Source organism: Virgibacillus ndiopensis (assembly GCF_900187325.1).
Taxonomy (GTDB): domain Bacteria; phylum Bacillota; class Bacilli; order Bacillales; family Amphibacillaceae; genus Virgibacillus_E; species Virgibacillus_E ndiopensis.
Map to the genome: position 1 here is coordinate 862,931 of NZ_FZMZ01000004.1, position 57,671 is coordinate 920,601.

50 protein-coding genes and 1 pseudogene (2 of these 51 running past the window's edge) are annotated in these 57,671 nt (G+C 35.6%); 9 read left to right on the forward strand and 42 right to left on the reverse strand.

All coding sequences use genetic code 11. The features are described 5' to 3' along the window. Window positions 1–403, forward strand: partial view of a DmpA family aminopeptidase gene (locus tag CS937_RS06700; protein WP_099157657.1) — the end only. The gene continues 596 nt to the left of window position 1, outside the view; the window shows 403 of its 999 coding nt (coding positions 597–999); its start codon lies beyond the left edge, outside the window; its stop codon occupies window positions 401–403. Between the two features lie 55 nt (window positions 404–458). Here CS937_RS06700 and CS937_RS06705 read toward each other — a convergent pair whose 3' ends face one another. Both CS937_RS06705 and CS937_RS06710 read right to left on the reverse strand, forming a co-directional pair. Further along, entirely contained in the window at window positions 459–1,355 is an 897-nt protein-coding gene (locus tag CS937_RS06705) for an RluA family pseudouridine synthase (RefSeq protein WP_099157658.1), read from the reverse strand. A 19-nt stretch (window positions 1,356–1,374) separates the two neighbouring features. Further along, on the reverse strand, window positions 1,375–1,605 hold the full coding sequence (locus CS937_RS06710) for an excisionase family DNA-binding protein (protein ID WP_099157659.1): 231 nt from the start codon (window positions 1,603–1,605) through the stop codon (window positions 1,375–1,377). 250 nt (window positions 1,606–1,855) lie between these two features. Here CS937_RS06710 and CS937_RS06715 point away from each other — a divergent pair, with 250 nt between their 5' ends. Continuing rightward, the gene (locus tag CS937_RS06715) at window positions 1,856–2,842 is read left to right on the forward strand and encodes a TIGR00341 family protein (protein ID WP_099157660.1); all 987 of its coding nucleotides are present in this window, start codon (window positions 1,856–1,858) and stop codon (window positions 2,840–2,842) included. On the opposite strand, the gene CS937_RS06720 is transcribed toward CS937_RS06715, so the two are convergent. The 3 genes from CS937_RS06720 to cyoE form a co-directional block, all read right to left on the reverse strand. Next, entirely contained in the window at window positions 2,783–3,460 is a 678-nt protein-coding gene (locus CS937_RS06720) for a transporter (protein ID WP_245835708.1), read from the reverse strand. The genes CS937_RS06715 and CS937_RS06720 overlap by 60 nt on opposite strands. Before the next feature lie 601 nt (window positions 3,461–4,061). Further along, window positions 4,062–4,340 (reverse strand): GNAT family N-acetyltransferase, encoded by a 279-nt coding sequence (locus CS937_RS06725; protein ID WP_099157661.1) that lies wholly within the window; start codon window positions 4,338–4,340, stop codon window positions 4,062–4,064. Window positions 4,341–4,357: 17 nt separating this feature from the next. After that, window positions 4,358–5,275 (reverse strand): heme o synthase, encoded by a 918-nt coding sequence (gene cyoE, locus CS937_RS06730; RefSeq protein ID WP_099157662.1) that lies wholly within the window; start codon window positions 5,273–5,275, stop codon window positions 4,358–4,360. 402 nt (window positions 5,276–5,677) lie between these two features. On the opposite strand from cyoE, the gene CS937_RS06735 reads away from it, so the two are divergent. Continuing rightward, window positions 5,678–6,064, forward strand: a complete 387-nt coding sequence (locus CS937_RS06735) for an SLAP domain-containing protein (RefSeq protein ID WP_176555770.1) — start codon at window positions 5,678–5,680, stop codon at window positions 6,062–6,064. A gap of 139 nt (window positions 6,065–6,203) precedes the next feature. Here the strand turns inward: CS937_RS06735 and CS937_RS06740 are convergent, their stop codons facing one another. The 5 genes from CS937_RS06740 to CS937_RS06760 are packed head-to-tail and all read right to left on the reverse strand — an operon-like array spanning window position 6,204 to window position 10,667. Further along, entirely contained in the window at window positions 6,204–6,620 is a 417-nt protein-coding gene (locus CS937_RS06740) for a VOC family protein (RefSeq protein ID WP_099157664.1), read from the reverse strand. 39 nt (window positions 6,621–6,659) lie between these two features. Further along, window positions 6,660–7,061 carry a DUF6157 family protein gene (locus tag CS937_RS06745; RefSeq protein ID WP_099157665.1) on the reverse strand — a complete coding sequence of 134 codons (402 nt, stop codon included), beginning with the start codon at window positions 7,059–7,061 and terminating at the stop codon, window positions 6,660–6,662. A gap of 44 nt (window positions 7,062–7,105) precedes the next feature. Continuing rightward, window positions 7,106–9,334 carry an ABC transporter permease gene (locus CS937_RS06750; RefSeq protein ID WP_176555771.1) on the reverse strand — a complete coding sequence of 743 codons (2,229 nt, stop codon included), beginning with the start codon at window positions 9,332–9,334 and terminating at the stop codon, window positions 7,106–7,108. After that, on the reverse strand, window positions 9,334–10,038 hold the full coding sequence (locus CS937_RS06755; protein WP_099157667.1) for an ABC transporter ATP-binding protein: 705 nt from the start codon (window positions 10,036–10,038) through the stop codon (window positions 9,334–9,336). Before CS937_RS06755 ends, CS937_RS06750 begins: the two co-directional genes overlap by 1 nt. A gap of 14 nt (window positions 10,039–10,052) precedes the next feature. Further along, window positions 10,053–10,667, reverse strand: coding sequence for a TetR/AcrR family transcriptional regulator (locus CS937_RS06760; protein ID WP_099157668.1), 615 nt, complete (start codon window positions 10,665–10,667; stop codon window positions 10,053–10,055). 1,187 nt (window positions 10,668–11,854) lie between these two features. Between CS937_RS06760 and CS937_RS19405 the strand changes: the two genes are divergently transcribed. After that, on the forward strand, window positions 11,855–12,004 hold the full coding sequence (locus tag CS937_RS19405; protein ID WP_017186665.1) for a hypothetical protein: 150 nt from the start codon (window positions 11,855–11,857) through the stop codon (window positions 12,002–12,004). A gap of 1 nt (window position 12,005) precedes the next feature. Continuing rightward, window positions 12,006–13,319, forward strand: a complete 1,314-nt coding sequence (locus CS937_RS06765; RefSeq protein WP_017186666.1) for an ISL3 family transposase — start codon at window positions 12,006–12,008, stop codon at window positions 13,317–13,319. Between the two features lie 86 nt (window positions 13,320–13,405). On the opposite strand, the gene CS937_RS06770 is transcribed toward CS937_RS06765, so the two are convergent. From CS937_RS06770 to CS937_RS06785, 3 genes are all read right to left on the reverse strand, one after another. Next, entirely contained in the window at window positions 13,406–14,131 is a 726-nt protein-coding gene (locus tag CS937_RS06770) for a hypothetical protein (RefSeq protein ID WP_099157669.1), read from the reverse strand. Between the two features lie 463 nt (window positions 14,132–14,594). Continuing rightward, complete coding sequence (locus CS937_RS06780) at window positions 14,595–15,728, reverse strand: AbrB family transcriptional regulator (RefSeq protein WP_099157670.1); 1,134 nt, start codon at window positions 15,726–15,728, stop codon at window positions 14,595–14,597. A 167-nt stretch (window positions 15,729–15,895) separates the two neighbouring features. Further along, window positions 15,896–18,280 carry a polyprenyl synthetase family protein gene (locus tag CS937_RS06785; RefSeq protein WP_099157671.1) on the reverse strand — a complete coding sequence of 795 codons (2,385 nt, stop codon included), beginning with the start codon at window positions 18,278–18,280 and terminating at the stop codon, window positions 15,896–15,898. Window positions 18,281–18,786: 506 nt separating this feature from the next. Between CS937_RS06785 and CS937_RS06790 the strand changes: the two genes are divergently transcribed. Continuing rightward, window positions 18,787–19,704 carry a class I SAM-dependent methyltransferase gene (locus CS937_RS06790; RefSeq protein WP_099157672.1) on the forward strand — a complete coding sequence of 306 codons (918 nt, stop codon included), beginning with the start codon at window positions 18,787–18,789 and terminating at the stop codon, window positions 19,702–19,704. A gap of 1,326 nt (window positions 19,705–21,030) precedes the next feature. Here CS937_RS06790 and CS937_RS06800 read toward each other — a convergent pair. After that, window positions 21,031–21,615: a TetR/AcrR family transcriptional regulator gene (locus CS937_RS06800; protein WP_099157674.1), complete on the reverse strand. Its 585-nt coding sequence runs from the start codon at window positions 21,613–21,615 to the stop codon at window positions 21,031–21,033. A 227-nt stretch (window positions 21,616–21,842) separates the two neighbouring features. Between CS937_RS06800 and CS937_RS06805 the strand changes: the two genes are divergently transcribed. After that, a complete protein-coding gene (locus CS937_RS06805) occupies window positions 21,843–23,333 on the forward strand; it encodes a DHA2 family efflux MFS transporter permease subunit (protein ID WP_425445451.1) in 1,491 nt (496 codons plus the stop codon). Window positions 23,334–23,567: 234 nt separating this feature from the next. On the opposite strand, the gene CS937_RS06810 is transcribed toward CS937_RS06805, so the two are convergent. The 3 genes and pseudogenes from CS937_RS06810 to CS937_RS06820 form a co-directional block, all read right to left on the reverse strand. Continuing rightward, entirely contained in the window at window positions 23,568–24,260 is a 693-nt protein-coding gene (locus tag CS937_RS06810) for an aspartate/glutamate racemase family protein (protein WP_099157675.1), read from the reverse strand. Window positions 24,261–24,302: 42 nt separating this feature from the next. After that, window positions 24,303–24,863: a DinB family protein gene (locus tag CS937_RS06815; RefSeq protein ID WP_099157676.1), complete on the reverse strand. Its 561-nt coding sequence runs from the start codon at window positions 24,861–24,863 to the stop codon at window positions 24,303–24,305. A gap of 14 nt (window positions 24,864–24,877) precedes the next feature. Continuing rightward, window positions 24,878–25,465 (reverse strand): annotated as a pseudogene (locus CS937_RS06820) (GNAT family N-acetyltransferase). A 378-nt stretch (window positions 25,466–25,843) separates the two neighbouring features. On the opposite strand from CS937_RS06820, the gene CS937_RS06825 reads away from it, so the two are divergent. After that, window positions 25,844–26,338: a hypothetical protein gene (locus CS937_RS06825; RefSeq protein ID WP_099157677.1), complete on the forward strand. Its 495-nt coding sequence runs from the start codon at window positions 25,844–25,846 to the stop codon at window positions 26,336–26,338. Window positions 26,339–27,103: 765 nt separating this feature from the next. Here the strand turns inward: CS937_RS06825 and CS937_RS06830 are convergent. From CS937_RS06830 to CS937_RS06845, 4 genes are all read right to left on the reverse strand, one after another. Beyond that, window positions 27,104–28,003: an LCP family glycopolymer transferase gene (locus CS937_RS06830; RefSeq protein ID WP_176555772.1), complete on the reverse strand. Its 900-nt coding sequence runs from the start codon at window positions 28,001–28,003 to the stop codon at window positions 27,104–27,106. Beyond that, entirely contained in the window at window positions 27,993–28,520 is a 528-nt protein-coding gene (locus tag CS937_RS06835; RefSeq protein WP_099157679.1) for a sigma-70 family RNA polymerase sigma factor, read from the reverse strand. Before CS937_RS06835 ends, CS937_RS06830 begins: the two co-directional genes overlap by 11 nt. 390 nt (window positions 28,521–28,910) lie before the next feature. Beyond that, entirely contained in the window at window positions 28,911–29,576 is a 666-nt protein-coding gene (locus CS937_RS06840; RefSeq protein ID WP_099157680.1) for a lysozyme inhibitor LprI family protein, read from the reverse strand. 394 nt (window positions 29,577–29,970) lie between these two features. After that, window positions 29,971–30,843 (reverse strand): AraC family transcriptional regulator, encoded by an 873-nt coding sequence (locus tag CS937_RS06845; RefSeq protein ID WP_099157681.1) that lies wholly within the window; start codon window positions 30,841–30,843, stop codon window positions 29,971–29,973. A gap of 475 nt (window positions 30,844–31,318) precedes the next feature. Between CS937_RS06845 and CS937_RS06850 the strand changes: the two genes are divergently transcribed. Then, window positions 31,319–32,014: an SDR family NAD(P)-dependent oxidoreductase gene (locus tag CS937_RS06850; RefSeq protein ID WP_099157682.1), complete on the forward strand. Its 696-nt coding sequence runs from the start codon at window positions 31,319–31,321 to the stop codon at window positions 32,012–32,014. A 628-nt stretch (window positions 32,015–32,642) separates the two neighbouring features. Here CS937_RS06850 and CS937_RS06855 read toward each other — a convergent pair. The 21 genes from CS937_RS06855 to CS937_RS06950 form a co-directional block, all read right to left on the reverse strand. Next, window positions 32,643–33,776, reverse strand: coding sequence for an MFS transporter (locus CS937_RS06855; protein ID WP_099157683.1), 1,134 nt, complete (start codon window positions 33,774–33,776; stop codon window positions 32,643–32,645). A gap of 91 nt (window positions 33,777–33,867) precedes the next feature. Further along, window positions 33,868–34,422, reverse strand: a complete 555-nt coding sequence (locus tag CS937_RS06860) for a TetR/AcrR family transcriptional regulator (protein WP_099157684.1) — start codon at window positions 34,420–34,422, stop codon at window positions 33,868–33,870. A 607-nt stretch (window positions 34,423–35,029) separates the two neighbouring features. Continuing rightward, complete coding sequence (gene rlmD, locus CS937_RS06865; protein WP_099157685.1) at window positions 35,030–36,409, reverse strand: 23S rRNA (uracil(1939)-C(5))-methyltransferase RlmD; 1,380 nt, start codon at window positions 36,407–36,409, stop codon at window positions 35,030–35,032. 141 nt (window positions 36,410–36,550) lie between these two features. Further along, a complete protein-coding gene (locus CS937_RS06870) occupies window positions 36,551–37,465 on the reverse strand; it encodes a diacylglycerol kinase (RefSeq protein ID WP_099157686.1) in 915 nt (304 codons plus the stop codon). A gap of 183 nt (window positions 37,466–37,648) precedes the next feature. Beyond that, a complete protein-coding gene (gatB, locus tag CS937_RS06875; RefSeq protein ID WP_099157687.1) occupies window positions 37,649–39,079 on the reverse strand; it encodes an Asp-tRNA(Asn)/Glu-tRNA(Gln) amidotransferase subunit GatB in 1,431 nt (476 codons plus the stop codon). After that, a complete protein-coding gene (gene gatA / locus CS937_RS06880; protein WP_099157688.1) occupies window positions 39,079–40,551 on the reverse strand; it encodes an Asp-tRNA(Asn)/Glu-tRNA(Gln) amidotransferase subunit GatA in 1,473 nt (490 codons plus the stop codon). The genes gatB and gatA overlap by 1 nt, the downstream gene beginning before the upstream one ends. Window positions 40,552–40,562: 11 nt before the next feature. Next, complete coding sequence (gene gatC / locus CS937_RS06885; RefSeq protein ID WP_099157689.1) at window positions 40,563–40,853, reverse strand: Asp-tRNA(Asn)/Glu-tRNA(Gln) amidotransferase subunit GatC; 291 nt, start codon at window positions 40,851–40,853, stop codon at window positions 40,563–40,565. A 155-nt stretch (window positions 40,854–41,008) separates the two neighbouring features. Next, entirely contained in the window at window positions 41,009–42,550 is a 1,542-nt protein-coding gene (putP, locus tag CS937_RS06890; RefSeq protein WP_099157690.1) for a sodium/proline symporter PutP, read from the reverse strand. Between the two features lie 418 nt (window positions 42,551–42,968). Continuing rightward, entirely contained in the window at window positions 42,969–43,109 is a 141-nt protein-coding gene (locus tag CS937_RS19410; protein ID WP_176555773.1) for a hypothetical protein, read from the reverse strand. A gap of 13 nt (window positions 43,110–43,122) precedes the next feature. After that, window positions 43,123–44,388: a helix-turn-helix domain-containing protein gene (locus CS937_RS06895; RefSeq protein WP_099157691.1), complete on the reverse strand. Its 1,266-nt coding sequence runs from the start codon at window positions 44,386–44,388 to the stop codon at window positions 43,123–43,125. A 222-nt stretch (window positions 44,389–44,610) separates the two neighbouring features. Continuing rightward, on the reverse strand, window positions 44,611–46,161 hold the full coding sequence (gene pruA / locus CS937_RS06900; RefSeq protein ID WP_099157692.1) for an L-glutamate gamma-semialdehyde dehydrogenase: 1,551 nt from the start codon (window positions 46,159–46,161) through the stop codon (window positions 44,611–44,613). A gap of 131 nt (window positions 46,162–46,292) precedes the next feature. Beyond that, window positions 46,293–47,435 (reverse strand): CamS family sex pheromone protein, encoded by a 1,143-nt coding sequence (locus tag CS937_RS06905; RefSeq protein WP_099157693.1) that lies wholly within the window; start codon window positions 47,433–47,435, stop codon window positions 46,293–46,295. A gap of 12 nt (window positions 47,436–47,447) precedes the next feature. Beyond that, the gene (gene ligA, locus CS937_RS06910) at window positions 47,448–49,451 is read right to left on the reverse strand and encodes an NAD-dependent DNA ligase LigA (protein WP_099157694.1); all 2,004 of its coding nucleotides are present in this window, start codon (window positions 49,449–49,451) and stop codon (window positions 47,448–47,450) included. A 14-nt stretch (window positions 49,452–49,465) separates the two neighbouring features. Further along, window positions 49,466–51,688, reverse strand: a complete 2,223-nt coding sequence (gene pcrA / locus CS937_RS06915; RefSeq protein ID WP_099157695.1) for a DNA helicase PcrA — start codon at window positions 51,686–51,688, stop codon at window positions 49,466–49,468. Between the two features lie 46 nt (window positions 51,689–51,734). Further along, window positions 51,735–52,412, reverse strand: coding sequence for a heptaprenylglyceryl phosphate synthase (gene pcrB / locus CS937_RS06920; protein WP_099157809.1), 678 nt, complete (start codon window positions 52,410–52,412; stop codon window positions 51,735–51,737). 358 nt (window positions 52,413–52,770) lie between these two features. Then, window positions 52,771–53,565, reverse strand: a complete 795-nt coding sequence (locus tag CS937_RS06925; RefSeq protein WP_099157696.1) for an ABC transporter ATP-binding protein — start codon at window positions 53,563–53,565, stop codon at window positions 52,771–52,773. Then, window positions 53,558–54,550, reverse strand: coding sequence for an ABC transporter permease (locus tag CS937_RS06930; protein ID WP_099157810.1), 993 nt, complete (start codon window positions 54,548–54,550; stop codon window positions 53,558–53,560). Before CS937_RS06930 ends, CS937_RS06925 begins: the two co-directional genes overlap by 8 nt. Window positions 54,551–54,649: 99 nt before the next feature. Further along, a complete protein-coding gene (locus CS937_RS06935) occupies window positions 54,650–55,657 on the reverse strand; it encodes an ABC transporter substrate-binding protein (RefSeq protein ID WP_099157697.1) in 1,008 nt (335 codons plus the stop codon). A 124-nt stretch (window positions 55,658–55,781) separates the two neighbouring features. Then, on the reverse strand, window positions 55,782–56,090 hold the full coding sequence (locus CS937_RS06940) for a YerC/YecD family TrpR-related protein (RefSeq protein ID WP_099157698.1): 309 nt from the start codon (window positions 56,088–56,090) through the stop codon (window positions 55,782–55,784). A 25-nt stretch (window positions 56,091–56,115) separates the two neighbouring features. Next, window positions 56,116–57,168 carry a DUF3048 domain-containing protein gene (locus CS937_RS06945; protein ID WP_099157699.1) on the reverse strand — a complete coding sequence of 351 codons (1,053 nt, stop codon included), beginning with the start codon at window positions 57,166–57,168 and terminating at the stop codon, window positions 56,116–56,118. Window positions 57,169–57,210: 42 nt separating this feature from the next. After that, on the reverse strand, window positions 57,211–57,671 hold the final stretch of the coding sequence (locus CS937_RS06950) for an adenine deaminase C-terminal domain-containing protein (protein ID WP_099157700.1). 1,282 nt of this gene lie beyond the right edge of the window; 461 of the gene's 1,743 nt are visible here — the last part of the coding sequence; its start codon lies beyond the right edge, outside the window; it ends in the stop codon at window positions 57,211–57,213.

The following is a 57,671-nucleotide window of genomic DNA, read 5'->3' on the forward strand; positions in this document are numbered from 1 at the left end:
TGAGGATGCACTATTTGCAAATTGGGATAAAAAGAAACTAGATACGCCAGATGGTTCAATCATGATGATTATTGCTACAGATGCCCCTCTTTATGATCGACAACTAAAGCGACTTGCAAAGAGATGTGCTGCTGGATTAGGTCGGACTGGTAGTCATATTGATAACGGAAGCGGAGATATTGCAATTGCCTTTTCAACCGCAAATCGCTATACCCATGCCACTGTTTCAACCATGGTATCAGTGACATATATACGTGACGACCATCCAGTTATGAATAAACTTTTCCAAGCAGTTATTGAATCGACTGAAGAAGCGATTATTAACTCGTTGAAAAAAGCTGAGTCAACGGAAGGTCGGAAAGGTCGGGTTGTGGAAAAGGCACCATTGCCAGATATGAAATGATATGTAGAAGAGGCTAACTATTGACTTTATATAGTAGCCTCTTTAAATTTTTTTCCTATTTTGATTTAACTAAAAATGACTTCGGTACTGGTGCTTCAAAACGCAATAACTTTCCTGTAATAGGATGCGTAAACACCAACACTTTTGCATGCAATCCGAGCCGGCCAATTGCATTACCTGTTGAACCATATTTTTTATCGCCAACAACTGGATGTCCTAAATCTTGCATATGGACACGAATTTGATTTTTACGTCCTGTTTCAAGCTGTACTTCTAATAAGGAAAAGCTATTATTAGATTGAATGACTTTAAAATGTGTAATGGCATGCTGTCCATCATTTTTAGTTGGGCTTGAGTATACCAAGTGTGTACTACTCTCTTTTAACCAAGATGATATATAACCTTTTGATTTCTTAACTTCCCCTTCCACAAGTGCAACATAAGTTCGTTCCTTCACTTTTTCCTTCCAAGCATTTTGTAACATACGTTTAACCTTTTCACTTTTAGCAAACATCATTACACCCGAAGTATCTTTGTCCAAGCGATGAACGACGAATATTCGATTTTCCGGTCCTTCTAAACGTACATGGTCCATTAGTTGATGATGTGCTGTTCGAATCTTCTCTTTTTGAGTTGCGATGGAAAGTAAACCAGCTTCTTTATTAATGACAATAATATCTTCGTCTTCGTATAAAATGGTCATACCAACTAACTGACTTTCTTTAATTGCAGCTTTATTTTTTAAAATAGTAACCGTTTGTCCTGGCTGTAAGGCATAGTTATGCTTAGTCTCAATATGATCATCAATCGTAACTTGTCCTCGAGTAAGAATGGATTTTACTGAGTTTCGACTGCGATTGGACATTGCCTTTAATAAAAACGGAAGTAATTCACTTGGTTCTTTAACATTATACTTAAGTGTTTTGTTTTGATCCTTATGGTTGGATTTCATTGTTTTGCTCCTCAACTATTTAATCTTCATCCTTAACATCGATGTCCTCTGGGATTGGTTCGCTAAGATATTCCTCAATCATTTTTCTATATTTCTCAACTTGATCAAAATGTGTTGTGAATTGTTCTTTATTTATAAGATACTGTTCACCATCATGAACCGTCCGAATACGGCTTTGCAAGATTAATGCTTTTATTTTTGATTCATTTACTGATAAATATTCTGCTGTTTCTTTTATTGTAAGGTACAATGTATTGTTGTTCCTTTCTCTTGAGGGCATTTAGTACATTATAAAGGAAATGCTCATTATTGAATAGGAATGACTATTAAATAATGAGCTTTGAACAACCCTCTAAAACCGGCTGCAATTCCACAATGGTTAATCTCAATTCTTTTGCTTCCTTCTCTTTTACCCTAATAATACTTGGGTTTTTCATATTATCTAAAAAAACGGTTAGAATAAATAAATGGAGAAGTTAATTTGACATCGAGGGATAGTAATGGAATTGCAATTGATTGAAGTGATCGCACCTGAGAATTTTAAATATCAAAATGATTTATTAAACAAATTTTCATACACGTCGTACTGGGCATCTCGTGAAAATAATGAACTACATATCCGGATTCTAGTTGAAAAACAAAATGCTGAAAAAATCTTGAATTACTTGGAGAAAGCAGCTTCTGATGTAAACAGCCAATTTGACGCTTTACTCTATTCTGTAAAAGCATATATCCCCAGTAAATATCATGAAAAAAATACGCCCGATGATGATAAACAACAATTTGAACGAGCAAGCAGACATGAATTATATTCTGTTGTTCAAACCTCAAGTAAAATTGACAGTAGTTTTTCTTGGTTTACCGTTTTTGCAGCACTAGTCGCTACAGTTGGCGTTATTCAAAACAGCCCAGGTCTAGTATTAGGAGCAAATATTATCGATCCTTCAATCAGACCAATTATGGGAGTTTCATTTTCTTCTGTTCTCGGTGAAAAAAAGATAATTCGTCAATCTATTATTACTGCAATATCTGGACTATTAATTCCAGTCACAATCGCTGCCTTATTCGGATATTTATTCCCTCTTCCGATTAATAGTAGTGAGTTTCTTGCGCAAACAAATGTACATATTTTAGATATAATTGTGGCCGTTTCAGCCGGTGCTGCTGGTGCCTTATCTTTTGTTAAACGATCACAAGGCCAATTAGTAGGCGTAATGATATCTTTAGCTGTTTTACCTCCAGCCGTTGTTCTTGGAATGATGGTTGGTTCTTCTCAATGGCAATCAGCTATACAACCTTTGTTGTTATTAGTAATTAATATTAATTCCATCCTTTTATCCGCTATAATCGTATTTTGGTTAAGTGGGATTAAACCAGTAAAATGGAAGGATATTCAAGATGCAAACACATCACGAGTTAACTCTTTGCTATTTACTGGTGTAATTTGTCTTATATTGATCATTACTGTTGTGCTTATACGGTTTTAGTTTAGGTTTAGACATTTTCTTCTTTCTCAGATTAAACAACATCTCCATCTTTGCCAATGCCCACTGTAACGCCATTCCTTGAACAGCAATCCCTATTATGGATATACCTGTTAAAGTCCAAGTTGCTACTTGATTCTCAATTATAAAAACTTCGTGTCCAAAAAACAATAAATAGCCAAATACAACAAACAAAGCATCATAATAAGTTTGTATGGAACCTTCTACATTCCAAATAAATAGAGATTCAGCAATTAATATAACGAAAAGTATAGATCCTATTAAACTCATAGATTGAAAAGAAAGTTTTTTAATATAGGGTGAAATATAGTATTTTGTAATCGTCTTAATTCGGAATAAGTATATGATACGTACGATTCTGGCAACCTGGAAGAACTGGTCAAATGGAATAATTGCAATTACGAGAAATGGATTTTGCTTTATGAAGATCCACTTTTCCTTAGATATGGCTAATCGGACGACAAAGTCTACAAAAAACACTCCCCACACAATCCAATTTATTGTTGAATTGTATGTGTTTTCACTCCAGAGCGTAATAATTGTAAGCATGACAAGAAGTATCATAATACCCTCGTATATAATTTTCATTATTTGCTGCATACTATCCCTCTTTTGATCATCTCTTATTCTATTATATAAAAAATGCGTGCAAGTGTTTATTGATAAGGCTCTTTTTGTAACCTTTGTTGTTTGTTGTTATTTAACCTCATAGTTTCAGTAAACTGCGACGTAACTAAATGCTTGGACAGCCGTTCCGGAAATTAACTTCGCTTTCCACGGGCTCGCGATGAGCCTCCTCGGAAGAAACCCACTTCATGTGGGGTCTCATCGTCTTCGCTTTGCCGCAGGAGTCTACATGTATTTCCTCCACTGGTGTTGTGTTTATGAACCATTAGATGGAATAGCAATTTATTATAAAAGAACACATTATACCACCCACTAGTCCGAGTGAGCGGAGGGCGGTGACTCCTGCTCAGAACAGCACGTGTCCGAAGACCCCGCAGAGTGGTTTTCTCTTCGGAGGCTGAGGCCGTGCCCGGGAAAGCATCTGCCCGAAGCGATCCCGGACGGCGGAGCGAGAATTGCATGTGATCATTCCACCAATTACGTCGCGTTTTATGTTTTGTATTGAAAATAACCATAGATAAAAATAAAAATCAGGATTTCTGAATAGAGAAATCCTGATTTTTATTTTATATAGCTATTTTACAAGAACATCATGATATTCCGGTGTTTTTTCCATCTTATGTTTAGCATATGAACATTCGGGGATAATTTTCTTCCCCTCTTCCCTTGCATAATTCACTACTTTTTCTACAAGCTTTCCAGCAACACCATCCCCGCGAAGCTCATCCGAAACAAAAGTATGGTCAACAATTATGTTTTGATCTTCATCTGAAACAAATGTAATTTCTGCTATAGGATTTTTTTCATTTTCCCCAACGAAAAATTTGTTTTCACCTTTTTTAATCGTAATCATCTTTTTCCTCCTAGCAATTAATTAAAAACAGGTAATGTAACAATAATCATGGTTAGAAATAAGATTGCTAAATAGTTCAATGAAAACACAAAATTAATCCGTGCCCACTTCACATCGTTTTTCATAATGAAACCACTTAAACCAACTACTATCCAAATAACATTAAGGATGGTAGCAATTACTACAAAGGTTGTACCAAGTGATGTTAAATAAAATGGTAATGGAAGCAAGCAGGCTATATATACAACTGTTTGACGCTTTGTTAACTCAAAACCATGAACAACTGGAAGCATTGGAACTCCTGCTGCTTTGTATTCATCATACCGTTTCATTGCAATCGAAAACGTATGTGGTATTTGCCAGATAAACAGGATGATAAATAACATGATTGGAACGACATGAAACGCTGAATCTATTGCTGCCCACCCAATTAGTGGTGTAACTGCACCAGAAACGCTTCCAATTATTGTATTAAGTGTATATCTACGCTTTGACCAGAATGTATATAAAACTACATAAGTAAACCATCCTACCAATGCGTATAGACTTGCTTCCACTGTTGTAAACAACAGTAAAATAAAACCAAGTAAGGTTGATACTATTCCCATAAACAGAATCACGTTAAGCGAAAAATTCCCCGTAACAGTTGGACGCTTTTTAGTCCGTAACATGACGGTATCCAGGTCAACCTCATACCAGTTATTCAGTATAAGTGCACCAGCCATGACGAATGTACTCCCAACTATTGTTAGCAAAAATACGTCCCAATACTCGTTAAATGAAGAATCGGTAAAATAAAGCGCCAACCAAAAACCTGTAAAAACTGGTAGAACATTAGCGATTAAAACAATACCTTTTAAAAGTTCTTTTAGATCAAAGAAAATGGAAGTAGCATGCTGTTCGTCTATCTCTCTAATCGATTTATTCTCTTTCATTTCATATCTTTCCCTTCAAGACTGGTGCAAAAATTCTATGCAAAGAAACTTATATTCCCCCTTTATTGTAATGGTTTTACTAAAAATAATTAAGTAATATGGATTAATACGTTTAAATGGATTTTGACTTATCTTTTGATTGAATTTAGACAAACTAAACATGGAGGAGGTTTTTTAAATGACTAAGAAGCGTAAGAGTAAACACAAAAGTAAAGAGGAAATAAATGCTTTACGGTCAGGAACGAAAGGCGGCAAGAAATTACACGGACCAAACCGCCCTTCTACATAAGGCCGGAAATAAAATAAAGCTACATGTCTTTCCTTTTAGGATTCATGTAGCTTTATTTATGGTCAAAGATAATATTATAATTAATGCAAACCCATACTGGAGGTGCCAATGAGATGCAAAAACTTCGGTTTGAATCATCATGGGATAAGACAATATCCACGAAAGATCGGAATCAAATTGAGCAAGTTTTTTCAGATACACAATGTGCAGTAAATGAACCTATTTATTTTTCATCATTGTGGCAAGCGATAAATCATAAAAACCAATTATTAGTAACGGTACTTATACATAACACTAGCCAGAAGAACCTTTCTTTCCAAAACACTAAAATGCGATATTTAGAGAACAATGAAATAGTAGTGGAGTATTCATTTACGCTTCCATTATTATTCGTTGAACCACATACAAGTATGCCGTGGACATTTATTTTTCCTGTTGAAAGCCTATGTCATAAACCAAAGTTAAAAAACGGAAAGTTAGATATAGTGTACAAGCTTTAGAATTCCATATAACTAATAAAAAATGATAAGAAATCAATGATTAGAGTAAAGATAATTTTCCGTCGTTGCATAAGGAAAAGGACTAAAACCTAACATGTTTTAGCCCTATTATTTACCTTTATTACGAAAAATTTATTCTTCAAATCTCCCATGCAGGGTTCCAAACTACTTCCCACAAATGACCATTAGGATCTTGAAAGTGTCCGGAGTACCCACCCCAAAAGGTGTCGTGTGCAGGATCCGTTAAAGTAGCTCCCGCTTTTTCAGCCTGTTCCATTACCTTATCAACTTCTTCTTTACTTTCTACATTATGTCCAATAGTAAATTCAGTGGGGCTTGAAGGAGTTTGCTCGATCTTTGCCTCATGAGCTATATCCTCGCGTTTCCAAATGGCAAGTTTTAAACCTGCTTGTAAATCAAAGAAAGCAACAGCTCCATGATCAAATTCTTTTCCAACGATACCATCTGTCGGCAAACCCAATCCATCCCGATAAAATTCCAATGCTTTCTCCAAATCATCTACACCTAATGTAATTACAGTGATTCGTGGATTCATAATCGTGAAACCTCTAATCTTCTCTTATTTTTGGATACTTTATTTTCTTTTCGACCGCATTCCTTTTAAAATAGAAATATTGTCCATCGTGAGAAACTCATTATATGCCTTACTTTTAACGTCATATATTGCAATTTTCCCTTCATCATCATAATGTATTCCCCAACCATATTTTTTTACTAATGGAGAAGCTCTAAAACATGCTTTTGGTTTTATAAAAAACTGTTCACGGAGTTCATCTAAATTATTTGATACGATGTAATTCTTTATTAAATAAGTTTTAAATTGTACATCTTCTTGTGTATATTTATAAGGATTATTCTTTATTAATTCATATTCGGTAGAAGCAATGGTAGGTTTATTATTTCTTAGTACCGGTACAATAGCAGCATTAACATTTGAATCCTCAGAAATCGTAATAAAGGTGTTCTTATAACTCATAACTGACCTCCTAAGTTAATTGCTTTATTTAATTATACATTTCCTCATTCCGTACTCCTATTTATTGCTTCATGCATAGATACCTTTTTTAATGATCGTTTATTTAATAAAATTGTAACATAGTAAGCAGCAAGTATAACGACAAAGCTGATCGCAATATTAATCCAATCGATTTTAACTGGAATGGTTATGTTCATTTCAGCTGTTATTGAATTAAGAAATGCTGAGATGGATACTAATGTGACTGGAATAGCAATTAGAAATCCTAGTATAACAAACCAAATATTATACCCAATCATCAGCTTCTGAATAGTACGTTCATTATAGCCTAATACTTTCATAAGAGAAATTTTATACGAGTTCTCCTCAATCAGTAATGAGATTAATATATACATGATAATAACAGCAATGACTGCTGCAACCAATGCTATTGCAATGATGCCATAATTTAATGGTTGAATGATTTGTTCAAAACCCGTAACCATATTATTTGTCAATGATTTTGATGCAAGTTCCCCTTTTGGTATGGAGAGCTCTTTATCTGAATACAATGACATATAGCTGTCCTTAGGATATTCATTTAATTGGTTAAATTGCTTTAACGGTATATAAATCATATCTCCAAGGTAAGAATCTGCAATATAATCAATAGTTAAAGAGAACGTTTTGTTCGACAATTGACTTGTTACTTCTATTGTTTCTCCTTGTTTAATATCTAGTTTGTCTGCAAGCGATTTATTTATAATAACTGAATCAAATTTTAATCGATTACCATCCATGTCCGTTAACTGAATCGCAGAATTACCTGGTTTTAAACCTGTCACTACAAGAGACTGATCACCATCCTTTGTTTCTATTGCAGCAGGTACTGACGATGCAACTTGACCAGATTGTGGCGGTTCTGTTTGCAGTTGATTAAAGACATATTCATATTCATAATGATAAACTTCTTTAAAATTGTCACTAATTAAATAGGTCATCGAATCCTTTGTAATAAATCCCATCAATAACAAAAGGGTTGCAAACATAACACCTAATGATAAAAATCCTATTCGTGGTAGATTACGCAAAATATCGCGAAAAATAAATTTTTTCGTAAATTTTAAGTTCCGTAATTTAACGATACGTTCAAACACGTTTACCTTGGTTTTCACCTTTCCGCCTTTCATCAAAATCACTGGTGGGATATTCAGTACACGTCGTACTAAAATATATGTTAATGGTACAAAGAAAACCAATGGTAACAATAAACTTATTAATAAATATCCCAAATGTGGATCCGTTGTTAAAACTGGTAAATTATAATAGGCGGCAAAAACGGAGATTAATGGATGCATAAGCAACCAACCAAGTAAAGTACCTACAATGCTCCCTGATATAGCCAACATGGAAGCATAGGTAAGATAGTGGTGAATAATTTCACGTTTGTTATATCCGAGTGCATATAAAGTACCAATTTGAACGTATTCCTTCTTCATTAAACGCCACAATAAAATCAATATAATAACTAACGTAATCAACAATATGGCAATTGGTAGTGATTCGCCCATTTTTTTAACCGCTGCAATATCACCTTTAATAAAGGTGATCCGATTATTATCTTGTTTATCAACCCATTGCAAGACATGGTTATTTTCATTAAGGATTTTTTTAAATTGTTCCTTATTATCTTGATTAAACTGAACACTGAAATAGCTATGCGTATTTGCCCAATTGTCTAAAACATCCTCTTTAACTATCGCAACTCCAAATGCGTCTGGATTTTTAAGAAAACCTGATGTGGACTTTAATGGATAAATATAATCAGGAATAGCCATGGTTCCTTTAATAATAAAATTTTCCCCTGCTAATTCAAGGTGATCACCAATTGATAGATCATGTACTTTTGCATATCCCTGATCAACTAAAATATCTTGATCTGATTGTAATTTGGTACCATCAATTACCGAATACGTATTGATAGTTTGTGTCTCGTTCAATAGTCTAAGAACCGTATCTTCCTTCATGGATACATCAACGGAAAGTCTTTCTTCCAATTGAAGGTTAAGCTGTTCTTCCATTTGATCTGGTTTAGTTAAAGACTTCTGAACAATAAAGTTAGCATCTTCAACGTTATTTGTCTGGTAAAATGAATCTAAGTTATCGACCAGATTAGCTCCAGCAGCAGTAAAAGCGTAAAATAATGTTGAACTAATCACGATAAGAATCCAGGCAGCCAGATATTGTGCCTTTTTCTCTTTAATTGTACGAAATAACTTTTTCCATAAAGTCACTACCATTCAATCCTTTCTGGTTCAACTGGCCGCTCATTTAAGTTGTTAGATTCAATTTTCCCATCTTTAAGTGTGATCACTCGATCGGCCATTGCACTAATTGCCTGATTATGTGTGATGATAAGCACTGTCGTATTATATTTTTCATTGATTTGTTGAATCAATTTCAATATTTCCTTTGATATTTTGGAATCTAGAGCCCCCGTAGGCTCATCACATAAAAGTAATTCCGGTTTTCTAACTACTGCACGGGCAATCGAAACCCGCTGTTGTTGCCCTCCACTTAATTCACGTGGAAAACGATCGGCCATTCCTATTAAACCAACAGCATCTATTAATTCATCAATAGAGAGTGGTGATTTACTAATGTTCGCTGCTAATTCAATATTTTCGTAGACAGTTAGATTTGGGATAAGGTTATACATTTGAAAAACAAAACCAACCTTTTCCCGTCTATAATGAACCAACTGATTATCGTTTAATGACACAATATCTTTTTCATCAACATGGATTGTGCCAGAATCAACCCGATCTATTCCACCTATGGCATTAATCAATGTCGACTTACCAGAACCAGATGGACCTAAAATAACGACAATTTCCCCTCTATCGATATCCACTTTAATATCAGTCAATGCTTGAAACTTAGACAACCCACTTTGATACGTTTTATTAACCCCTTCTATTTCCAATAATTTCTCCATTTATTTTCCTCCGTTCAGTCTTTCAATTTACCAGCAAATATAAATCGAATTTGCTGATTTAATTGTTGTAAAAATTGTTCTTTCGTCATCGAATCATCATAAATGTAAATAAAAGTCTGCATCATAACTACCCCATAGACAGTATTTGTTGCTTCCTCACTATTTACCGGGATAAGAAAACAATTGGCATTTTCTTCGATAATTTGTTTAACCCACTGCATCGCTTCTTCATCCAAACCGAATAAGCCTCGACGTAGATGTATACTCTCCTCAACTTCTTCTGTCATTGCATGCATAATTTCCCGCCAAAAAGATTTTGAATAAAGATCAAAAAACGCTGTCAACTCTGTCATTAATTGTGTGATCGATTCAACCAAATCCCCACTATAATCATTAATTAACGAATCATTATCCTTCTCTAATTGGGCTACTTCTTCTGCAAATATAGAAAGGAGTAGTGATCCTTTAGATGGGAAATAATTATAGATGGTTCCAGTACCAACTTTGGCGTCCTTCGCAATCATTGTCATAGAAGTATTTTGAAATCCTTTTTCTGTAAATATCCTTTTAGCAGATTGAATGATATTTATTTGATTTTGTTTCTTCTTTTCTTCGCGTAATCCTGACATGGTCTGTTAACTCCTTTTAAAAACAAAAATGAATCAATTCATTTATGAACACATTCATATTTTAAGGTATATAAAGTTAATTGTCAAACATCGCTTAATAAAAAGGGCATTTTTCGTAAATTTTGTAGCTTCAGTAAAATGCACGTAAGTTATCTTTTGTAGCTGTTATTCCCACAGCCAGTATACACTACGATTTCCGGAGCAGCTGCTATCCTTGCTCTACTGCTGATGTTCCTGCTCTACTGCCGATATTCCTGCTCTACTGCCGATATTCACGTTCTCCTGCCGATGTTCACGCTCTACTGCCGATATCCTCGTTCTCCTGCCGATATCCTTGCTCTACTGCCGATATTCTTGCTCTACTGCCGATATCCTTGCTCTACTGCCGATATTAACGCTCTACTGCCGATGTTCACGCTCTACTGCCGATGTTCACGCTCTACTGCCGATGTTCACGCTCTACTGCCGATATTCACGCTCTACTGCCGATATTCACGCTCTACTGCCGATGTTCACGCTCTACTGCCGATGTTCCTGCTCTACTGCCGATATCCTTGCTCTTCTGCCGATATTCACGTTCTACTGCCGATATCCTCGTTCTCCTGCCGATATTCACGCTCTACTGCCGATATCTCGTTCTCCTGCCGATATCCTCGTTCTCCTGCCGATATTCACGCTCTACTGCCGATATCCTTGCTCTACTGCCGATATCCTTGCTCTACTGCCGATATTCTTGCTCTACTGCCGATATTCACGCTCTACTGCCGATATTCACGCTCTACTGCCGATATTCACGCTCTACTGCCGATATTCACGCTCTACTGCCGATATTCACGCTCTACTGCCGATATCCTTGCTCTCCTATCGATATCCTTGCTCTACTGCCGATATTCACGCTTTCCTGCTAAGTATCATCTCCCCAGGATGTTTCTATTTTTCTGTCTCCTCGGCTTATGTCGCAGTTTACGTATTTTGCGTAATACCAACAATCTTTTAGAAATAGCTTAAAAAATAATTGCATAAGGTATATTTGTGCGACACTCTTGTTTTTATGGGTCTTCGGAATATATAGTGGAAAACCCAGTTTAATAGTTTAACAACAATTTAATCATAAATCGGATTATTTAGTGGAATATCATTATCCTTTATTGGTATAATTAACCTATCAAATGATAGGAGTGATGGTAATGAGAGAGTTTAAGTTTCGTGCTTGGATAAATTTGTACTCACATTGGCATATGACAAACGAAGTACAATATGTGGATGATAAGACACTTGAATGCAATTTAAAAATTATTGGTAATATCTATCAAAATCCAGAGTTGGTTCAGGTGTAATATGAACGACTTATTATTCCTCCCAGATCTTACAGCAATCGAACCACCACAAGAGAATGAAACCGATATGATGTTTAAAGTGGAAGCAATCTATCCTCCAGAACGTTGTCCAGAATGTGGTTTTGACAAGTTATATAAGCACAGCTCACGAAAACAATTGATTATGGATTTGCCCATTCGTTTAAAGCGAGTTGGCTTACAATTGAACCGTAGACGTTATAAGTGTCGTGAGTGTGACTCGACCTTTTGGGAACGTCTTATATCCATTGACGAAAAGCGTAGTATGACCAGAAGGCTGTTAGAATCCATTGAAGAGCAATCAATGTCTAAGACCTTTGTAGAAGTCGCAGAAAGCGTTGGTGTTGACGAGAAGACCGTTAGGAACGTCTTTAAGGACTATGCGGCATTTAAAGAAAGAGAATACCAATTTGAGACTCCTAAATGGCTTGGGATAGATGAAATACACATCATTCGTAAACCTCGTCTGGTACTTACCAACGTTGAACGGAGAACTATCTATGACATCAAAAAGGATCGTAACAAGGATACAGTCATTAAACGCCTTTTAGAGATTGAAGATAGGTCTTATATCGAATACGTCACAATGGATATGTGGAAACCTTACAAAGATGCAGTGAATATCGTCCTTCCACACGCTAAAGTGGTGGTAGATAAGTTTCATGTAGTCCGTATGGCAAATCAAGCCTTGGATAGTGTTAGGAAATCTTTAAGAACTAATATGACACCAAAAGGAAGAAGAACACTTATGCGTGATAGGTTTATACTTCTCAAACGCAGGCACGATCTAATCGACCGTGAATTGCTACTTTTAGAAACTTGGCTTGGAAATATTCCTGATTTGAAGGAAGCTTATGAACTCAAAGAAGAATTCTATAAGATATGGGATACGCCAAGTTCACAAGAAGGAGAAAAACGATATATAAATTGGCGTCAGCGTTGTGTATCCAGTAATGTTAAAGATGCTTATAAAGACCTTGTTAGAGCCGTAGACAATTGGAATGAAGAAATATTCAATCACTTTGATAAAAGACTTACTAACGCATATACAGAGTCTATAAATAGCATTATACGTCATGTTGAACGACTGGGAAAAGGATATTCTTTCGATTCTTTAAGGGCAAAAATTTTATTCAACGAAAAGCTTCATAAAAAGCGGAAACCTCGTTTTAATAAAAATGCTTTTTACGATGCTTTACCAAATATGTTTGACCACGTTACAGATCACAACGTTTCAGATAACTTTGGTATCGACTTCACCACATTTATTAAGGAGTTGGAAAAGGGAGAGCTATAAGTTCCGTTCCACCATAAATCCGAAAATCCAAGAAAAAAGCACCCTATATAAATTTCAGGGTGCTAGAAATATTATGTTACTGAACATTATTTATTAATAATTTGTACTTGCTCATGTTTATGGACATAATCTTCTGGTAAAGGAAGTTGACCATTCTCGTCCATTTTGTACTCTTTACCTTGAATTATAAATATAGTATTTTCATCATGTCCAAACTTTCTCCAATCCTTCTCTATCATTCCTCTACTCTCAAGATCAACTTCATGAATAACACCAGAAGGATCAATCCTATATCTTGTCGGTTTATTATTTATAGTGAAAGGCTCTTCGGTATTGATTCCCAATCTATTAAATCCTTCTAGTACTTCACTAGCTTCTCTTGCAGTATACATAATATTAATTCTTCCAGTCTCTGCAAACGTCTGTAAATGAGTTAAAAATTGCCTGTTTTTCTCTAGATGGACACGTTTCTCATCACTAATTTGATTATCGTAATGCAGTGTTTGAACGTAACTTGAATTTGAATCACTATTAAATTGATAGTTTATCAATCCATAATCTGTATCCACACTGTATACTTTGTTTTCTTCAATAGTTAAATTGTAATTTCTGTCAACCTGTAACCGTGGTGAAATAGATTTATCATTGTATTTCACTTTATTAGTTTTGGGATTATATATTTCTACATTCTTATTAGAATGAACACCATCAGTTCTCTCTACTGATTGTGAAACTGTGTTACGGAAATTTTGTTGTTGGACATTACTTTTATCAAAATAATTATTTAGTAATCTTTGAATACTAGAGACCATAAGTAAGTAATATCCCTCCTTAAAAAGATATTATTTTTAATATCGGAAAAAATCCCATTAATTTAATAGATATAATGTACTATTTTTTATTTATTTTTTATTCAAATTTTCAATTTATATTTAGATTCGCAGTAATTATACATTGCATTAGGTATTGCAACAGAACGCTTTTGAACTAAAACTTTACTATAACTATATGGGTAGATGAATAGAAAAGTAAATTAAATGCTTTTTTTATAGTTTTTTAACTTCTAAAGTATATTGGATATTTTTTTCATAATTCATCTATAACGAAAGAGCATCTTTATGGAATTTAGTTAACTTTGGTATTCGTTTTTCCATATTTCTAAAGAAATTGAAGAAGGGTGAATTATAAACCCTTTTCCACTATAAAATCCGAATACCCGTTTTTATTCATCAAAAAAGACAGGATCTGAGTTGTAGTTTGATCCTGTCTTTTTCCTTAGTATTTTAAGATATTGCCATGCTCCCTTTTTTGCATAGCTGCTTTCTTTTTGTTCATTAAGTTGAATAACAATTTTAATAAAGGTGGCACCGCAAAGTAGATAAAGAAGGTGCGAAACAACTGATAACCTGACACGATGGATAAGTCTGCATGAATTTCATGCGCAATAATCCCCATCTGATCCATACCACCAGGTGCCATACTCAACAGCGCTGTAGCATTTGATATTGGATAAATTGTATTAAGAATCATGCTTAATACAATAGCACCTAACACAAGCAAAATACCACTTGCAATCGCTAAACTAAAAGTTCTTAATTTCTTGGATATCTGATCTGTTTTGAGCATTAACCCTACATGAGTACCAATCATCAGTTGTGCCATATCAATTAAAGTTAACGGAAGATGTGGTCCTTCTAAACCACCTAGTTGAAGCATCGTTGTACCGAGAATTGGTCCCAATAAATAAGCAGTAGGAAATTTTATTTTAGTACCACCGAGTGCGAATAGGATACACACAAATGCAAAAATAAGAATGTCAGGAAATAAACTAGCCCAACTAGCTGAAGCGGAAGTTGAACTTGCAACTTTTACTGAACCTTCTGCACCACTTTGACCAAACATAGGAATCGTAACAAGTAACGGCATAACAATAATAATGATCATCAGCCGGGTAACCTGTGTAACGGTAACCGTGGCCAAATTAACTCCTTTTGTTTCTTCCGCCAGTACAATCACCTGTGTTAATCCCCCGGGAATACTACCTAATAACGACGTAGCATAATCATTGCCGGATAGCTTTGATACAACACAGGCAATACCCGAGCATAATAATACTAGCAATAAAGTCATGAGTAGCATGGAAGGTAATTGAAGCGCCATTTGATGCAAAGCATTAGACGTCATCGATAAACCAATCGTATATCCAACAACAATCATACCTGTATTTCGAATGAGGCTTGGCCAAACATAATCAAGCTTCATAGCGTTTGTTCCAAATAACACAGCTATCATTGGCCCAAGTAACCATGGGACCGGGATATGAATTAGTGTAAATACAACGCCTCCGATAATGGCAGTAATTAGTGTTGTGATAATTGGTTTAGCGTTATTTAGAGCACTATGTTTCATATAGTAAACCAGCTTTCAATTTGTTTCTCTTCATTCAAAGAATAATAACAATAATGGTTGTAATTTACAAACTTTTGAATTTCATTTGATAGAAAATAAGAAACACCAATTACTCGATTCAACCGCAGATATCAGAAATCTATTTTACTATTAGATATACTAATCTCTTAATAGTCACGGTTCACAATATAATTCAACAAATGCTTTAAAAAGTTAATATTCCGTGGTACCTTTTGCAACGATTCGGTAGCAAGACAATAATGTTCCCACATCGCTTTTCTAGCACCATCAGAACCTAGGATTGATACAAATGTCGAATTGTTGTTTTCAGCATCTTTGCTAGTGAATTTCCCTAATAAATTCAAGTCTCCTTCGACATCAAGTAAGTCATCCTTAATCTGAAATGCAATGCCAGCATGATAAGCGAATTTTTTCAAGGCTGCAATTTCAGATTGCTCCACTTGTGCGATAATTGCCGGCATGATGAGGGAAGCTTCAAATGCTATACCAGTTTTATAAAAGGACATCCTATTCAATTGTTCCAATGTTAATTGTTTCCCTTTAGAATTTAAGTCCATTACCTGACCTTTACACATATCAGCGGTCATTTGGGATGAATATTGAATTAAATCAATCACAGCCTTCGAATCAAACTGGTTAAGAGATGCTTGTTCCTGGGTAGCCTTTTGGGTCAGAAAGAGACCGGTTAATTCTGCTACGGCAATGTTGTACACCTGATGTAGTGTTGGTCTCCCCCTACGAATAGATGCATTATCCTGGGAAGGCAGATCATCAAAGATTAGAGATGCCGTATGCATGTATTCCAGAGATCTTAGAAGGGGTACAATTGCTGAACTTTCTAATCTATATTCATTAACGCCCATTATCCAGGTCATGATTGGCCTCAAACGCTTTCCATTACCTTTTAAACTGTAATTTGCAGCATCTATTATTGGCTCTTTTATCAAAGGATCATTTTCTTCTTTAGGTATAGGTAAGATGTTATTAATTTCATTACGTACGGTCTCAATAGTATCTAAAAACTCTTCCCGTTCCTTCCGCTCATTTTTCAGTATTGTAAGGATATGATCTCGAAGCAGTTTATCGAAAAAATCAACATCATCCGCTTTTCGAACCATGCTTTGAATGACTGTATTGAACGTCGGATTCCCTGAAGCAAATAGTTCCATAACTTCATTGTATTTCTCGGTTCCCATGCGTTCTTTAAATCGTTTCAGACCATTTATCACTCGGTCCAAAATCACCTCACAGGTCTTAGGATCTGAATCGTAAACGTTATGGATCAAATTAGAGATAACCGTCCAGTATAATTCAAAGGGATTTATAAGATCTGGACGTTCATCATGATACTTCATATAATACGTATACGGTGTTACTGAACCATCCTTGAGATCATCAAACATATCCGCAAAATCATCAGCCAATTGGTTGTAAATACCATAATAGAAGGTCCGACTGTCAATATCCTCATCTTTAGGAGCACTAATTACTGAACGGGCAATCAATCGTGAAGAAGCCGATTTCAAGATAACTGGTATATAAAGCTCTTCATTGGTGTAATGTGCATTAGATAAATCCTTTAAACGGTCAACTTCCTGGGAATTAAAAAATACATAAGCATGCTCGAAAAAATCTTTTCTTGTTTCTGGTCGTTGATGGGCTTTAATATACTTAAATGCATCTTGGAGTTCCGAATGAATATATTGAATCAGATCTTTTCTTTCTCCATCCCATTCACCCATTTCTGGAATCGCCCCTGTGATAAGGGTAGTACGTATCAAATTGGAATATTGCTTTTTTTCCTTAGCAGATAGGACTCCAGAATCCAGAAGATCATCAATGAAGGGATATGTCAGACCATAGCAATAACCTAGCCTAATGGCCTTATCAAGTTTCTGAGTACGTTCCTCAAGAGACACCTCAGCCCCCATCTCCTCGATCTCTTGCATTACCACTCCAGCAATAAGTTTAATAAGTTTTCGCTGAGCTTGATCAGCATCCATCTCCTTTGGGATATTAGAGGATACAGTCTTTAGTTTGTTTACCACCCAAATCATGGCAGATTCAACGCCTTCCTTTTGGGCAATGCGGTACAAACTAGCCATACTAAACGAGTCCGTTTTATCTTTCCGGTCTAATTCAGTGGATTGAATCAGATAATTCTTTAAACTACCAACTATACTACTTATCCTGGTCTGTGTATCAGGAGAATTCAATGCTCTTCCCAGATCTCGCATGAAAACATAGGAGATACTTCGATCCAAATAATCATCGAGTTTCCTTGTATAATTCAACCACCGAATATAGTTATAATACCCTTGAACATTGGATTTTCTCTTCCAAAATGATAAAAAGGATAATAATGAATGATGGCGAATATGGTTATGTTTCCACGATTTTATATCATCAGTTAGGATTGGAACAAATGTCTTTTCCAGGACTTGCTTATAAAGTGATTTAAAATAACGCGCAGCTTTCTGCTCAGCCTCCCGATAGATACTATCGGCATTCTTTCTTAATTTTTCATGCATACTAATACCTCTACTTAATCCATATTAAAATTCTGATATTGATTTCTTTTATAACAAAGTAATTTATATATAATCTAAAAGTAACATTTTTATAACTATTAATCATTTTTTGTACCTTCTGCAGGGATTGTCGTGTTTCTCCATCATGTACAATGTATCCAAGGTTTACGAGTTTATTCCGATATCTTTTATATCTTTCACCTCTTTTTTTTACTAAAGTGTTAGCGGCTGGTGATATATCCAGAGTGTTTAGAACTCAGCATCGATACTCAATTTAAATGGATCCCCCTCTATTGAAAGGATAATCGTGCATCTTGAAAGCATCAGCAACCGGAATAGTTGATTCATCCAAACAACTTGACACCAGTAAAAAATACTAATTTCAATCGTTATTTATTGACAAAAAAATTATTTTATGCTATAATTTACAGTTATTATTTTGACATGTATAATAAGATTCTCCTGGCCGGGGGAATCTTATTTTTTTATACAAGGAGGATAATTGTATGAAGCATAGTGAATCCAGTATAACTTCCTTAGTATCAGCTTTTGGTCGAGCGTATCATAGTCTATATGACACACCAAAAATTTTCGATGATTTTATTGCAAAAGACCTAATTTCCAAAAAAGAGTATTCAGACATCAGTGATAATATGATTCAAGGTATACAGTTTTTCAACAAAGATATTGCTCAGAGGTTTCAAGATAATCCAGATGAAATATTAAAATGGATTACACAAGTCCAGCTTTCTCCAACGCCCTTAGCACGTGCTGCGTATTGCGAAAAGACATTGCTTCATGAAGTTAAGTTAGGATTAAAACAGTATGTCATACTTGGAGCTGGGTTAGATACTTTTTGTTTCCGTCATCCAGAATTGCAAAACAGCTTAGACATCATTGAAATTGATCATCCCGCTACACAGGAATTCAAAAAGAAAAGGTTGGATAATGCCAATTTTAAGCTCCCTAGTAATCTACATTTTGTTTCTATGGACTTCACCAATACGTTCTCTTACCCAAATTTAATAGATGAGGGATTTGATAATAATAAAAAGACTTTCATTAGCCTTTTGGGGGTTTCTTATTATTTAACAAAAGAGGAAAATGCAAGTTTGATTAGCAATTTATTTGCTAAAGTCCCATCAGGAAGTTCCATAGTTTTTGATTATGCAGACGAAAAACTCTTTGAAGAAAAAGGAAAGTCTAATAGAGTTGAAAATATGGTTAAAATGGCTGCAGCAAGTGGTGAGCCAATGAAGTCTTGTTACACTTATAACGAAATTGAGAATGTGTTAGAACAAGCAGGTTTACTAATTAATGAGCATTTATCACCAGCTACGATAAATGACCACTTCTTTAATAATCGGAAGGATTATTTATCTGCATTCGAAACGATTCATTATATCCATGCTGTAAAAAGATAATATTTAAACTACGTTGCCGCTCAATGTTTAGAATGATTGAGCGGTTTTTTTATTAATTAATTAGTATAAATCTGCTAATCAAAACAGATCACATGACGCTTTAAGCGAAAAAGCTTTATAAAGGTGGAGAAATTAGAAGTAATACGAAATGATGCAGGAAAATCTTCCTATCTGTTTGAATTTAGTAGATAGGAGGCTATGATGAAAAATATCAGGAGATATAATATAGAGTCGCAGTGTTTAATTGAAATAGTTGATAAAAGGCATTTGGTTCACTTGGTATAACTTTAACCACATGGAACTGGGAAATAACAATAGTATCATCTAAAGAAGAATATTAAGGCATAGCAATAGAGAGAAGTAAAGATGAAATTATTACATGGACTACTCTATTAGAACAGAGTTTTTAAAGGAAAATTGACTCGAGATCCAATTTTTAAATCTAGCATATAATTTAGTGAGACATCTCAATGAGGTGTTTTTGTTAATATTGAAAAGTATACTCTTCTCCTAAGATTGTTGCCGTTTCCATAATATCTTTCACAAATAGAATATTGTAATAGGAGGTGTAAACTATGTCTTGTAGTGGTCACGAATCCTGTTGCAAAGAAAAGTGTAGATGTTGTTGTGAATTCAAAATTACAATTTACGATTCCTGCGACAAAAAACGGAAACCTAAAAAGAAGAAGAAAAGAAAATGTCATCACTAAGAAAATTGGACAAGGTGCCTAAATTGGTACCTTGTTTTTTTATATAAAAAAATAATTATCATGGCAGACAATAAGTTCGTGCGAAGGAAATTTGCAGTATTTACACAAAGAGGACATGAAGAGATACATTCAAGAATCGATGGTCTATTGATAAAAACAAAACCGCATGGAATGCAATAGTTTGTTCTAAAGCACTAAAAGAATTGAAAGAAGTCCAATGTGAAGCAAAGAAGGCGACAGCTGTACTAAAAAATTGGAAGAATATGAAAGTAGTAGTATTTGTAGAAGGTCTAAAAATGAAAATAGATCCTGATGTAATCAAAAGGTTACATCAAGACGGTTTAAAACTTCCTGGGACTTACTTTGATGAGGCGCGCACAATGTATCCTAGGTATGGTAGTTCCAATAGAAAAAGTAGCTATACGAGACAAGGCAGCACGAGGAGGCTCTCCAGCCCCCAGAAAACGGAGTGTGTACGAGCTGCGGGGAGATAGCAGTAAAAAATGCGAAATTAACACAACACTTACACCGCATTTTATATCAACTATTAGATAAAATTCAGCATTTTAAAAATCAACAATCGTCTAAGAAAAACAACTTAGGATTAAATCTACGTTCAGACCCTATGGTGAAGTAAAGAAAATTGTTTAGCTAGAAAGGATGGTGTATAAGGCATGTCGTTTTGAAGCCAAGCCACGATCGTACCTATCAAAGCTGCAGAATCATACCATATCAAAACGTCCTTTTTAATACCGGCTTTTATAATGTTGGATTCACTCCCCTTATTTTCTAAAGCTGAAACGATTTTATCAGTCAACAACATTAACAAACGGTCTCTAAAAATTGGTACTCGCCTAGATGAAAGAATAGTTTTATAAAAATTTGCGTTTTCTGCAATATATTTAAGGACATTTTCCATACTCCTCCAATTCGTCTCTTCATCAGATCTCTGACTTTCGGTTGATTGGTCCAAAACGATAGAAATGTCCTCAATCATATTATCCGCCATCTTTTCTAGCATATCTGGTATATCTCGATAATGCAGATAAAAGGTAACACGATTGATAGTTGCGCGTTCTGCGAGACGATTTACAGATATTTTCTCAACGTCCCTTTCCTGAAGCAACTCAACAAAGGCATCTCTAATTAATTGACGTGTGCGGAGTATACGAGGATCAGTATCCTGCTTTTTATTATTCATCGTATCAATTTCCTTTCCTTATACAAACTAAGCTACAATTTCATTATTTACGTCGTTTATCTTTAAAATAAGCTACAAAATATACCTTTGTGTAAACTAATAAACACTTTATTAAAATTTGTAGCTTGTAAGCAGAATTTATTGCGCTTATAATGTAATTTATGCTTTGTTGATTATACGACACATTGTAAATTTAGTCTATAAGAGATGCGAAAGGATGAAGTTGGGTGAGTAAAAGTACAACAATAGACATTAGTACAATAAGAAAAGGACCAGTCCTGAGCATTATGATTTTTGGTGCTTTTCTTGCCACGTTTAACCAAACGATCATGACCGTCGCTCTTCCAACATTAATGGAGAATTTTAATATTTTAGCTTCAACAGCTCAGTGGCTGACAACTGGTTATATGTTGGTAAATGGTGTTTTGATTCCAATTACAGGGTTTTTAATGAAGCGATTTACCACTCGGCAGCTATTTCAAAGTTCGATGTTTATTTTTCTTGCCGGATCGATTGTATCTGCCATTGCAATCAACTTTCCTATCCTGTTGACTGGGCGTCTAATTCAAGCAGCTGGGGCTGGGATAATTATGCCGCTGCTTATGAATGTTGTTTTATCGCTATTCCCTCCACATAAGAGAGGATCGGCTATGGGCTTTGTTGGACTTGCGATTATTTTTGCCCCGGCAATCGGGCCTACTCTTGCCGGTTACATTCTTGAGACGTTTCCCTGGCAAGCATTGTTTTACGGTATGATTCCATTTACGGTTATTATAATAATTTGCGGGTTTATTTATTTGAAAAATGTATCCGAAACGATTCAATCTAAGGCTGACTTTATCAGTCTAGTTCTATCAACCTTTGGGTTCGGGACTCTACTGTATGGCTTCAGTCAAGCTGGTACCCTGGGTTGGACAAATACAGAGGTGGTAGTTTCTCTTAGTGTCGGTGTTCTTGCCCTTATCCTATTTGCATGGCGGCAGTTGACTTCCCATAATCCATTCCTTGATCTCAGAGCCTTTAAATATAACATGTTTTCCTTAACAACCATTATAAATATAGGTGTAACCATTATGATGTATGCAGATATGATCCTACTACCTTTATACCTACAGAATGCTCGGGGCTTCACCGCTTTAGAATCTGGTATAATGATGCTACCTGGTGCACTTCTAATGGGCTTATTAAGTCCTGGCGTTGGTAAACTATTTGATCGGTTTGGGGCAAAATGGCTTGCAATCATCGGCATAGCCATTATTCTTGTTACAACCTTAAGCTATACAAATTTGACAGACTCAACTACTTATTTGTTTCTCATACTGATGTATACGGGACGACGTATTGGGATGGCGATGTTCCTAATGCCGATACAAACAGCGGGTTTAAATCAATTACCGCCTAGTCTTAACGCTCATGGAACTGCTATTTCCAACACCGTTAGACAAGTGGCTGGCGCCATAGGTACTTCTTTACTTGTAACTATAATGACGAACAGTACTAAGTCTCATCTCCAGGATTTAACAGGCAGAGCAAATGGTGAAACAAAAGAACATATGGTTATGGAAGCTTCAATCCAGGGGATAAATGACGCATATTTTGTTATTCTTCTATTCGGTGTAATCAGTTTACTGCTTGCTTTCTTTATCAAGCGTGTTGAACAAGCACCAGAAGAAAAGCCAAACGTAGCAGTGAAAAGTCAATTAACCAAAGAAGCATAAAAAAATGAATCTAGCGATCTTGCTATAAATTCACCACATTTGTAAAGGGGAATGTCTTTCCCTTTACATCAACGTCGTTTACACATTGATTTTTACTAAATCAGCCGAAATATCAAAGAACAGGAAAAGGCAACACCATAGGGGGTTGCCTTGTTTTTGTTAGGTTTTAATAATAAATATGTTACCACTTGGAAGAACCTTCTAGGCTTCCCCACTGTTTATCTCAGTTTTCTACTATTCTCCAATTGCCTTACTCACCGATTCAATAGCGTGAATGATTGTAGTATTAAACAGTGGCACAACTGAATCCTCTGGTTTTACCAATAATCCAATTTCTGTACAACCCAATATTATTCCCTGTGCTCCCTTATTAACTAAACGTTCCATAACTCTTTTATAATATTCTTTTGATACTTGTTTTATTTTACCTAAGCATAGTTCCTCATAAATTACTGTATTTATCCGTTCAATATCCTTTTTATCTGGAGTTATTACCTTTATACCATTTGCTTCAATTCTTGATTTATAAAAATCTTGCTCCATTGTATATTTGGTCCCCAGTAATCCAACTGTATCTAACCTGAATTTCTGTATTTCTTTCGCTGTTGCATCAGCAATATGCAATATAGGTATACTTATTTTTTCTTCGATTTCATTTATGACCTTATGCATCGTGTTGGTACAAATAACAATAAAGTCCGCTCCTGCTTTTTCCAGAGAAAGTGCTGCATCCCCTAAACGTTGACCAGCACTTTCCCAATCACCTTGAGCTTGATAACTTTCGATTTCTTCAAAGTCAACGCTATATAGAATACACTTTGCTGAATGAAGTCCACCTAACTTATCCTTTACTTCTTCGTTTATCAAGCGATAATATTCAGTTGATGATTCCCAACTCATGCCACCAATCAGGCCAATCGTTTTCATTTTATCCCCCTCCCATATAAAAAAGTCCAAACTCATTACGTTTTAAATCCAGACATTGTTTTCAGCAGTTAAATCGGAATTCATTTCACTAATAACTTTAGGTGACCAGTGATCACTGAAAGCAGTCCATCTCTCTATAAGATCTGTATCAGGAGGAATATAGCCCAATAGTCTTCCCATCTTAACAATTTGTCCTTTGTGGTGAAACTCATGTGTTATGGTGTGAGTAAACAACCACAACGTTGTATATTCGATAGGTTTCTCCTGCCAAGATACAGTTCTGGAAATCGTAAGGTCCCACCTTCCTTCATATTCCTGAAGAAACGCTTCAACAAGTCTATCCGTTTCTTTAAAAACATGACGTAAATCAGCCACACTATTAATTGAATCCGGCTTTACTGGATTGATCCCTTTTTTCATCGCAATATTTCCGAGCCAGTGTTGATAACATTCCGCAACATGGACATGAATATCTCGAATCGAATCTCCTCCAAAACTATCAATGTCCTTAGTATAATCTTCTAAAGTCATAACCTCACAGAATTGAAAGAGCAACTCCCTTGTTTGCCTAATCCAATCATATTGTCGAGCTAATACATCCATTCTACTCACACTCCTCATTTTATCGTCTTTGTTTGATTGCTTATCCAAGCCTCTTTATTAAGTATGTAATGATAATGCATTTGATTATCAATTTCTATATCTCCACTAAAACGAAAACCACATTTTTGTATAACCTTATTTGAGCTGACGTTGTGATGTAATACAACGGTATTAAATAAGTCAATATTTGTATTCTCAAACAAATACTTTATCAATCCTTTTACTGCTTTTGTTGTGTATCCTCGATTTCTGTAATGCTTTGAAATGGCATAAGCAATTTCTCGATTTGGTGCTTGCAGCTCTTCTTTAATACCTGTATTACAGAAACCAATAAATTTGCCAGTTTCCTTTAATACAATCCCCAACTTCAATTAATTCTGACCACTGACATTAGGCACTGCTCTTAAAAACCCTTTATTTGATGGTACTTCATAATTTATTACCCAGTTTAATCGTTGTTCTCTTGTTGACCACCAATCTGGCAAAAATTCATAAACTTCAGGTTGCGAGGTAAGTTCATAAATAGCATCAACATCTTCAATTCTAAACTCTCTTAATAAAATTTCCCCACAGTCTATTGTAAATAAATTGTTCTTATCCATCCCTTGCCCTCTCCCTTTGCAGACACACATTCTGTACTGAGTTATGTATAATTCAATATTAACATAATACTCCAACAATCAATTGTATAAGTTTGAATTTTGAGACACAAAGAAAAGAAGGATCGACAAAATGGTAATCTTCTTGTTTAATCCTAACTACCCATTTATTAAGTAGCTACAAAATAGCATAGTCTCATTATTTCCTTTGTTATCTGTTTTTTATAAAGCTAAAAAAACATCTGCAACTTTTAGATTTAAGGTTTTATTAAGAAATGCCTAATACGAATTTAAGGCTTGTTGCTTATGATAGTTTCATGATTCTGACAGGGAATTTGATCCTGTTTTAAAGAAATAATTAAATCATAAAGGAGCAGTAATATGTTGCGAAAAGTTACAACTTTATCATTAGTATCCCATTTATGGATTCAATGGATTATGTTAGGAAGTATTTTGTTAGATACGTTCATGGTTTATCCAAATATTTTTCAAAACATCCCAGAATCCTTTGAAGTAAGTTTAGATTTTATGGCAGTGGCAAGCCCACATACTTACTTTCCACCTTTAGGATTGTCTAGTATAGTAACCGGGATATTAGCATCTATTTTAGCATGGAAAGCGAAGCACGCACGTTATTGGAATTTGCTTAGCATGGGTATGATTTTCTTAGAGGGAGTTACTTCGATGATTTTTGAATGGCCCCGTAATGAAATTATGTTTATCGAGGGGAAAGCTGTTCATTCTATTGAATTTTTAAAACAGACAGCCAAAGAGTTTCTTGTCGTTCATGGATTCCGTGTTGCCTTTAACATCATCGGTTCTATTCTCATGTTTATCGGTTTTATAAAGTATTACAAACATTCTTTCGTAAAATAAGGCATCTTTGATCAGATAAAGCCACAAAGTTTTTGGGTGCAGATCTGCTTTATGCAAAAGTTTGTAAAATTGGAGAGCTGATCTAGTAGTTCTCCTTTTTCTTGCACTCGTTTCCTTACAAACAGAACTATTTATTTTTTGATTTCTTCCAATAGACAAAGGTTAAAAATGTGCCCATTTATATCCCCTCTCCTTATTTTACTTCGCATATGTGGACCTGGTCATAAAAAAGTAGTTCTGACCATATATAAATTACACTAGATTAAGAGGGGGAAATAAGCTATTGGAGAAATTTTTCGATGGTACGTTCTTTTTAATTTATCTACAAGCCTACCACTATTAAGTGCAAGTTCATTATTACTACTTCCATTAAGTCGCCCGTTGAATAAGAAACTTAACCTTCAATTAAGGCGTGATAAACTAATAATGCTTTGTTATATTCAACGATTACTATGTTAGGTGTATCATCCTTTTTATATTCCTTGTCATTTGGTGTATAAACTTTAGTTCCTTTTGGAAGTTTTGAAGCATAAAAGTTTTGGTACCACCAAGTAAAAATTAGATTATACGATTACAAGAATTGAGCATGGACGATGGGTCTAGCAAAAAACACTTTATAGGAATATTAAAATTAGAGGGTTGGGGAACTATGGGTTACATTTGAGAGCGTAAAAAGTCTTGGATAAATTGATCATCTCCTTATTGGAAGGTATATCCATTTACACAAAACTTTATTACGCTTTGCTATTGTAGAAATTATTCTCACTATTTGTCTCTCAAATGCTGTTTTAAAGTATTAGAGGTCTTTTCTAATAGGTTTTGATTAATCTGTACGTAATAGATACCATTAATAAATGTTTCTTCTATCCCCTTTTCCATATTGATCACTTGAATAGATTCAGAATTACTATCCTTCATTTGGAATTGATTAAATATGTCTTTTGGTATATTAGTCGTTTCACTTTCTTCTATGAGATTTTTAATTTGAGAAAAGGATAATCTTTCTTCTATTAAGTCTCCCAGTTCATTTAATTGAGTAGAATTAACCTTTATATCATCTTTATTTATTCCTAATCCTGTATATATATCCTCTTCTCGTATTACTGAATAATAATCAATTGAAATATCAAAGAGATTAGATACTGTCTTCAAAACTGGTATATGTGTTGAATTTAAAGCGGATGCATTCATTAACTTATCCTTGCCAATCATTTTTCCTTCCGAATTAAATATTTCAACATAAGCATCCCGAGGAATTGGTACTAATTTCATACTATTATCATTTTTATTATAAGTAAGTAACATAGTAATATTACTACGATGATTACTATTATCAGATGAATTTTCACCAATTATTAAAGCTGAAAAAGAAAAATCATCTTGTTGAGATGCTGCTCGTTGTTTATTTGGATTTTCTTGACTAATTTCATTACCTGAAAATAGGTTCGGTATAAATAAGCCAATTGCTAAGAACATTACCATCACAGTACCTAATATAGGACCTATGTAACGTTTACCAATAGAGAAAATAGTGATATTTTTGTATTGTTTTTTATTATTATTTTCTTGAATTTCTTTTAAGGTTTCTATCCTGTCTTCTTTATTAAAGGTTAAATCTTCCTCTTCCATATAAGAAAATAATTCCTTTTGAAACTTATTGTCCATAAACATTTGCCTCCTCAATTAAAATTTTTAACCTTTGTTTTGCTCTTTTTAGCCTTGTTTTAACTGTATTAATATTCAGTTCTGTTACTTCAGCTATTTCACCAATGGATAAAGACTTATAGTAATACAAAAAGATAACTTCCCGATATTTTTTTGGTAAAGAAAAAATAAAATCTTTCATCTCTTTGTGTTCTAAATCTTTTATCACCTTATCTTCTGTTGAGGGAAACAAGGAGGTGATAGCACTTCCAAATGAACTCTTAGCATGAACTTTTCTATAATGCCAACTTCTTAAATAATCCTTACACTGATTAATTGTTATTCTATATAACCAAGTTTTTACCGTTGAATCAAAACGAAAGTTGTCCATGTTCTCATAACATTTAATAAAGGTATTCTGTACCATATCTTTTGAAGTTTCTTTGTCTTTCACGTAATTAAATGCCAATCTAACCAAATCACTACCATGTTCTATCATTATTTCTTCTAACAATTCCTCTTTTCTACCTTTTTCCATAATTTCACCTCTTTTCCTACCGTAATTGACCTTTAGACGATGACCGAACGAAAATTGTTTCAGAATACTTTAGTAATCATTTTTAATTCTCACTTGTTACGTCTGCCTAAACTGAATACTATATGTAAAGAAAAAAGAAAAAGCATTAATTTACAAGATTACGTAAACCTTGCAAATAATGCTCAATTTTTGTTAACACATTTTAATGAACTTAATCTAAATTTATGGTTTTGAAACAAACGTTGGAAGATAGAGTTGTTGAATAATCGACCATTTAGTTTATGTGAAATATAAATAACAACTAAAATTACAAATACGATATTTTACAAACCAAATTGCCATCTTCATACTGAATCAAGTTACTGGATGAATGACTTAAATGTTGAAAAATCACTTCATATATTTTGCAACTAACGCATAACATCTTTCTCTTGTAAGAGTTGCTTGCGTAGCCACATATTCTAAGGATTCATGCGAACCACCTTTATATTTTAGTGATGCTTCTTTCGCGGCTTCATCTCTCTGTTTTATCCAATTTCGTTGTTCTTCCCTTAATTTATCCATCTGTTCTTTACTAAACTGTTCCTTTAAGACTCCGTAAATTTCGTTTAACTCCAAATCCCATTTTTTGTACCTCTCTGACTCTTGTTCCTCCAACTCTAACATTGTTGTTCCAGCTTCGGCGTGCCTATCTGATTCTTCCATTTTATTCAGTTTCTTGAGATATTCTTCCTTTTCACTTTCGGTAACTTCACTATCACTATTACTGGACTCCAGCGACTCTCCATCATTTGAATTTGAAGATGTATTATTAGAAATATATTCTTGGTCATTAGACTGGGTATCGTCAGTATCTGGAGAGTTTTCTATAGTATTATTATCTGAATTTGTTAAGTCATTGTTTGATGAGTCGCCATTTGCATTTTGAGTCGAACTGTTATTTGATGACTGGTTGCTCAATTTAGCATTTGACTCATCAGATGAGTTTCCACAAGCAGCCAATATTACTAATACTACTGTTAACATTACCATTAAAAAATTCCGATTATTTTTCATAATAGTACTTCCTTTCTTCTGTAATCTAGCTTTCAAATGTATACTTTATTGCTTTCTCAACAATCCTGTCAATAGTTTAAAAATTTTTTATAAACTCTTTCTCTTTGCATTTTACCATATATTTCATATTTATAGCTGACTTAATTCTAATTGACCATCGATTACCTATTCCTCTTTTTCTTTCAAACCCCCTTCCATCATATTAAAAAGATTGAATCAAAGAAAAGAGACTGGATTCGTATAAGATCCAGCCCACGTTTGCATTGATTTTTGATTGGTAAAACGATTGATTAATGTTTGAAAACGACCTAATTAACAGTAAGACTAACTTTTTCACATGAAAATTGATTAAATATCCAGGTTACACCATATCACCTAATGTTGTGTCTACTTGTTAAATTTTACCTTTCTTCTTCACAGCGACCCAAATTTCACTATAAACATTATTTCTGTCTGACAAATCTCTTGTAAATGAAATATTAGGAGCTTCTACTAATTCATAATCTGAAGAAGGAAGCCACTCTGAAGCCATTTTCGCCCAGGTCTCTTGCATGACCTTTGGAAATTCACCTTTAGATGAAAATATTGCCCAAGTTAAAGCTGGGACTTCTACTACTTCAAAACCATCAAAATCTTCCTCTTTTGTGGTTAAAAAGCCAATCATATGATCAAGACTGCCTTTTTCCTCCATACATCCATCATCTAAATTATATGAGGCATTCACAACTTGATTTGGTTCCATGTTTGCAAAGGTGTGTAGTTTTTTTCTTTGTTCCGGTGTAATACTCTTAGCTAACTTTATTATTTCTTGATTTTCTCCTTCGAATTGAATCGGAACTCTCTTTTTCACCCCAACAATCTTAAATGGTTCTTTTTTTTCGATTCTATACTCCATATTTATTCCTCCTTGAATCGTTAATTGAAAGGAGAGCTTTGGAAATGCTTTAAGCATATTTGTCTTTTTGACCTCTGAAGGGCTAATTCCCGACCATTCCCGAAAGGCACGTGAAAATCCATCAACTGATTCATAACCATATTTAAATGCTGTCTCTGTTACACTCATTCCTTGATGTAACAAGTCAAAAGTAGCGTTAGATAATTTTCTATTACGTATATATTCACCTAATGACATACCAGAAAGAAATGAAAACATTCTGCGAAAATGATAAACAGAAGTTCCTGTAATTCTCTCCAATTCCTTATAATCAACCTCGTCATACAATTGTGATTCAATATAATCTAGCGCCTCGTTCATACTTTTTAGCATCTCTTTTTCCCTCCTATCTGTGTTAATTATAATAACGGTCAAAAATTAATACCCGATTTAAAAGAAACGGTTATTGTCGGATATAGATTATTAGTCCATTATAAATTATCTAGGCCAAATAATATCAATGATTTTCAATTAAGTTCCCATTGCTCAAATACCACTCTTTTATTCAATAAAATTACTATATAACCAAAATTATCTAATGTAACCTTCTACAATTCTATTTTACAGTTTTAAAACGTAATGGAGAAAGAATCCAGATAAAACAATGAAAAAATTGCTATATTTCAATTAAAAAACATAAAATCTACGGATTCAAACAATGAGATCCACAACTGAATTGACAAAAAAATAAAAAACGATTGAACCCTTATTAGACAAAGTATTGAAAGGATATTGAGTGAAAAAAACTGAACCACTATTAGATTCAGTCCAAAAACAAAATATTAAATAGAGAGAAAGGAGAATAAAATTGAAAAAGGTATTAGTTACTGGAGCAAATAAAGGAATTGGCTTCGAAATTGCCAAACAATTGATTGAGAAAGGCTTCCATGTATTACTTGGAGCTCGTGATATAAATCGTGGAAAAGCGGCTGCAGATGAGTTGGAAGAAAACGTTAGCTTTATTCAGCTCGACTTGAGCAGTGCAGACAGTATTCATCAAGCTATACAAGAGGTTAAAAAGGAACATTCCGATTTATCCTTACTAGTAAATAATGCTGGCATTGGTGGCAATATGGAACATGGTCCAACGGAGACAGATATGCTGGATTTACGAGAAGCATTTGAAGTAAACTTTTTTGGGACTTTTGAACTAACACGTGGAATCCTACCATTGATTAAAGAAAATGAAGGTATTATACTAAACGTCACGATGGAAATGGCTTCCTTAGCTATTCTTTCACAAGGTATTCTACCAAATTCATTTACGTATAACACTTCAAAGACAGCAAACAATGCCATGTTGGTTGGTTTTGCTCGTGAACTTAAAGATACACAAGCACAAATTTTCGCCGTAACGCCTGGACCAACATCTACAGATCTAAATGATCATTATCCGCTTGGAAAAACGCCAGCAGAAGGTGCTAAAATAATTGTTGAGTACGCAACAGATGGTAAATGGCATCATGGACAAATGCTAATGAAAGATGGCTTTATGCCATGGTAAGGATTAATGTAGAGTATAAACTTAGCTGATTCCATGCCAAATTGATGGTGCGTAAAAAACTGATTTACCTAATTAGGAATCAGCTTTTTCTACTATGTGCAACCAAAATAAACCCCTGCTAAAATCCACCCCTCAAACCCGCATTCCACCGCTAGCGTTAAAATAAAGTTTTGCTACGGAACACTCATTTTGAAGGATTTGCGGATCAAAAATGGACTTTTTTTCGCTTGCTTTTCACCCTTTTTCCACCCTTTTTTCGGAGTTATAAAAAACATTTGTGAAATAAGAAAAAACCGAGAAAAGAGAGAATTCAGGAATGACATGGGTTTAGGCATGAAAAGACCCCGATATCGTAAAATTTTTTGCGAAATCAGGGTTGGACTAACAAATGTATTTTTTAACTAGCAGATTTATTTTTTAGTTAGACATAGTAGAAAGAAGAGTTTCAGAATTAATAATAAGATATTTCTCAATTTTTTTATTATAACCTCCCTTTTATCAATCTAAATAGTCCTCCTTCAATAAAGAAGCTGTCACTATATTTAATCCCGGTATCACGATGAAAAGAATCTAACTCCACATGAAGCCGTAAGAATATATTCACTATTAACTAATACACCCTATAAAATCAAGATACCTCTGTGTTTTTGTGTTTGAATACTAATGCTACATAACCCATTATAGAAGCACCTGTAAATAGAGCATGATACCCCGATAAATCTGCGATTACCCCGGAGACAATGGACCCTATTGCTTGACCAAGTGCTAGTATCAAGAAAGGTATACCTAGGCCAAATGATGGGTTTGATTTAAACACGGAAATCCCCCATACGATTAAAACACCTGTCATAAAAATATACGAACTACCAAAAAGGGCTGGTGATAGCCACCCTATTATAATATAATCTACAAATGTACCTAATAGGAGAGACGAGGTTGAAAGTGCTAATACAGAAATCCTGTATGCAGGCATTAAACCATATTTATTTACAAATACACCGGCAGTTCCCCCTAATAGCCCTGCTATTCCAATAATTACCCAGAACCACTCTCCGAGGTATAAAGGAACATTCTCTATCTGAAACATAAAGTCTCTTGAAAATGTCCAATAGGCTGAACAGGATATTCCTAACAATAAAGAAGCCAGAATTAACGGTGTGGCTCTTCTCCCCTCTTCTTTCGAGAAACCAACTATTACGTTTTCTTTTAAAGGTTGATTCTTTGGCAGTACATTGTAATTAGCAATTAATACAAATGTAGCAATTACCATAAATATAAAATACGTTTCTCTCCAGCTATCTGACATTAAGATGGCAACTGCTCCAGTAAATGCTGTGCCAATACTCGTACCAGAGTTAATCCAAGAATTAGTTTGATTCTGTAATCTTGTTTCTACATTTAAGTCAACAATATTAGCGTATGGTGGGGATGAAAAACCCGTACTTAGTCCTGCCAAAAATATACCTAGACTTAGTACACCCGGATTAAACGAGATTGAGATAATCCCCAAACCAATTATCGATGATAATCCAGCTATGACAAGTATAGCCTTTGAGGAAATTCTATTAGAAAATACCATTGCTAATACGATTGAAATACAGTAAGCGATGTATGACAGAGACGAAATGACACCGCTAGTGGACTGTGCCATATTCATCGTTTCATTAATATATGGAAGCATTAAACCATAACTAAATCGAGATAAACCATACGTCACAGCAATCATTGGTAAACCAACAACAATCAATTTCTTTTCATACATATCGACAACCCCTTTTATATATAACGTTCATTATAATAAATGAGTAAAAAAATAGGGAACAATGTTCGACATTAGTTTCCCTCTCACTATTTCATTTTCCAGTATCATATATACCTTTTATTAAACCATTTGCGGCTTCCTTTACTTCATCTATTGTCTGGATTTGGGCTATTGAAGTTAACCCCTCTAGTATAATAAGTAATTGGACACCAAGTGATCTCGGAACATGAATTAGTTTTAAATCATTTTCAATTAAGTTTAGCAGTGTTTTTTTATGTTCCCTACTTAGCGATGATATTTCCTCATTTACACCTTCGTACTCCTGCTTTGCTCTTAGGAATAAGCATCCATTAAAACTATCCGTTTCTATCCAATCCAAGTGTATCTTTATTAGAGACTTTATATATATACTAATTCCGTCTTCCCTTTTAACGTTATCTTCTATCAATTGAAGATATTGATCTTCTCTTCGCACTAATATTTCTTTGATTAGTTCTTCTTTTGAGTTGAAATGATAGTACATAGTCATCGGTGCCACTCCGGCTTGTTTCAATATAGATTTCACACCAATTGCATGAAAACCGTGCTGATAGAATAGTTTTTCTGCCGTATTCAAAATGGATTCTTTTTTATGTGACTTTTTCATATGACAACCCCTCTTATATTGAACGATCATTATAAAATTAACATGTTATGTCTTTTTTTGCAAGAAACTATAGTAATTAAAACACATCACTTCAGGCCGTATTCCTCCGCTTCAATCAAAATAAAGTTTTGCCATAATGGAATGAAGAGTAAATAAAGAGGAGATATGACTGACAAGGGTTTGGGCATGAAAAGACCCCGAAATCGCAAAAGTATTTTTTAACGAAATCAGGGTCGGACTAGCAAATGTATTTTTTAACTAGCAGATTTATTTTTTAATTAGACAACTTTTTGTTACGTTAAACTAAACATCCCTCATATCACCCACCTCAATCCCCCATTCCACCGTTCGAGTTAAAATAAAGATTTCCTACTGAACCCCAATTTTCCTAATTCTAAGATAAAGTTTTGCCGTTTTTCCACCTGTTTTTTCACCTTTTTTTCTGTTTTAAAATAAAGTTTTCCGATAATGTTGCGTAATGGAAACATGTGAAAACCGAGAAAAGACAAGGGACGAGCATGAAAAAGACCCTGAAATCGGAAATGTTTATTTTCACGAAATCGGGGTCTTAATCGGAAATGTTTATTTTGTTTCGGTAGTTTATATTTTAATTAGACACTTTCTTCTCCAACCAACAAACATTCTCCACATGCCCCGTCTGTGGAAACATATCAACAGGCTGTACTTCCTTCGTCTCATATCCTTCATCTTCCAAAATCCGCAAATCCCTTGCTAATGTACTTGGATTACACGAAACATATACAATCCGCTTCGGTCCCATATCAATCATAGCCTTCAGTAATTCTTCATCGCAGCCTTTTCTTGGTGGATCGACCACAATAACGTCTGGATTCAAGCCTTGTGCTTTCCACCATGGCATAACTTTCTCAGCCCCACCTACAAAAAACTCCGCATTTGTAATTCCGTTCAATTTTGCATTTTTCTTAGCATCACTGATTGCTTCTGGAACAATTTCTACACCATAAACCCTCTTAGCCTGTTGTGCTAAGAATAATGAAATAGTTCCAATTCCGCAATATGCATCAATCACGACATCTGAACTACCGATTTGAGCGTACTCCAATGCCTTATCATATAATACTTTTGTTTGTTCAGGATTTACTTGATAAAACGACTTCGCTGAAATAGCAAAGGATAAGTCACCGATTCTATCATAAATATATTCTTCGCCCCATAACACCTTCGTCTTTTTACCTAATATGACATTTGTTCGTTTATCGTTAATATTTTGTACGATTGACTTTATAGTTGGAAATGTTTCTATAAGCTCTTTTATCACTATTTCTTTATTTGGAAGCTTTTCTGTACGTGTTACGAGCACAACCATTATTTCGTTTGTGGCATTTCCTGTCCGAACCATAATATGTCTTAGGACACCGCTGTGTTTCTCTTCATTATAAGCCTTAATCCCAAGTTTATTAGCAATAGCTCTAATTGCCTTAACAACCTCATTAATTGTTTTATTATGGGTCGTACAGGTTTCTGTATTTTCGATGATACGATGGCTACGCTTTTGATAGAACCCAGTTATGAGTTCTCCGTTTTTTTCGCCGACAGGAATTTGGACTTTATTTCGATAATGCAACGGATCTTCCATACCAATTATCGGATGAACTGGTATATGTTCAAGATGCGCAATTTTTTTCATAGCATTTTTCACTTGATTTTGTTTCATTTCTAGCTGTAGTTTATAGCTCATGTGCTGGAGCCCGCACCCATTACAATTCACATGGCATGTAGGGTCAACTCGTTCTGTACTCACGTTACGTAATTCAATCAGTTTTCCAAATCCAAAATTCTTATTCACTTTTACCACTTTCACCGTTGCTTCTTCCCCAGGCAATGCATTTGGTACAAATAGGGGATAACCATTTATCTTACCAACACCATTTCCTTCATGGGTAAGGTCTTCAAAGGTAAGGGTAATCGTTTCATTCTTTTTCACAGGTACTGTTTGCTTTGCCATTTTTCTCTTCCTTTACGTTCATATATATTGTGGTTATCATCTTATCATATCTTACCTGAAAACTTACAGAAAATACGATTGAACACAATCCCCATAAAAAATCCCCCCAACAATAGTAACTAATCTTGCCAGGGGAAATGACTATTCAGCTTCATTATTCTTTTCTTCAAATTCGTCTGGAACAAAAATGTCCACATGTTGTTTCAAATTCTTAAATTCACCAGGCAATAGCCCACCGAATTCGCCGTCTATATTCAATTGCATTTTTTCTGAGGTTTCAACTTTAATATATTTTGCTTTCGTATAAATAACATTTTTATGATCAAGATGCGCTCCTCTTAAAGCCAACGTTGCAATACGAATAAACTCTGGTAGGTTGGTTTTCTTCAAAATAATGACATCGAAATAGCCATCGTCAAGCTTGGCAGTTGGTGCAAGTTTTTCAAATCCACCGATTGAATTTGTATTTGATATTAAGAATAACATTATATCCTCTTCCAGTACTTCACCATCATATTCAATTTTGACACTCGTTGGTTTTAACGAAGGAAGCATTTCAATACCCTTCATATAATAGGCTAATTGACCTAGCATCGTTTTTAGCTTGCTTGGCACTTCGTAAGTCAGTTCGGTAAGTTTCCCACCGCCAGCAATATTTACAAAATAATGATCGTTCACCTTACCAATGTCTAACTGCATCGATTGATCGTTTAATATAATATCTACTGCTTTACTGATATTGCGAGGAATAAATAATGCGCGCGCAAAATCATTAGTCGTTCCTACAGGTATGATTCCGAGTCTAGGTCGGTATTCCTGTTCTGCTATTCCGTTAATTACTTCGTTTATAGTACCATCTCCACCTGCCGCAACCACTAGGTCATAGCGTCTTTCCACAGCAACTTTTGCCGCTACTATTGCATCCCCTTCACTGGTTGTCGCATGTGTTGATGTTTCATACCCAGCTATTTCAAACCGTTCTAGAACAGTTGGTAGTTCTTTTTTAAAAGCCTCACGTCCAGATGTAGGATTATAAATGATTCGAGCTCTCTTCATTACGTTCCCTCCTATTGCAATGTCAGTAGGGTATATTACCATCACTTGTTAGTTAATTTATACATACAAATCTTATCATAGACCTTTTTACCATTTTTGAAAAGACTATTAGACAATATTTTGTCCAGCAAACAAAAAAAGACTACTACTAATTTATATAGCAGCAGTCTTCTTAACGCAGGGTTAGCGCTTATCCATTTCTTCCTTCAGAATCTTATTAACCATCGGTGGATTTGCTTGTCCTTTTGTTTGTTTCATTGTTTGACCTACTAAAAAGCCAAGCGCTCGATCTTTACCATTTTTGTAATCGATAATGGATTGTTCATTTTCATCCAAGATTTTTGTGATAATTTCTCGAAGTTGTCCTTCATCAGAAATTTGAACAAGTCCCTTTTCTTTCACAATTTTCTCAGGATCTCCGCCTTTTTCAACTAACTCAGCAAAAACTTTTTTCGCTATTTTTGATGATATTGTTCCATCTTCAATTAGCTTAATCATTTTACCAAGTGATTCAGGTGTAAGTGCTAATTCATGTAATTCCTTCTGATGTTTGTTCATGTATCCAGATACTTCACCCATCAACCAGTTAGATGCTTGTTTCGTTTCTGCACCATTGTCGGTTGTTGCTTCAAAAAAGTCTGCCATTTCTTTTGAATTCGTTAAGTTCTGAGCATCATATTCAGATAAACCAAGCTCTTCGATAAAACGTTTTTTACGTGCATCTGGAAGCTCAGGAATTTGGCTGCGAATACGTTCTTTCCATGCCTCATCGATATATAACGGCACTAGATCCGGTTCAGGGAAATAACGATAATCATCTGACCCTTCTTTGACACGCATTAAAATGGTTTCCTTCGTTTTTTCATCATAACGGCGTGTCTCTTGAAGAATTTCACCACCCGTTAACAAAACCTTTTCCTGTCGGGTTTCTTCAAACTCTAATCCTTTTTGAACATAAGCAAATGAGTTAAGATTTTTTAACTCTGTCTTTGTTCCAAATTCCTCTTGCCCTCTTGGTCTGAGCGATATGTTGGCATCACAGCGAAGTGATCCCTCTTCCATTTTACAATCAGATACACCTGTATATTGAATAATATTTTTTAATTTTTCTAGGTAAGCATATGCTTCTTCAGGAGATCGCATATCAGGCTCAGAAACAATCTCGATCAATGGCGTTCCTTGACGGTTAAAATCAACTAGTGAGTAACCATCATCACCATGCGTTAGTTTACCTGCATCTTCCTCTAGATGTAAGCGAGTAATACCAATTCGTTTCTTCTTACCATTCACTTCAATTTCAATCCAGCCATTTTCACCGATTGGTTTATCAAACTGTGAAATTTGATATGCTTTCGGATTGTCTGGGTAAAAATAGTTCTTACGGTCAAATTTTGTATCTGTGGCGATTTCACAGTTTAATGCCATTGCAGCCTTCATTGCAAAGTTTACCGCTTCTTCATTTAATACTGGCAAAACCCCTGGGTATCCTAAATCAATTGGGTTAACGTTAGAGTTCGGATCAGCACCAAATGCATTTGGGCTGGGGCTGAATATTTTTGAATCTGTTTTTAATTCGACGTGTACTTCAAGTCCAATGATTGTTTCAAAATTCATTAGTTAGCACCTCCAAGTTGAGGTCGTTTCATATGATGATCTGTTGCTTGTTCGAATGCATGTGCAGTTCGATATACTGCGCTCTCATCAAAATATTTTCCAATAATTTGCAAACCAATTGGTAACCCTTTATCTGATAATCCACAAGGTACGGAGATCGCTGGAACTCCCGCCAAGTTGACAGGAATCGTTAATATGTCGTTTGCATACATCGTTAACGGATCTTCCACCTTTTCCCCAATTTTAAATGCAGGGGTCGGTGTTGTTGGTCCAATGATAACATCATATTCTTCAAATATTTTATCAAAATCATTTTTAATTAATGTACGAACCTTTTGTGCTTTTTTATAAAAAGCATCATAATAACCAGACGATAATGCGTATGTACCAAGCATGATCCGTCGTTTAACCTCTTCGCCAAAGCCTTCACTACGGGACATCTTGAACATGTCTAGCATATTCTCGGCATTTTCCGAGCGTACACCATAGCGAACACCATCAAAACGAGCAAGGTTAGCGGAAGCTTCTGAGGAGGCAAGTAAGTAATACGTAGCAACCGCATATTTGGAATGTGGTAATGAAACCTCTTCCCATTGTGCACCTAGTGATTCATAAACCTTAAGTGCTTCCAACACAGATTTTTTTACGTCTGGTGAGACACCTTCAGCAAGGTATTCTTTAGGTACAGCTATCTTAAGTCCTTTTACATCACCTGTTAATGCTTCTGTATATGTCGGAACATCTATATCTGCACTTGTAGAATCCATCTTGTCATGTCCAGAAATGATTTCAAGAATCCGCGCATTGTCTTCAACATTTCGGGTTATTGGTCCAATTTGATCCAATGATGATGCAAATGCTACTAGACCAAAACGAGAAACTCTTCCATATGTAGGTTTTAGTCCCACAACACCACAAAATGCTGCAGGTTGACGGATTGACCCACCAGTATCAGACCCCAAGGAAAACAATACCTCTCCTGCTGCTACAGCTGCTGCTGAACCACCACTAGAACCACCTGGAACGAATTCCGTATTCCATGGATTCCGTGTTGGAGTGAAGCTTGAATTCTCATTAGAAGAACCCATTGCGAATTCATCCATGTTCAATTTTCCAATTGTCACAGCTTTTGCTTCGTTAAGCTTTTCAACAACTGTTGCATTGTATAATGGATCATCAAAATTCCTCAAAAATTGACTACCACACGTTGTCCTTAATGCTTTTGTAACGATATTATCTTTAATGCCGCTTGGGATACCGAAAAGGGGATGTTGACGTTCCTCTACTGTTGCCTCATCCAGTTCTTTCGCTGCGCTTCTAGCCTTTTTTTCATCTAACGTTAAAAATGCTTTTACTTGATCGTCAACTTCTTCAATTCGTTGATAGGACGTGTTGACTAAATCAGTAACGGTTATTTCTTTATTATGTAGCTTCTGTTCTAATTCTTTAATACTGTAATCAAACAATGACATCGCTTAACCTCCTATTCCAAAATCGATGGTACACGGAAATAATCACCTTTTTTATCTGGTGCATTTTTCAGTGCGTCTTCTTGTGTAATCCACTCTTTTGGCTCGTCCTTCCGTAGAACATTTTTCAAATCCAATACGTGTGTAGTAGGCTCAACACCATCTGTATCTAATTCATTCAGTTGTTCAGCATATTTAATAATCGAACTTAATTGATCCGTAAATTTTTCTGCTTCCTCGTCTGTAATCGCAAGCCTTGCCAAATTTGCAACATGCTTCACTTGATCTTTTGAAATATCTGCCATATTAACACCTCCATGTACATAAAAACTCTCATAATACTATTGATAATAGCAGAATTCGTGTTATATAAGCAACTGATGGGATATTCTAAGCACAAAAAATCCACTCCTCACGAGACTATTATAGCCAAAGTGAAGAGTGGATATCTTTATAGTTACTATTCTTTTAATTTCGCTACTGTCTCATCAAATTCAGCTTCAATTTCTGATGATGGACTTCCCATCAAACTAACGATAACTGCAACAATAAGGTTTAATATAAACCCTGGAACAATTTCATACAAGTCAAAAATTCCACCAGAGAGAAAATCTCCCCAAACGATAACAGTCACGGCACCAACGATTATCCCTAAAAGTGCACCATTACGTGTAATTCCTTTCCAGAATAGGGATAACAGGATAATTGGACCAAATGCGGCACCAAAACCAGCCCATGCATAACTTACTAAATCTAATACAGAGCTTTCTGGATTTGTTGCGATTAATGTAGCAATTAATGCGATTATAATTGTTGCAATTCTACCAATCCAAACTAATTCTTTATCAGAAGCTTTTTTACGAAGAATTGCTTTGTAGAAATCTTCTGCCACGGCTGACGAGGACACAAGTAACTGCGAGTCAATTGTACTCATAATAGCTGAGAGAATTGCCGCTAATAGAATACCAGCAATAATTGGATCAAATAAAAGTTGAGAAAAAGCAATGAATATTACTTCTGAATTATCAAGCATTTGAACTCCATTTTCTGTCACAACTTCAATTCCAAAATCACTTAAGATTCCAACATCTTGTGTACTTATGAATGCAATACCAATGAAACCTGTAAAAATAGCTCCATAAAGACCAAGAATCATCCATGTTGTTCCGATAAACTTCGCTTTCGGAACATCTTTGTAAGATTTTAAAGCCATAAATCTAACTATAATATGCGGCTGTCCAAAATAGCCAAGACCCCAGGCAGCTCCAGAAATAATAGCTATTACTCCTGCAAATGTTCCTAGACCAGCCATCATATCAAGGTGAGCAGGATTTATTTCACCTACTGCTTGTACGGCGGCATCCCAGCCTCCAATTTCATTTAATGCTCTAATAGGTACAACGATTAACGCTATTAACATTAATATACCTTGGAAAAAATCCGTCCAAACTACTGCTAGAAATCCACCAAGAAATGTATAGGATACAACGACAAGCGCGCCAATCCAAAGTGCAGATTGATAGGATAATCCAAATGAAGCTTCAAAAAGTGTTGCTCCAGCAACCATTCCTGAAGAAGTATAAAATGTGAAAAATAGCAAGATAACTAATGCAGAAATAACGCGAAGAACATGTGATTTATCTTTAAAACGATTTTCCAAAAAGTCTGGAAGTGTAATTGAATCATTTGAAACCTCTGTATAAACGCGAAGTCTTTTCGCAACGAACTGCCAGTTTAGATATGCACCAACTGCTAGCCCAATCGCCATCCATCCTCCAAAAGCTCCACCGAAACCAGATGTATAAATTGCACCAGGTAATCCTAGTAATAACCAACCACTCATATCGGACGCACCAGCACTTAATGCAGCAACTCCCGGTCCCAGTCCACGCCCTCCTAATACATAGTCAGACAAATTCTTAGTTCTGAAATACATTATAAGACCTATTACTAACATCCCGACTAAATAAACTAAAAATGTAATTAATACTGTAGTATCCATTCGTTAATTCCCCCTTTTTGTAAACAATGAAACGGCTGATAATAAAATTAATAATGGCATAGGTATAAATAGCCAAAACCAAGTAGCGCCCGTAACGGCATATTCAACATTATCCAAGTTTAACACTCCTCTCTGAATAATTTATAAATACTAAATAGTACTTATATAATATTTACACATCATGTGTTCTTTTACAACAACATTTAATTAATTTTAAATTTTACAACGTTTATCGTTTAATATTGTAACCCTTGATATACTAGGGCTTAAGTCTTATCAGAATTGTTCAAAGTTTTTGCTGAATTTAGGAAAACGGATACATATTTTTACAAAAAAAGGCCTGAAATAGTTTCCACACTATTTCAGGCAATATCATATAGTAATAGGGTAAAAAATGATTGACTAGAATTCTTCTAGCTTAGAAGAAAGAGCTAGTGTTACTGATTGAAAAAATGCTAGGTTCTAATTCTGATGCTGTATCTGTTGGTTGATCTTGTGAAAATAGAAGGCCAGCAACAAGTACAGTTCCCAAAACAAATGTTGCTACTAATTTCTTCATAATATCCCCTCCTTTACAGACTAATTAATTCTTCATAAGTAAGATTAGCAAGTTTATAGTACTTGACTGAATCTTTATACCTACTAATTTTTTCAAAATGATTCCCAAGCATATTTGCATAAACAACTATATTTGCATAGTCCTTATGCTTTTTTAAATATGGAATAAATTCATCAATAACAAGTGATTCAAATTTATCTTTTTCTTCCTTTATTGCATAATTATACGTATTAATAACGTAATAATGAATTTTATATGACTCACTAGTATTATAGTCATCCAAAAGTTCAAAACCTTTTTCAATCATTTCTTTGGTTTTATTAAAATTGTATATAGAGTAATATTCTTTAATTAAAGAAGTAACAGCAGTCAATTTCGCATTTAAATCAATTTCTGGATCATTAACAACTTCAACATAATAATGTATTGCCTCTTTTGCATCTCCTCTAGCAGAATGCAGATATCCAAGATTTTGGTTAGCTAATTGAATGGTTTGTTTATTTTTATTTAATTTTCCAAGATGCTTAGCCAAGTTATGATTTTTTATTGCCTTCTCATACATCTTAATTCTTCTATAGGAAATGCCTAATATTATATGGCATTGTGCACATCGCATGAAATTGTATTGTTTCCGATAAATATCTATTGATTTATCGGCATATTCTATAGCTTCTAGGGTATTTCTCAATTTACTATGTGTCACAGCAATCGTATAGTGCAAATCGGCGATTTCTTCTTCAGCCAAGTCTAACTGATTAAGCTTATCTTCAGCCAACTTGTACATTTTCATTGCTTGGTTAAATTCTCCATCAATAGAACTATAGTTGCCCTTAAATTTATACCAGTAAAACTGATGTAAACTATCAAAGGTACTAGATATTTCCGCAAGATTATTAATTTGTTTTAAAGCTTCTTCCTTTTCACCTAAAACCAAGAAGTATCTAATCTTATGTATCTCAAACATAACCAGGCTTTCTGAATGGTTATTCTCCAATAATTCTTCAAGTTCTTTGTAATTTTTTTTAATTTCTTCTTTACTATTAACCTCAAATAATTGTCCAAACCATTCTTGGCATTTTTCTTTAATCGTTATGTCTTTTTCATTGTCTAACTGAATTCCAAGGCGAGTACATAACAAGCTGATTACGTCTGGGCTTGCTTCTGTCTTCTGATTTTCAATTTTTGACAAATAGGCAAAAGAAACAATTCCTTCAGCCAGCTCAGCTTGGGTCATTTCCTGTTTAATTCGGTGTAGTTTGATATAAGGTCCTATCTCCATCTTTATACCCACCTCACAAGCTATTGTTAAAATTGAATATCAAATATTCTATATTTATATAATAGCATGAATTTCCAAAAATTCATATTGGGAAAGTTGAGGGTTATTTAGGTGGATTATCGTACTAAAAACTTTCCTACTTTCCTGTAATGAGGAAAATCAGACAAAAAAATACCCTTTTCACATGAAAAGGGTATTTTTTGATATAATATGTCTATTTTCTTATAGCATTTCTGATGTTGTCTTTCCTTGCATGTGGTGGATTAGGTAATCTGGACCACCAGCCTTTGAGTCAGTACCAGACATGTTGAATCCACCAAATGGTTGGTAACCAACAATAGCTGCAGTACAACCACGGTTGAAGTATAGATTTCCAACGTGGAAGTCTTCGCGTGCTTTTTCTAAGTGTGAACGGTTGTTTGTGATTACTGCACCTGTTAAACCGTATTCTGTATTATTAGCAATTTCAATCGCATGATCGAAATCTTTTGCTTTTGTTAAACCAACTACAGGTCCAAAGATTTCTTCTTGCATAATACGTGCTTCAGGATCTAAGTCAGCAAATACAGTTGGGTTTACAAACCAACCTTTGCTGTCATCGCCTTTTCCACCTACAAGAAGTTGTCCTTCTTTTTTGCCAATCTCGATATAGCTCATAATTTTGTCATATGCACCTTGATCGATTACTGGCCCCATAAAATGTTCATTGGTAGTTGGATCACCAGCAGACAATTCTTTAGTCAATGCTGCTACACGATCCTTAACTTCATCATAAACATCTTCATGAATGACTGCACGTGAACATGCTGAACATTTTTGTCCGGAGAAACCAAACGCAGATTGAACAATAGATTGAGCTGCAAGTTCTAGATCTGCTTCTTTATCAACAACGATGGTATCTTTACCACCCATTTCAATAATCGTACGTTTTAACCATTTTTGGCCTTTATGAACTACTGCTGCACGTTCGAAAATACGTGTACCTACATCACGTGATCCAGTGAAGCTTACGAAACGAGTACGTGGATGATCAACTAAATAATCGCCAACCTCGCTACCAGGACCAGGAATGAAGTTAATTACACCTTTAGGCATACCTGCTTCTTCTAATACTTCCATAAGCTTATAAGCAATTACTGGTGTAGCACTAGCAGGTTTTAAAAGTACTGTGTTTCCTGATACCATTGCTGCAACTGTAGTCCCAGCCATAATTGCAAATAGGAAGTTCCATGGAGAGATAACAACTCCAACACCTAATGGAATATAATTGAATTGATTATGTTCGATAGGTCGGCTATTTACTTTCGCACCATCTTTTAGTTCAAGCATTTGGCGTCCATAATATTCCATGAAGTCAATTGCTTCAGCTGTGTCAGCGTCAGCTTCTTTCCATGGTTTTCCGCCTTCTTTAACTAAGTGCGCTGTAAACTCATACTTACGACGGCGTACAATTGCTGCAGCACGGAATAAAATATCTGCACGGAATTTTGGATCAGATTTTCTCCAAGATTCAAATGTTTCGTCAGCAACTTTCATAGCTTGTTCAGCTAAGTCTTTATTTGCTTTTGAAACATAACCAATAACTTCTTTTTTATTAGCAGGGTTAACAGATACAATCTTGTCCTCAGTGGTGATTCGTTCCCCACCAATAATTAATGGATATTCTCCACCAAGATCTGCTTCTACCTTTTTGATTGCCTCTTGTAATAATTTTCTGTTTTCTTCTACTGTAAAATCTGTAAAAGGCTCATGCTTATATGGTACAACTGCCATGAAAAAAACCTCCCTATAATTATCTATTATTACTCCAATTATGATTCCGTTTTCAAAGTGGTTTAGGATGGAGCATGTCCATCCACCATTTTAACCGAATTAAAATTTCAATTCAATAAATTAAAATTTAATTAATGAAAAATATGCACCGTTGGATCGTCTACTCCAGCATTTCGATAAATTAGACTCTCCAATTTGTCATTAGATTTTATTTTAATTTCTAAGTCATAATAATCGGGGAACATTTCCTTTACCAATCCATAGGCATATTGAGTAAAGCCAATCACTTCCCCTTTCCCATAGAACTCTATTGGTACTGTAAGGGTTAGTTTTTTCAATTCTTCCTTAATATAAAATCCTTCTCCAATAACGCCAACATAATTTGGAAAATACTCCTGGATTTCTTTTCCAAAGTTATCCACTAGCTGGGAATCATCATAATACTTTTTTTCTCCTTCATCTGAAGGAAACAAAATATATTCCTCTTCAATTGCATTCCACTCATCTATTTTGGTTTCGCCGCCTTTGACAGCCGTTTTGGCGACATAGTTTCCTGGTACAGGTGATCCTTGGTCTTCTTCTCGATACAGTGCGATCATAATTGGAACGTTTTCTAGCCCTTTAATTTTCCGAACACGTTTTAGAATTGTTTGAGCCATCTTTTTCCCTTGTTCTAGCATTTTTTCTTTTTTAATGTCTTCATAATAGTACGGTCCACCAACTTCGGTTTGAAAACGATATACCGACTTTAGCGCTATACCAATAGATACCCCTACTAGTTCAGCCGATTTATCCTCTTTTTTCTTTAGAAAGTTCTGTTCAAGGATATGAGATAAATAGCGAGGATTCTCACGAAAATCATTTATTTTTTTTTCTAGTTCTTCCTCATCTTCTATCTTTTCCATCTCTGGTGTCTTCGGGTTTAATCCGTCTATCCACTTGTATATCATATCCTCAGTTAAATATTGCCCTTCCTCAAAATAATATTTTTCGGGGTCAAAAATGGCTTTAGAATGTCGGCGCAATCCTTCTTCCATCTCATCAATATCAACTCGATTCCCCATCTGCCCCGCAATAACTCCTCTAGCAGCACTAGGGCGATATGGTAAGATCATCTTGTAGTTTTCATCAGACAATCGATAGCTAGGTACAATAGATGGCTCCTGATTAGCTTCTTCGTCTTTTTTTTGAACAACTTCATCCTCGTTCATGTTTGGCGCACAACCCGTAATCAAGAGGAGTGTGCAAACTAAACCTACACATATTTTTTTCACGTTTCCCACTCCTTAACTACTTAAAACTTCCTTTAGTTGCTGTTCATCCCAAATAGTTACTCCAAGTTTTTGGGCTTTTTCATATTTCGATCCCGCATCCTCACCTGCAATGACAAAATCGGTATTTTTACTAACACTTCCAGTGACACTTCCACCCATGCTCTCAATCTTTTCCTTAGCTTCTTGTCGTGTGAAGCTCTCCATCTTTCCTGTTAATACAATAGTTTTTCCTGAAAAAACAGTTTCCTCAGTTTGCTCTGACTGTTTCTTTCCTTTATACGCCATATTCACTTCTAAGTCTTTCAACTCCTGAAGTAAATCCATAACCTCTTGTTCTGTAAAATACTGTGCTATGGAGTCAGCCATTTTTTCACCGATTTCATTTATTTCAATTAGGTCTTCAAATGTTGCAGATTGCAGGTTATCCATTGTTTCAAAGTATGCGGCTAATGTATTGGCAGCTTTGGAACCGACAAAACGAATACCTAAACCGAATAACAGTCTCTCTAATGAATTAGCTTTAGACGTTTCAATTGCCTTTAACAAGTTGTCAACCGATTTTTCACCCATACGCTCCAACTTAAGCAGCTCTTCGCGTTTCAATCGATAGATATCTGCAATCGTATGAATTAGCTCCTCCTGGAAAAGTTGAATAATTACTTTTTCACCTAAACCATCAATGTTCATGGCATTACGTGATACAAAATGAATTAGCCCTTCTTTTAATTGTGCTGGACAATTTGGGTTAATACAGCGTAATGCAACTTCCTCTTCCAATCGAACTAATTCACTTTCACACGCTGGACAGTGTTCTGGCATGTGAAATTCCTCTTCATTACCTGATCGTTTATCTTCAATCACCCGGACAACTTCAGGAATAATATCACCAGCTTTTTTAATCACGACCGTGTCACCAATTCGAATATCTTTAGCTCGAATTAAATCTTCATTATGTAATGAAGCACGTTTTACAGTAGTTCCTGCAACTTTTACAGGATTGAGAATTGCAGTTGGTGTTACAACGCCAGTACGTCCAACACTTAATTCAATATCAGTTAATTTCGTGACAACCTCTTCTGCTGGGAACTTATATGCGATTGCCCAGCGTGGACTTTTTGCAGTAAATCCTAGTTCCTCCTGTTGTTTGAGACTATCAACTTTTACAACTATCCCATCAATTTCGTAACTTAAATTAGGGCGTTCTGTTGTCCAGTATTCTACGTATTCAATTACTTCATCGATAGTTGAACATTTTCTCCACTCTGGGTTTGTTTTAAATCCAAGCTTTTTTAAATACTCCAGTCGTTCACTATGCGATTGTAAATTTCCAGCTTCCCATTCACCAACACCATATAAAAAGATGTCTAAATTACGCTTCGCGGCAATTTTCGGATCCAATTGTCGCAAAGATCCTGCTGCTGCATTTCTTGGATTAGCAAATGGCTCCTCACCGTTCTCATCACGTTTTTCATTCAAAGCAAGAAATGACTTATGCGGCATAAAAGCTTCGCCACGCACTTCAATTGTTTCTTTTTCTTTAATGCTCAAAGGAATGCTGCGAATGGTTCTTAAATTACTCGTAATATCCTCACCTGTTGTACCATCACCACGTGTTGCACCCCGAACAAACCTACCATCCTCATATGTTAAGGAGATGGCTAATCCGTCAATTTTTAATTCACAAACATAGGAAAGAGGCTCATCTGTACCCTGACTTGCTCGCCGTGCAAAATCTCGTAAATCTTCTGCATTAAACGCATTCCCCAAACTTAGCATTGGAACATTATGCTGCACTTTTTGAAATGCATCTAATGGTTCTGCACCAACACGTTGCGTAGGGGAGTCCGCCGTAACAAGTTCAGGGAACTCCTCTTCCAGTTTTCGGAGTTCCTGTAATTTTTGATCGTATTCAGAGTCTGGAACACTTGGTTTATCCAGTACATAATATTCATGACCATATTGTATAAGTAAATCACGTAATTTTTGAATCTGTTCTTGTGCTTGTTGTATATCCATCAGCAAGCACCTCCCTATTCTTTCGTAATCGGAGCAAATTTTGCCAGTAGCCGCTTAATCCCAGTCGGTGCTGGAAACGCAATATCAAGTTCCATTGCTTCTCCTTCTCCCTGTACCTTGACAACCGTTCCAACACCCCATTTTTTATGGTTTGCTTTATCTCCGGGCATCCAGGTTTTACTTTCAGCTCCTGTTGTAGTTTGCATCCGCTCTGCTTTGCGTTTAATTGGTGCAGGTTTTTCTTTATTAGTTGGTGCAATCGATCCACCAAACATCGACTGACGAGCCTGTTCAATTCCATCCATTAGCTCTTCAGGAATCTCATTAATAAATCGACTAACTGGATTCATGTTTGTACGACCAAATAATGTACGCATTTTTGCATGTGTCAAATAAAGCTCTTTCTCAGCACGGGTAATACCCACATATGCAAGGCGACGTTCCTCTTCCATTTCATTATTGTCAAACATTGAACGACTATGCGGAAAGACGTTTTCCTCCATACCGATTAAAAAGACAACAGGAAACTCCAATCCCTTTGCAGCATGTAATGTCATCAATGTAATTTTTTCATCATTATTAGGATCTTCCTCATCAACCCGGTCAATATCTGCAATTAACGCTAAGTCTGTTAAGAAAGCAACGAGTGTTTTATCTTCGCTCGTTTTTTCAAAATCCTTTGTAACTGTCATAAATTCTTCTAAGTTTTCCAGTCTGCTTTGTGATTCTATCGTATTCTCTGCCTTTAACATTTTTTCATAGCCTGTACGTTCTAAAACTGCCTCAACCATATCAGTTGCAGTTAAAAATTCCTGTTGCTGTGTCAATGTACGAATAAGTGTTGCAAATTCCGATAATGCAATTGCAGCCTTTTTTGACACACCGGTAAAATCAACTTCTTTTACTGCCTCGTAAAACGAAAGGTCATGTTCTGTTGCATATGCACGCAATCGGTCAATTGATGTTTTCCCAATGCCTCTTTTTGGTACATTAACAACACGTTCAAAGCTAATATCATCATCAGGATTGGTGATTAAACGCAAATATGACGTTAAATCCTTAATTTCTTTACGCTCATAGAACTTCTGACCACCAACCATTTGATAGGCAATTGTCGATTTCATCAAAGTGGCCTCAATCGCACGTGATTGGGCATTTGTCCGATACAAAATTGCAATTTCATTTGGTGAGAAGTCTTTTTCACGTGTAAGTTCTTGTATCTTATCTGTTATAAATAATGCTTCCTCTTGCTCAGTAGCCCCTTGGTAATAATGAATGTTCTTTCCGTCTTCATTTTCAGTCCATAGATTCTTCGGCTTACGACCAGGATTATTTTGAATTACTTTATTTGCTGCTTGTAAAATTGCTTTAGTTGATCGATAGTTTTGCTCCAAGAATACCGTCCGCGCTGATGGGTAATCTTTTTCAAATGATAAGATATTCTGAATATCCGCACCACGCCAAGCGTAAATTGACTGATCCGAATCCCCTACTACACAAAGATTTTGAAAACGACTTGCCAATTGTTTTACTAGATAGTATTGCGCGTGGTTCGTATCCTGATACTCGTCGACATGAATATATTGAAATCTGCGTTGATAAGATTCTAGAACCTCAGGAACCCGTTTAAATAAATGAATTGTTTGCATGATCAAATCGTCAAAATCAAGTGACTGATTCTTCTGAAGCATTTTTTGATATGCTACGTAAATTTGTGCAACTTGTCGATCGTAAAAGTTACCAACATTGTTGCTGAATTCCTCAGGGGTAATTAGTTCGTTTTTTGCCGAACTAATTTGACCTAGCATTGCTCGGGGATCAAATTTTTTCGGATCAATATTAAGATTTTTCAGGATTTGTTTGATAACTGACAGCTGATCACTACTGTCCAAAATAGTAAAGTTACGGTTGTATCCGATCCGATCAATATCACGGCGTAAAATCCTTACACACATCGAGTGAAATGTAGAGACCCAAATTTGTTCACTATCCATCCCTACTAATTTACGTACACGTTCCTTCATTTCACGGGCTGCTTTATTCGTAAATGTAATAGCCAAAATATTTCTAGGTGCAACTTCCTTTTCACTAAGAAGATAAGCAATACGATGTGTAAGCACACGTGTTTTACCACTTCCCGCACCTGCCATAATCAATAACGGTCCATCTGTATGTTTAACAGCCTGTTGCTGTTCTTTATTCAAACCTATAAGTAAGTCATCAATCGTTTGACTCACAAGTGACACCACCTTTAATTTAATCCGTGCTATTTAGCTTCTGCCTCTAGGCTTTTGCTACTGCTTTAACTGTCTTTAATGCCTTTTTAAAATCCGTATAAATACTGTTTCCAACAATAATCGCATCTGCATGTTCTTTCATTTCAGTTGCTTGAAAATTGTTTTCAATCCCACCACCATAGAAAAGAAGTGTATTTTTCAATTGATTTTTCACCTGTTGGACAAGTTTAGGATCACCATATATACCGCTGTATTCCATATAGAATATCGGTAAATGAAACACGTTTTCTGCCATATAGGCATAAGCAGTGACATCCTCCGAATCAGGCATGTAACAGTTTGTATGTTTGAATGCTTTTGCTTCTTCATTCAAAATACAATACCCTTCAACGAAAATTTCGTTCCAATCCATTATATCTTTATATTGTTTAATGGCTTGATGCTGTATATCCATCATCCATTTTTTCTCTGTACTATTCATTACCATTGGAATAAAGTAATAGTCAAATCCCGGTGAAATTGCCTCCATATTCGAAATTTCTAAAATGCATGGAACAGTATGCCGACGGATTCTGGATAACAGATCCAACACACCGTCCAATGTGACATCATCCGTACCACCAACAATCACAGCATCCGTACCAGATTCACAGAGCATGTCTAATTGTTCATCGGAAATTTCTTTTGCAGGATCTAATTTAAATAAATGCTTCCATTCGTTCATTTCTTTATACAACAGTCTAATCCTCCATCATCATAATCCATTAATTCATTATATCAAAAATCGCTCATGGAATTTAGGATAAAGTCGAATGTTTTTTAGATTGTTCATATTATCTTGTTATAGTGTATTTTTGGGACTATGTTTTTTTGGTTGGGGATGATGTATCGCGGCTGGGATGATGTTTTCGACCCTGGGGATGATACTCCGCGACTCGGGATGATGTTTTCACTCTGGGGATGATATTCTCGACCTGGGGATGATGTTTTCGAGCTGGGGATGATACCCCGCCGCTCGGGATGATATTCTATACAGGGACACCTTACATGTCCCTGTACTTTATATCCATCCTCAATTTAATTTAGCCTAGTACGACTCGATCACTTTTAAATTTTGTACCACGTATTCGCTGAAATTCGTGTAACAAATCTTCAAGTGTCAATTTCTGTTTCTCTTCTCCGCGTACATCAAAAATAATTTGACCTTTATCCATCATTATCAATCTGCTTCCTAAATCTAATGCCTGTTGCATATTGTGCGTTACCATCAATGTCGTTAACCCAGATTTACGTACCACCTCTTCGGTAAGGTTTGTGATTAATTCTGCACGGGAGGGGTCAAGTGCAGCAGTATGTTCATCCAGCAGTAAAATGTTTGGTTCCGTGAAGGTTGTCATTAAAAGTGAAAGTGCCTGCCTTTCTCCTCCAGAAAGAAAACCAACATTCGCTGTTAAACGATTCTCCAAACCTAAATTCAATGTCTCTAAATGCTCTCTAAACATTTCTTTTCGCTTTTTCGTCACACCGGACCTTAGTTTTCGTTTCTTTGTACGCGAAAAAGCCATTGCTAGATTTTCCTCTATTGTCATCGATGGCGCAGTACCTGCCATCGGATCTTGAAACACACGGCCGATAAAGCGAGAGCGCTTATATTCAGGCAGATGAATAACTTGCTTCCCATCTATGATAACATCACCCACATCTGGAATTAAGTTTCCGGAAATGACATTCATTAATGTAGATTTCCCAGCACCATTACTTCCAATAACAGTTATAAATTCACCTTGTTCCAATTTTAAATTGATATCATCTAACGCATTTTTTTCGTCGGGAGTGCCCTCATTAAACGTTATAGAAATATTTTTTAAATTAAGCACTGTTTTGCCCCCTTATTTGACGATCTAGTTGTTTACGCTTTTGGATTCGTCGCTTTTTTTCCTTCTGAACCTGCAGAATTTTTGGTGTAACTAACGCGACAATAACAATTAGTGCTGTTATTAGCTTCATATCGCCAGTGTCCAGAAATTCAACTTCAAGGGCCAAGGTTACAATAATCCGATAAATGATTGCTCCGCCAATTACAGCTAAAGTTGCTCTTCTTATCGTCTTCGTTCCAAACAATGCTTCACCAATAATAACGGATGCAAGCCCGATAACGATCATTCCAATTCCCATATTAACATCTGCAAAACCACCTAGCTGAGCAACCAATCCACCAGATAGCGCGACAAGTCCATTTGAAAGTCCAACACCGACAATTGTCAATGAATCGGTATTTGCCGAAAGACTCCGAATCATTTTTTTGTTATCCCCAATCGCTCGAAGTGCAAGACCTACTTCCGTCTTTAGATAAAAATCCGTTAATAACTTGATTAATAGAGTCACGACGATCATAGCTAAGACAATAACCCATGTTGCAGGCAACTGTTCTGCACCAAGCATGGATAACAATCCATTAAAAAAAGAATCAATACCTCCTATAGCCTCAATCGATTCCAATTGATTAAAAACTGTCGGTTCATTTAACATAGATAACGTGGGCTGCTCCATAATCCTTAAATTGATAGAATATAAGGCTGTCATCATGAGAATACCAGATAATAACGCATTCACTTTTCCCTTTGTATGCAACAACCCCGTAAAACATCCAGCTACAAATCCAGCAATCAACGCTAAAACTGTTGCGACAATTGGAGGGATACCATTAACAATTGAAATCCCAACCACAGCTGCCCCTGTAACGAAACTTCCGTCTACCGTTAAGTCAGGAAAGTCAAGAACACGAAATGTTAAATAAACTCCTAATGCCATAATGGCATATATAATACCTGATTCTACTGCACCAAACATTGATATTAGCATTCCACTCATCGCATTCTCCCTTTCGCGATATTAATGAAGTAAAAAAAGCAGAGAGCCAGTTCTCATAACTAGCTCTTAAAAATATAGAGTTGTAGCATCTTATTCTGTCTCAACAAATTGAGCAGTTTCATCCCATTCCGGATTCCATTCTACTCCTTGTTCTTCTGCCCCTTGTTTGTTAATAAATAGTTGTATCTCCGGCGGATATTCAACAGGGATATCACTTGGTTTCTTTTCACCTGTTAAAATTGCTGCTGCCATTTCTCCTGAGCGATAACCGATTGTATAATAATCAATTCCAAATGTAGCAAAACCACCCTTAGCTAATGAATTCGGTTCACCAACAATTAGTGGAATATCTTGTTCATTGGCAACACCAACGACACTATCCAATGCTGAAACTACTGTATTGTCTGTAATAATATAGAATACGTCGGCTTCTCCGACTAATGTCGTTGTAGCTTGTTGAACTTCAGCAGAATTTGCTACTGTTCGCTCAACAAAACTTAAGCTTGTTCCTTTAGCAGCCTCTTTAACAGCCTCAACCTGAGTAACAGAATTTTGTTCTCCCGCATTATAAACCATACCTACTTTTGCATCCGGGAAATTAGCATCAATAAATTCCACGGTCTTTTTAATCGCGTCAGGATGAAGATCAACAACACCAGTAATGTTCTCTCCGGGTTCATCCATAGATTTTACCAATCCTGCATCAACTGCATCCGTTACCGATGTAAAAACTATCGGAATTTCGCTTGTAGCCTGCAAAGCACCTAACGCACTCGGAGTAGAATTAGCAAAAATCAAATCTACATTGTCAGCTACAAAACCATCAGAAATAGGTTTTACATTATTTTGATCATTTTGTGCACTTTGTAAATCATACTCCACATCCAACCCTGCATCATCTAATGCCGATTGAAATCCTTCGTATGCTGCATCAAGTGATGGGTGTTCAACAATTTGCGTTGCACCTATTTTATACGTTTTCTCACCTTCCGATGTGGAATCTCCGTCACCGTCCCCATTTGTACTAGAAGTATTATTTCCACAAGCTGCTAGCACAATTACCCCAAGAATTGCTATTAATTGTAACAATCTTTTCATTCAAGTTCCCCCATCCACTTTTTAAATTATCAAAATATTTAAACGTGATTATACCATACTATTTGATGAATCGCGATATTTTTCTCCAATATATAAATAAGTGCCGCCCCCGGAGGAGCGACACTTATTTATTTTCTTCATCAATATTCATAATTCGTTCTAATACCATTTGATAACCATCACTACCAAAATTAATACATCTCCGCACACGTGAAATAGTTGCTGTGGATGCTTTTGTTTCTTTTTCGATAACATTATAGGTATGCCCTTCTGTAAGCATTTTTGCAACTTGTAAACGCTGGGCGATTGAATGTATTTCTGACATCGTTGCTATATCATCAAAAAAACGATAGCATTCTTCGCGATCCTTAAGTGAGAGAATTGCATCAAAGAACTGGTCTAATTGCTCTCCACGTAATTTGTCAATTTGCACCCTAACCTATACCTCCCGCCTATCACTAGTTCGACACCGTTACCGCACTTTTAATTCCTGGATTATCAGGAATGATATTTATCCATGTTTTCCCTGGGACAAAGCCAACTGGTTTGCCATCTTTTATCGGAATAATCCGTCCGTCCCTATTTTCCCATTGGACTTGCTGAACTTTTCCTTTTTGAATTAAATAGGCGTTACCACCAGATTCAATATCAACCGCACGACGACCAGCATCATCAATAACTTCATGGGGTGTCTCCACAATAAATACGTTATCAACCTGTATGGGCTCTTCTGTTTCCAACTCAACCGTTTTCTCTCGGTCATTGTACCTCGTATATTTTCCACTATCAGCATCATAGTCAAACTCAACTATTTCCATTACTGCGTTATTCGAGTATACGATTTCCACATGTTGGGCAGATTCTCCTGATACGTTCGCTATTTCATCCTTTGACAAGAATGGCAACGGTTCATATTCGGCAGTTACATCATACCCTTTTGACTTTGCAACATCGTAAACCGCATCAAATTGCAAATAGGAATTATGTGGAGCTATCCGGAATGATGCTCGTTTAAATAAATGTCCATCATTGTCATAAAGCGAACCATTTAAATGCTCAATCCCCCGATCAGCAATCATATCATTAACAAAGTTCGCCGCTCCATGATAGACATACAAAGCATTGTAACCATTCGCTAGTTCAAAATAGTATTCCCTCGCACTTCGAACCGGGCCAACAACATCTGGTTTCTCGCTTTGAAACAATGCTAAAAATCGCGTTATTTTACCTTCAGCTAATATTTCAAAAACTACATCTGCTTTGGATAATCCAGTTTGAGGTCTTGCCTTCGAATGATTATTTACCATAACCCCAACAATACGATTATTTAGTTCTTCATTCGTACTAATCCCTGTTAATGGGTAGACATTATTGGATTTCTCCGTGAGATCTGTCTTTTCATCTACTGTGCTGTCTTTCGATTCATTATCACGCGCTTTTTCCTCGTCTTTAGAACATCCTACTAGAAGTATAAAGACAACCAATATACAGTAAAAAAATCGCCTTTTCATATCCACACACCTTTATAAAAGTATATATTCTCTAATTATACGTTATCGCATGGTGGCTGGAAAGAGCACTTCTCGTTTCTTTACATCAATTATGCCTTGCTGTGTCACTCGTATGAACGGTAAATGAGTTGATGATAAAAATAAAATCGTATATACCGGATCGCTGAATGTATACCCAAAATCCTTTAAAATTTTCTTTAGCTCTTTACCTTCTTTTATAAGCTGTTTCATCGTTCCATCGAACATTATACCACCAAGTGTAAGTGGTAATTCAAATAATACTTCTCCTTGATGAACTAAAACAATTCCACCACCTAGTTCCTTTAGACGTCTTGAAGCAATCAGCATGTCATGTTTACTTTTTCCGATAAAGACAATATCACCAGTCGAGGAATAGGAACTTGCAATCGCTCCTAAACGATTTGTAAATCCACGTATAGTTGTATTAACACGCCATGTACCTTCCCGATCCATTAATAACAGAAATGCATCATTATTATTCT

Excerpts from the sequence above, each read along its gene's own strand:
- CS937_RS06705 (WP_099157658.1), bottom strand. The coding sequence starts at position 1,355 with ATGAAATCCAACCATAAGGATCAAAACAAAACACTTAAGTATAATGTT.
- CS937_RS06715 (WP_099157660.1), top strand. The coding sequence starts at position 1,856 with ATGGAATTGCAATTGATTGAAGTGATCGCACCTGAGAATTTTAAATAT.
- CS937_RS06720 (WP_245835708.1), bottom strand. The coding sequence starts at position 3,460 with ATGCAGCAAATAATGAAAATTATATACGAGGGTATTATGATACTTCTT.
- CS937_RS06725 (WP_099157661.1), bottom strand. The coding sequence starts at position 4,340 with ATGATTACGATTAAAAAAGGTGAAAACAAATTTTTCGTTGGGGAAAAT.
- cyoE (WP_099157662.1), bottom strand. The coding sequence starts at position 5,275 with ATGAAAGAGAATAAATCGATTAGAGAGATAGACGAACAGCATGCTACT.
- CS937_RS06735 (WP_176555770.1), top strand. The coding sequence starts at position 5,678 with ATGCAAAAACTTCGGTTTGAATCATCATGGGATAAGACAATATCCACG.
- CS937_RS06740 (WP_099157664.1), bottom strand. The coding sequence starts at position 6,620 with ATGAATCCACGAATCACTGTAATTACATTAGGTGTAGATGATTTGGAG.
- CS937_RS06745 (WP_099157665.1), bottom strand. The coding sequence starts at position 7,061 with ATGAGTTATAAGAACACCTTTATTACGATTTCTGAGGATTCAAATGTT.
- CS937_RS06755 (WP_099157667.1), bottom strand. The coding sequence starts at position 10,038 with ATGGAGAAATTATTGGAAATAGAAGGGGTTAATAAAACGTATCAAAGT.
- CS937_RS06760 (WP_099157668.1), bottom strand. The coding sequence starts at position 10,667 with ATGTCAGGATTACGCGAAGAAAAGAAGAAACAAAATCAAATAAATATC.
- CS937_RS19405 (WP_017186665.1), top strand. The coding sequence starts at position 11,855 with ATGAGAGAGTTTAAGTTTCGTGCTTGGATAAATTTGTACTCACATTGG.
- CS937_RS06765 (WP_017186666.1), top strand. The coding sequence starts at position 12,006 with ATGAACGACTTATTATTCCTCCCAGATCTTACAGCAATCGAACCACCA.
- CS937_RS06770 (WP_099157669.1), bottom strand. The coding sequence starts at position 14,131 with ATGGTCTCTAGTATTCAAAGATTACTAAATAATTATTTTGATAAAAGT.
- CS937_RS06780 (WP_099157670.1), bottom strand. The coding sequence starts at position 15,728 with ATGAAACATAGTGCTCTAAATAACGCTAAACCAATTATCACAACACTA.
- CS937_RS06785 (WP_099157671.1), bottom strand. The coding sequence starts at position 18,280 with ATGCATGAAAAATTAAGAAAGAATGCCGATAGTATCTATCGGGAGGCT.
- CS937_RS06790 (WP_099157672.1), top strand. The coding sequence starts at position 18,787 with ATGAAGCATAGTGAATCCAGTATAACTTCCTTAGTATCAGCTTTTGGT.
- CS937_RS06800 (WP_099157674.1), bottom strand. The coding sequence starts at position 21,615 with ATGAATAATAAAAAGCAGGATACTGATCCTCGTATACTCCGCACACGT.
- CS937_RS06810 (WP_099157675.1), bottom strand. The coding sequence starts at position 24,260 with ATGAAAACGATTGGCCTGATTGGTGGCATGAGTTGGGAATCATCAACT.
- CS937_RS06815 (WP_099157676.1), bottom strand. The coding sequence starts at position 24,863 with ATGGATGTATTAGCTCGACAATATGATTGGATTAGGCAAACAAGGGAG.
- CS937_RS06825 (WP_099157677.1), top strand. The coding sequence starts at position 25,844 with ATGTTGCGAAAAGTTACAACTTTATCATTAGTATCCCATTTATGGATT.
- CS937_RS06830 (WP_176555772.1), bottom strand. The coding sequence starts at position 28,003 with ATGGACAATAAGTTTCAAAAGGAATTATTTTCTTATATGGAAGAGGAA.
- CS937_RS06835 (WP_099157679.1), bottom strand. The coding sequence starts at position 28,520 with ATGGAAAAAGGTAGAAAAGAGGAATTGTTAGAAGAAATAATGATAGAA.
- CS937_RS06840 (WP_099157680.1), bottom strand. The coding sequence starts at position 29,576 with ATGAAAAATAATCGGAATTTTTTAATGGTAATGTTAACAGTAGTATTA.
- CS937_RS06845 (WP_099157681.1), bottom strand. The coding sequence starts at position 30,843 with ATGCTAAAAAGTATGAACGAGGCGCTAGATTATATTGAATCACAATTG.
- CS937_RS06855 (WP_099157683.1), bottom strand. The coding sequence starts at position 33,776 with ATGTATGAAAAGAAATTGATTGTTGTTGGTTTACCAATGATTGCTGTG.
- CS937_RS06860 (WP_099157684.1), bottom strand. The coding sequence starts at position 34,422 with ATGAAAAAGTCACATAAAAAAGAATCCATTTTGAATACGGCAGAAAAA.
- rlmD (WP_099157685.1), bottom strand. The coding sequence starts at position 36,409 with ATGGCAAAGCAAACAGTACCTGTGAAAAAGAATGAAACGATTACCCTT.
- CS937_RS06870 (WP_099157686.1), bottom strand. The coding sequence starts at position 37,465 with ATGAAGAGAGCTCGAATCATTTATAATCCTACATCTGGACGTGAGGCT.
- gatB (WP_099157687.1), bottom strand. The coding sequence starts at position 39,079 with ATGAATTTTGAAACAATCATTGGACTTGAAGTACACGTCGAATTAAAA.
- gatA (WP_099157688.1), bottom strand. The coding sequence starts at position 40,551 with ATGTCATTGTTTGATTACAGTATTAAAGAATTAGAACAGAAGCTACAT.
- gatC (WP_099157689.1), bottom strand. The coding sequence starts at position 40,853 with ATGGCAGATATTTCAAAAGATCAAGTGAAGCATGTTGCAAATTTGGCA.
- putP (WP_099157690.1), bottom strand. The coding sequence starts at position 42,550 with ATGGATACTACAGTATTAATTACATTTTTAGTTTATTTAGTCGGGATG.
- CS937_RS19410 (WP_176555773.1), bottom strand. The coding sequence starts at position 43,109 with ATGAAGAAATTAGTAGCAACATTTGTTTTGGGAACTGTACTTGTTGCT.
- CS937_RS06895 (WP_099157691.1), bottom strand. The coding sequence starts at position 44,388 with ATGGAGATAGGACCTTATATCAAACTACACCGAATTAAACAGGAAATG.
- pruA (WP_099157692.1), bottom strand. The coding sequence starts at position 46,161 with ATGGCAGTTGTACCATATAAGCATGAGCCTTTTACAGATTTTACAGTA.
- ligA (WP_099157694.1), bottom strand. The coding sequence starts at position 49,451 with ATGGATATACAACAAGCACAAGAACAGATTCAAAAATTACGTGATTTA.
- pcrB (WP_099157809.1), bottom strand. The coding sequence starts at position 52,412 with ATGAACGAATGGAAGCATTTATTTAAATTAGATCCTGCAAAAGAAATT.
- CS937_RS06930 (WP_099157810.1), bottom strand. The coding sequence starts at position 54,550 with ATGCTAATATCAATGTTTGGTGCAGTAGAATCAGGTATTATATATGCC.
- CS937_RS06935 (WP_099157697.1), bottom strand. The coding sequence starts at position 55,657 with ATGAAAAGATTGTTACAATTAATAGCAATTCTTGGGGTAATTGTGCTA.
- CS937_RS06945 (WP_099157699.1), bottom strand. The coding sequence starts at position 57,168 with ATGAAAAGGCGATTTTTTTACTGTATATTGGTTGTCTTTATACTTCTA.